General features: G+C 33.6%; 45 protein-coding genes, 5 tRNA genes and 1 pseudogene. 25 read left to right on the forward strand and 26 right to left on the reverse strand.

All coding sequences use genetic code 11. The features are described 5' to 3' along the window. Nucleotides 1-421: 421 nt before the first annotated feature. Together ACKI42_RS13105 and ACKI42_RS13110 are read right to left on the reverse strand one after the other, a co-directional pair. Nucleotides 422-751 (reverse strand): ferredoxin, encoded by a 330-nt coding sequence (locus ACKI42_RS13105; protein ID WP_407406031.1) that lies wholly within the window; start codon nucleotides 749-751, stop codon nucleotides 422-424. 78 nt (nucleotides 752-829) lie between these two features. Beyond that, nucleotides 830-1,885 carry an NAD(P)/FAD-dependent oxidoreductase gene (locus ACKI42_RS13110; protein WP_407406032.1) on the reverse strand — a complete coding sequence of 352 codons (1,056 nt, stop codon included), beginning with the start codon at nucleotides 1,883-1,885 and terminating at the stop codon, nucleotides 830-832. Between the two features lie 151 nt (nucleotides 1,886-2,036). On the opposite strand from ACKI42_RS13110, the gene ACKI42_RS13115 reads away from it, so the two are divergent. Further along, a complete protein-coding gene (locus ACKI42_RS13115; protein WP_407406033.1) occupies nucleotides 2,037-2,804 on the forward strand; it encodes a DUF3108 domain-containing protein in 768 nt (255 codons plus the stop codon). 532 nt (nucleotides 2,805-3,336) lie between these two features. On the opposite strand, the gene ACKI42_RS13120 is transcribed toward ACKI42_RS13115, so the two are convergent. The 4 genes from ACKI42_RS13120 to ACKI42_RS13135 all read right to left on the reverse strand — a co-directional run bounded on the left by ACKI42_RS13120 (nucleotide 3,337) and on the right by ACKI42_RS13135 (nucleotide 7,830). Further along, on the reverse strand, nucleotides 3,337-3,975 hold the full coding sequence (locus tag ACKI42_RS13120; protein ID WP_407406034.1) for a response regulator: 639 nt from the start codon (nucleotides 3,973-3,975) through the stop codon (nucleotides 3,337-3,339). A 2-nt stretch (nucleotides 3,976-3,977) separates the two neighbouring features. Then, nucleotides 3,978-5,669, reverse strand: coding sequence for a sensor histidine kinase (locus tag ACKI42_RS13125; protein ID WP_407406035.1), 1,692 nt, complete (start codon nucleotides 5,667-5,669; stop codon nucleotides 3,978-3,980). A 357-nt stretch (nucleotides 5,670-6,026) separates the two neighbouring features. Then, nucleotides 6,027-7,037 carry a phenylalanine--tRNA ligase subunit alpha gene (pheS, locus tag ACKI42_RS13130; protein ID WP_407406036.1) on the reverse strand — a complete coding sequence of 337 codons (1,011 nt, stop codon included), beginning with the start codon at nucleotides 7,035-7,037 and terminating at the stop codon, nucleotides 6,027-6,029. A 133-nt stretch (nucleotides 7,038-7,170) separates the two neighbouring features. After that, on the reverse strand, nucleotides 7,171-7,830 hold the full coding sequence (locus ACKI42_RS13135) for a YceI family protein (protein WP_407406037.1): 660 nt from the start codon (nucleotides 7,828-7,830) through the stop codon (nucleotides 7,171-7,173). A gap of 76 nt (nucleotides 7,831-7,906) precedes the next feature. On the opposite strand from ACKI42_RS13135, the gene ACKI42_RS13140 reads away from it, so the two are divergent. Continuing rightward, nucleotides 7,907-8,845 carry a sulfate/molybdate ABC transporter ATP-binding protein gene (locus ACKI42_RS13140; RefSeq protein ID WP_407406038.1) on the forward strand — a complete coding sequence of 313 codons (939 nt, stop codon included), beginning with the start codon at nucleotides 7,907-7,909 and terminating at the stop codon, nucleotides 8,843-8,845. 130 nt (nucleotides 8,846-8,975) lie between these two features. Here the strand turns inward: ACKI42_RS13140 and ACKI42_RS13145 are convergent, their stop codons facing one another. After that, a complete protein-coding gene (locus tag ACKI42_RS13145) occupies nucleotides 8,976-9,326 on the reverse strand; it encodes a zinc ribbon domain-containing protein YjdM (protein ID WP_407406039.1) in 351 nt (116 codons plus the stop codon). 151 nt (nucleotides 9,327-9,477) lie between these two features. Between ACKI42_RS13145 and ACKI42_RS13150 the strand changes: the two genes are divergently transcribed. The 16 genes and pseudogenes from ACKI42_RS13150 (at nucleotide 9,478) to ACKI42_RS13225 (ending at nucleotide 25,039) form a co-directional block, all read left to right on the forward strand. Further along, nucleotides 9,478-10,683, forward strand: coding sequence for an RsmB/NOP family class I SAM-dependent RNA methyltransferase (locus ACKI42_RS13150; RefSeq protein ID WP_407406040.1), 1,206 nt, complete (start codon nucleotides 9,478-9,480; stop codon nucleotides 10,681-10,683). 141 nt (nucleotides 10,684-10,824) lie between these two features. Beyond that, nucleotides 10,825-12,450 (forward strand): GLPGLI family protein, encoded by a 1,626-nt coding sequence (locus tag ACKI42_RS13155; protein ID WP_407406041.1) that lies wholly within the window; start codon nucleotides 10,825-10,827, stop codon nucleotides 12,448-12,450. A 324-nt stretch (nucleotides 12,451-12,774) separates the two neighbouring features. After that, a pseudogene (gene asnB, locus ACKI42_RS13160) lies at nucleotides 12,775-14,441 on the forward strand (asparagine synthase B). Nucleotides 14,442-14,585: 144 nt separating this feature from the next. Then, nucleotides 14,586-15,398 (forward strand): hypothetical protein, encoded by an 813-nt coding sequence (locus ACKI42_RS13165; protein ID WP_407406042.1) that lies wholly within the window; start codon nucleotides 14,586-14,588, stop codon nucleotides 15,396-15,398. 50 nt (nucleotides 15,399-15,448) lie between these two features. After that, on the forward strand, nucleotides 15,449-16,852 hold the full coding sequence (locus tag ACKI42_RS13170; protein WP_407406043.1) for an MFS transporter: 1,404 nt from the start codon (nucleotides 15,449-15,451) through the stop codon (nucleotides 16,850-16,852). Nucleotides 16,853-17,059: 207 nt separating this feature from the next. After that, nucleotides 17,060-17,935 carry a pirin family protein gene (locus tag ACKI42_RS13175; protein WP_407406044.1) on the forward strand — a complete coding sequence of 292 codons (876 nt, stop codon included), beginning with the start codon at nucleotides 17,060-17,062 and terminating at the stop codon, nucleotides 17,933-17,935. Nucleotides 17,936-18,068: 133 nt separating this feature from the next. Beyond that, entirely contained in the window at nucleotides 18,069-18,386 is a 318-nt protein-coding gene (locus ACKI42_RS13180; RefSeq protein WP_407406045.1) for a GNAT family N-acetyltransferase, read from the forward strand. A gap of 66 nt (nucleotides 18,387-18,452) precedes the next feature. Next, nucleotides 18,453-19,352, forward strand: coding sequence for a pirin family protein (locus ACKI42_RS13185; RefSeq protein ID WP_407406046.1), 900 nt, complete (start codon nucleotides 18,453-18,455; stop codon nucleotides 19,350-19,352). An 11-nt stretch (nucleotides 19,353-19,363) separates the two neighbouring features. Further along, nucleotides 19,364-19,891 (forward strand): NADPH-dependent FMN reductase, encoded by a 528-nt coding sequence (locus tag ACKI42_RS13190; protein ID WP_407406047.1) that lies wholly within the window; start codon nucleotides 19,364-19,366, stop codon nucleotides 19,889-19,891. A gap of 5 nt (nucleotides 19,892-19,896) precedes the next feature. Next, on the forward strand, nucleotides 19,897-20,472 hold the full coding sequence (locus ACKI42_RS13195; protein WP_407406048.1) for a TMEM175 family protein: 576 nt from the start codon (nucleotides 19,897-19,899) through the stop codon (nucleotides 20,470-20,472). Between the two features lie 21 nt (nucleotides 20,473-20,493). Beyond that, on the forward strand, nucleotides 20,494-20,712 hold the full coding sequence (locus ACKI42_RS13200; RefSeq protein ID WP_407406049.1) for a (4Fe-4S)-binding protein: 219 nt from the start codon (nucleotides 20,494-20,496) through the stop codon (nucleotides 20,710-20,712). Then, nucleotides 20,712-21,110, forward strand: a complete 399-nt coding sequence (locus ACKI42_RS13205; RefSeq protein ID WP_407406050.1) for an OsmC family protein — start codon at nucleotides 20,712-20,714, stop codon at nucleotides 21,108-21,110. The genes ACKI42_RS13200 and ACKI42_RS13205 overlap by 1 nt, the downstream gene beginning before the upstream one ends. Before the next feature lies 1 nt (nucleotide 21,111). Continuing rightward, entirely contained in the window at nucleotides 21,112-21,396 is a 285-nt protein-coding gene (locus ACKI42_RS13210) for a GNAT family N-acetyltransferase (protein ID WP_407406051.1), read from the forward strand. 110 nt (nucleotides 21,397-21,506) lie between these two features. After that, complete coding sequence (locus ACKI42_RS13215; protein ID WP_407406052.1) at nucleotides 21,507-23,012, forward strand: sodium:solute symporter; 1,506 nt, start codon at nucleotides 21,507-21,509, stop codon at nucleotides 23,010-23,012. 181 nt (nucleotides 23,013-23,193) lie between these two features. Then, nucleotides 23,194-24,045, forward strand: a complete 852-nt coding sequence (locus ACKI42_RS13220) for a transketolase (RefSeq protein ID WP_407406053.1) — start codon at nucleotides 23,194-23,196, stop codon at nucleotides 24,043-24,045. A 46-nt stretch (nucleotides 24,046-24,091) separates the two neighbouring features. Then, nucleotides 24,092-25,039, forward strand: coding sequence for a transketolase family protein (locus ACKI42_RS13225; RefSeq protein WP_407406054.1), 948 nt, complete (start codon nucleotides 24,092-24,094; stop codon nucleotides 25,037-25,039). A gap of 402 nt (nucleotides 25,040-25,441) precedes the next feature. On the opposite strand, the gene ACKI42_RS13230 is transcribed toward ACKI42_RS13225, so the two are convergent. The 3 genes from ACKI42_RS13230 to ACKI42_RS13240 all read right to left on the reverse strand — a co-directional run bounded on the left by ACKI42_RS13230 (nucleotide 25,442) and on the right by ACKI42_RS13240 (nucleotide 31,290). Then, on the reverse strand, nucleotides 25,442-25,819 hold the full coding sequence (locus tag ACKI42_RS13230; protein ID WP_407406055.1) for a hypothetical protein: 378 nt from the start codon (nucleotides 25,817-25,819) through the stop codon (nucleotides 25,442-25,444). 68 nt (nucleotides 25,820-25,887) lie between these two features. Further along, nucleotides 25,888-26,358 carry an Lrp/AsnC family transcriptional regulator gene (locus ACKI42_RS13235; protein ID WP_050379112.1) on the reverse strand — a complete coding sequence of 157 codons (471 nt, stop codon included), beginning with the start codon at nucleotides 26,356-26,358 and terminating at the stop codon, nucleotides 25,888-25,890. Between the two features lie 135 nt (nucleotides 26,359-26,493). After that, nucleotides 26,494-31,290 (reverse strand): translocation/assembly module TamB domain-containing protein, encoded by a 4,797-nt coding sequence (locus ACKI42_RS13240; protein ID WP_407406056.1) that lies wholly within the window; start codon nucleotides 31,288-31,290, stop codon nucleotides 26,494-26,496. A gap of 4 nt (nucleotides 31,291-31,294) precedes the next feature. On the opposite strand from ACKI42_RS13240, the gene tsaD reads away from it, so the two are divergent. From tsaD to ACKI42_RS13255, 3 genes are read left to right on the forward strand one after another with little or no spacing between them, the layout of a single operon-like run. Further along, entirely contained in the window at nucleotides 31,295-32,311 is a 1,017-nt protein-coding gene (gene tsaD, locus ACKI42_RS13245) for a tRNA (adenosine(37)-N6)-threonylcarbamoyltransferase complex transferase subunit TsaD (RefSeq protein ID WP_407406057.1), read from the forward strand. Continuing rightward, a complete protein-coding gene (locus ACKI42_RS13250; RefSeq protein ID WP_407406058.1) occupies nucleotides 32,308-32,712 on the forward strand; it encodes a hypothetical protein in 405 nt (134 codons plus the stop codon). The genes tsaD and ACKI42_RS13250 overlap by 4 nt, the downstream gene beginning before the upstream one ends. Nucleotides 32,713-32,731: 19 nt before the next feature. Next, nucleotides 32,732-33,427, forward strand: a complete 696-nt coding sequence (locus ACKI42_RS13255) for an RsmE family RNA methyltransferase (protein ID WP_407406059.1) — start codon at nucleotides 32,732-32,734, stop codon at nucleotides 33,425-33,427. 14 nt (nucleotides 33,428-33,441) lie between these two features. Here the strand turns inward: ACKI42_RS13255 and ACKI42_RS13260 are convergent, their stop codons facing one another. Genes ACKI42_RS13260 through ACKI42_RS13270 form a run of 3 tightly spaced genes read right to left on the reverse strand, consistent with a single transcriptional unit; the run spans nucleotide 33,442 to nucleotide 35,383 of the window. Further along, nucleotides 33,442-34,281: a hypothetical protein gene (locus ACKI42_RS13260; RefSeq protein WP_407406060.1), complete on the reverse strand. Its 840-nt coding sequence runs from the start codon at nucleotides 34,279-34,281 to the stop codon at nucleotides 33,442-33,444. Then, the gene (locus ACKI42_RS13265) at nucleotides 34,281-34,712 is read right to left on the reverse strand and encodes a hypothetical protein (RefSeq protein ID WP_407406061.1); all 432 of its coding nucleotides are present in this window, start codon (nucleotides 34,710-34,712) and stop codon (nucleotides 34,281-34,283) included. The genes ACKI42_RS13260 and ACKI42_RS13265 overlap by 1 nt, the downstream gene beginning before the upstream one ends. Beyond that, a complete protein-coding gene (locus ACKI42_RS13270) occupies nucleotides 34,712-35,383 on the reverse strand; it encodes a TrmH family RNA methyltransferase (protein ID WP_407406062.1) in 672 nt (223 codons plus the stop codon). Before ACKI42_RS13270 ends, ACKI42_RS13265 begins: the two co-directional genes overlap by 1 nt. A gap of 80 nt (nucleotides 35,384-35,463) precedes the next feature. On the opposite strand from ACKI42_RS13270, the gene ACKI42_RS13275 reads away from it, so the two are divergent. Together ACKI42_RS13275 and ACKI42_RS13280 are read left to right on the forward strand one after the other, a co-directional pair. Further along, nucleotides 35,464-36,480 carry an asparaginase gene (locus ACKI42_RS13275; RefSeq protein WP_407406063.1) on the forward strand — a complete coding sequence of 339 codons (1,017 nt, stop codon included), beginning with the start codon at nucleotides 35,464-35,466 and terminating at the stop codon, nucleotides 36,478-36,480. A 56-nt stretch (nucleotides 36,481-36,536) separates the two neighbouring features. Then, nucleotides 36,537-36,623, forward strand: a tRNA-Ser gene (locus ACKI42_RS13280). Nucleotides 36,624-36,802: 179 nt separating this feature from the next. Here the strand turns inward: ACKI42_RS13280 and ACKI42_RS13285 are convergent. After that, nucleotides 36,803-37,498: a hypothetical protein gene (locus tag ACKI42_RS13285; protein ID WP_407406064.1), complete on the reverse strand. Its 696-nt coding sequence runs from the start codon at nucleotides 37,496-37,498 to the stop codon at nucleotides 36,803-36,805. A gap of 850 nt (nucleotides 37,499-38,348) precedes the next feature. Here ACKI42_RS13285 and ACKI42_RS13290 point away from each other — a divergent pair. Further along, the gene (locus tag ACKI42_RS13290; protein ID WP_407406065.1) at nucleotides 38,349-38,726 is read left to right on the forward strand and encodes a hypothetical protein; all 378 of its coding nucleotides are present in this window, start codon (nucleotides 38,349-38,351) and stop codon (nucleotides 38,724-38,726) included. A 36-nt stretch (nucleotides 38,727-38,762) separates the two neighbouring features. Here ACKI42_RS13290 and ACKI42_RS13295 read toward each other — a convergent pair whose 3' ends face one another. From ACKI42_RS13295 to ACKI42_RS13330, 8 genes are all read right to left on the reverse strand, one after another. After that, nucleotides 38,763-39,794 carry an NAD(P)/FAD-dependent oxidoreductase gene (locus tag ACKI42_RS13295; protein WP_407406066.1) on the reverse strand — a complete coding sequence of 344 codons (1,032 nt, stop codon included), beginning with the start codon at nucleotides 39,792-39,794 and terminating at the stop codon, nucleotides 38,763-38,765. Nucleotides 39,795-39,850: 56 nt separating this feature from the next. Beyond that, nucleotides 39,851-40,789 carry a gliding motility protein GldN gene (gene gldN / locus ACKI42_RS13300; RefSeq protein WP_407406067.1) on the reverse strand — a complete coding sequence of 313 codons (939 nt, stop codon included), beginning with the start codon at nucleotides 40,787-40,789 and terminating at the stop codon, nucleotides 39,851-39,853. Between the two features lie 22 nt (nucleotides 40,790-40,811). Further along, nucleotides 40,812-42,404, reverse strand: a complete 1,593-nt coding sequence (gene gldM / locus ACKI42_RS13305) for a gliding motility protein GldM (RefSeq protein WP_407406068.1) — start codon at nucleotides 42,402-42,404, stop codon at nucleotides 40,812-40,814. Between the two features lie 40 nt (nucleotides 42,405-42,444). Continuing rightward, nucleotides 42,445-43,137, reverse strand: coding sequence for a gliding motility protein GldL (gldL, locus tag ACKI42_RS13310; RefSeq protein ID WP_407406069.1), 693 nt, complete (start codon nucleotides 43,135-43,137; stop codon nucleotides 42,445-42,447). A 58-nt stretch (nucleotides 43,138-43,195) separates the two neighbouring features. Then, nucleotides 43,196-44,605, reverse strand: coding sequence for a gliding motility lipoprotein GldK (gene gldK, locus ACKI42_RS13315; RefSeq protein WP_407406070.1), 1,410 nt, complete (start codon nucleotides 44,603-44,605; stop codon nucleotides 43,196-43,198). Nucleotides 44,606-44,712: 107 nt separating this feature from the next. Then, nucleotides 44,713-46,566 carry a glutamine--fructose-6-phosphate transaminase (isomerizing) gene (gene glmS, locus ACKI42_RS13320; protein ID WP_407406071.1) on the reverse strand — a complete coding sequence of 618 codons (1,854 nt, stop codon included), beginning with the start codon at nucleotides 46,564-46,566 and terminating at the stop codon, nucleotides 44,713-44,715. 35 nt (nucleotides 46,567-46,601) lie between these two features. Next, complete coding sequence (locus ACKI42_RS13325; RefSeq protein ID WP_407406072.1) at nucleotides 46,602-48,158, reverse strand: DUF4270 family protein; 1,557 nt, start codon at nucleotides 48,156-48,158, stop codon at nucleotides 46,602-46,604. Between the two features lie 12 nt (nucleotides 48,159-48,170). After that, on the reverse strand, nucleotides 48,171-48,941 hold the full coding sequence (locus tag ACKI42_RS13330) for a glycogen/starch synthase (RefSeq protein ID WP_407406073.1): 771 nt from the start codon (nucleotides 48,939-48,941) through the stop codon (nucleotides 48,171-48,173). Nucleotides 48,942-49,109: 168 nt separating this feature from the next. Here ACKI42_RS13330 and panC point away from each other — a divergent pair, with 168 nt between their 5' ends. Next, nucleotides 49,110-49,958 (forward strand): pantoate--beta-alanine ligase, encoded by an 849-nt coding sequence (gene panC, locus ACKI42_RS13335; protein WP_407406074.1) that lies wholly within the window; start codon nucleotides 49,110-49,112, stop codon nucleotides 49,956-49,958. Between the two features lie 121 nt (nucleotides 49,959-50,079). Here the strand turns inward: panC and ACKI42_RS13340 are convergent. The 4 genes from ACKI42_RS13340 to ACKI42_RS13355 all read right to left on the reverse strand — a co-directional run bounded on the left by ACKI42_RS13340 (nucleotide 50,080) and on the right by ACKI42_RS13355 (nucleotide 50,740). Next, nucleotides 50,080-50,152: transfer RNA gene (locus ACKI42_RS13340), tRNA-Lys, on the reverse strand. 144 nt (nucleotides 50,153-50,296) lie between these two features. Further along, a tRNA-Lys gene (locus ACKI42_RS13345) sits at nucleotides 50,297-50,369 on the reverse strand. A 149-nt stretch (nucleotides 50,370-50,518) separates the two neighbouring features. Continuing rightward, nucleotides 50,519-50,591: transfer RNA gene (locus ACKI42_RS13350), tRNA-Lys, on the reverse strand. A 66-nt stretch (nucleotides 50,592-50,657) separates the two neighbouring features. Continuing rightward, nucleotides 50,658-50,740 (reverse strand) — tRNA-Leu (locus ACKI42_RS13355). Between the last annotated feature and the right edge of the window lie 88 nt (nucleotides 50,741-50,828).

Consider the following 50,828-nt stretch of genomic DNA (forward strand, 5'->3'; position numbering starts at 1 on the left):
AAAATGAAACTCATTTTCTAAAATTCCCAAAACTTATACGGAATTAACTTTTGGGTGAACCCATTACTATTGTTGCCGTTCTTCAAACAGTGGGAATTTCTTAACGAAACTGATTTCCATTTTCTTTACGACTTCGCATCCTAAGTCGTTTTGTGAGTGTTTACGTTATTAACTTTGAGATTCCTCCTTCGTCGGAATGACAATTCGAATGTTTTTGACAAAAGGGTTGTGGAAGTATTTATCGTTTAAATTTTGTGTTAGCCGTGATTGCAGCGGCATCCTTTTTTAGGTGGCTGAGCGGAGCCGAAGCTCCCTAAAAAAGATACAGCGGAAAGCGCGAATAGCTCCTAAAAAAAAGAAACAAAAAAAACCGTTTGAATTATGATCAAACGGTTTTTGTTATTTTGTACCCCTCAGAAGTCTAAGGATAGGGAGCAATTTCTACTTCCAAACCTTCCATTTCTTCTGTTATATGCAACTGGCAACCCAATCTACTATTTTCTTTTACGTGGTAAGCTTCTGCTAGCATAGCGTCTTCTTCCGCTCCCATCTCTACTAGACCAGGATCGTTCACTACATATACTTGGCAAGAGGCGCACATCGCCATGCCACCACAAACTCCAATGGTACCATCATCAGCCAACTCGTAAGAGCGTATGATCTCCATAAGGTTCATAGACATATCTGTAGGCGCCACAATATCGTGCGCTACTCCTTCTCTATCGGTAATTTTAATATTAATATCGCTCATCTTCAATGGATGGTTAATAGTTGATTGTTGAGGTTTTTTATGATTAAATAAATTTAAATCCTACAACTCACAACGAGATTAATCTATTTTTTTTACAACCGCTTTTTCAGCTTCTTTTCTACTACCGTCAAAACCATCTACACCACTTACCGTAGTATATTTTAGCACGAATTTTTTCCCTGGATTTAGTCTATTGTAAACACTCTGACACATTAATGTCGCTTCATGGAAACCACAAAGAATTAATTTTAATTTTCCTGGGTAAGTGTTGATATCTCCAATAGCGTAGATGCCTTCTATATTGGTTTGGTAGTCTAATGCATTATTAACAACGATAGCATTTTTCTCGATAGTCATTCCCCATTGTGCAATCTCACCCAATTTTGGTGTAAGACCAAAAAGTGGAATAAAATAATCTGTTTCTATGTCTACAGGCTCCTCACCATCTTTTACCACTGTGATCGCTTCTACTTTACCATCTCCTTTTATTGCAGTAACTTCTGCTGGAGTGATCAGTTTTATTTTGCCTTGGTTCTTCAGATCTTGTACTTTTTCTACAGAATCTAAAGCTCCTCTGAATTCGTTTCTTCTATGGATCAAAGTAACTTCACTCGCTACATTAGCCAAGAAAATACTCCAATCTAGAGCAGAATCTCCACCACCAGCAATGATTACTTTTTTATCTCTGAAATGTTCTGGTTCTTTTATAAAATATTCTAGTCCTTTTTCCTCATAATCTGCTACATTTTCAATAAGCGGTTTTCTTGGTTCGAATGTTCCTAAACCTCCTGCAATAGCAATGGCTTTACAACGGTGTACGGTTCCTTTATTGGTAACAACCTCAAACCATTCATCATCAATTTTAGAATAAGAAACCGCAGTTTCTCCTAAAGTAAATCCTGGCTGAAATTGTTTGATTTGCTCCATTAGATTATCTACCAATTCACCTGCATTTACAGAAGGATAACCAGGAATATCAAAAATTGGTTTTTTAGGGTACAACTCTGCCAATTGCCCACCTGGCTGAGGAAGAGCGTCTATGATATGGCATTTCATCTTTAGTAAACCTGCTTCAAATACAGCAAAAAGTCCCGTTGGTCCCGCTCCAATAATCAATATGTCTGTCGTTATCATAATATAAGGATAAATTTATTCTAAGTATATTGCAAATTTACTAATTTTAATGGGAAGCATATGAAGATGAACTTAAATAAATAACTGAGATTTATCAAATCACTAGCTACCAGTACTTTTACTTTGGCAATAAATTTGTAAATTGTACCTTATGAAGAAATTATTTTACCTCATTTCCTTATTTATTTTCTTTATTGGAAATGCACAAATAACAAACGTTGCTCATGGCGAATCCCTTACTTTTAGAATTCATTATGGGATTTTAAATGCGGGTACTGCTACTCTTACTACCCGAGCATTGAATTTTCAGGGAACACCTCATCTCTATTCTCGTGGTGTAGGACAAACCACGGGTGCTGTAAAAACTTTTTTCAAGGTGGATGATTTGTATGAGAGTTATATTGATATAAATACAGGATTACCTACCTATTACGTGAGAAACGTGAAGGAAGGTGGATATTCACAACATTTGCAGACTGTTTTTAACCATAATAATAACACTTTGGTACTTACTGATAAAAAAACACCTGCTAATGGCTCCAAAACTATTAAATCCGTAAAGGGTGTGCAAGATATGCTATCGTGTTTCTATTACCTAAGAAGTAAATCTGCCGCCGAATTGAAAACTGGTGCTCTAATCAATATGAATGTTTGGATTGATGATGAGATGTTTCCTTTTCAGCTAAAAGTATTGGGTACTGAAGATTTAAAAACAAAATTTGGGACTGTAAATTGTATAAAGATTGTACCTTCTGTAAAAAGTGGTAGAGTTTTCAAAGGAAAAGAAGGCGTAACTATGTGGGTTACCAATGATGCTAACCATATCCCTATGTTGATAAAAGCTGATCTAGCAGTAGGTTCTCTTAAGGCAAGTCTTGATGATTTTAAGAATGTAAAATATCCATTAAAGTTCAAATAAACGATGTGATGCCGTTTTTCGAATGTTTTTATTTAAATAAGAAATAGGAGTAACATTGGTGAAGATAGTATTCGTTTATACAAATACAATCCAAAAAAAATCAAGAATTCCCAAAAAATTTCCGGAGTTCTTGAAAGCGTATAAATAATTGGTGTAATAATCTACTTTGTACATTCTCCTGTATCGGTTGCAGAACCATAGGGTTCTGCAACTATACTGAGGATTTCATCACATGTGTTGCTTTTTCAGAAATAATTTTATTCGTAATAAAATAAGCAGGATGTCAGAATTTTCATGTTCTTTGTGCTGCTTACTATTTCATTTGTGTTTTTGAATAAATTTCAAATTTTTCTTAATTGTGTTTTTAGAATCAACTTGTAATGAACTTTTTTCTTTGTGTTTCTAATACAAAAGTAGCACCTTTACTGATGTTTACAAAAGAAATATTATCGATATAAGTCGAGAGAGTTGTAGATATATATCTACAACTCTCTGGATGATTATAATTCTAAAAATTAAATTAAACTACATGCTAACGGTGATCCTTGAAAATTTCTATAAGTTCTACAATGTTATCAATATTTAATTTATCAAATATCCTTTTTTTAACTGTACTTATAGTATTCTGCTTAACATCTAGATGATTGGCAATTTCTAAATTTCCGAGTCCCTCTACATATAATTTTGCAATTTGCAACTCTCTCTCTGATAATAATGAGATAGGATCTATGCTTCCCTTATTTCGTAATGAATTTAATAGTAAAGCTTGGGTAGTAGGGGACAAATATTCTCCTGTTTCATGCATTTTTAAGATGGCCTTTTTTATCTCTTCTTCTTCACTCATTTTGCTTAGAAAACCACCTGCGCCTGCATTCAAGAATTTCAAAGCTTGTGTATACTCATCAACGCCCGTAAAAATCATGATTTTTGTGTAAGGGCATTTTTTTCGTATATCTGGTAGAATATTTAGGCTGTTACCATCCGGAAAGTGTGCATCTATAATCGCCATATCTATGGTATTGCTATCCAATATTTCTAGCACTTGTTGTAGATTGGATGCTTGTATTATATCACAGTTTATTTCTAGATCTTCTATCAAGAATAATATGCCTTGGCGTATAAGACTATGGTCGTCAGCAAGTAAAAATTTGAATTTTTTATTTTCTTTCATTATTAATTATTCATCATTAAATTTAGGGAAAACGTAACGGTAGTCCCTTCATTTATTGCACTTGTTACAGCAATTTTTCCGCCATACAGTTCCACTAGTTCTTTACATAGGCTCAAACCTAGTCCAGCTCCTAGATTTTCTACTTCATTAGAAATTACGCCTTGATAGTAGGGTTCAAAAATCTGTTTAAGATCAGATTCAGAAATACCTGCTCCAGAGTCTTTCACAGCCGTGGTTAGAGTAACGGTGTTATTGGGGTTTATTTTTGTATCCACTCTTACTTCAATAGTTCCATTTTCCGTGAATTTATTGGCATTCCCAACAATATTCATGAGTAATTGGTTAATTTTGGTATTATCAGAGAAAACCTCAATCGTTGGATCTATGTTTTTGGTAATGATGAATTGATTGTTTCGGGTTTCTACATAGGGCTGTAGTGAAACCAATATAGATTCGATTTCATTATTTAGATTAAATTCTACAGGGACCAATTTGTTTTCAACCTGTTGGTTTTTGGTGTATTCTAGAATCTGATTCGCTTGCATTAGAAGCGTATTATTGGTAAAACTGATCGATTTCAGATACTCGTTGATATTCGGGTCATTATTTTTCTTTTTTATCCTTGTAATAAATAAACCTATTATCTTTAATGGAGATCTTAGTTCATGGCTCAACATACCTAATATTCTATTCTTAAAATTTAGATTTTCTTTTATTTCCTTATTAGCAGCATTTAGTTTCCACTCATACATAAATGCCAATCTGGTGAAGTACATAATTAGTATTGATACGAAAAACATCAATACCATAAGACCTATTACAAGATAAGTTCGTATTTTATTGTTTTTAGAATTCTGTGCATCCAATTCTTTTTGCGTATCTTCTTTAGCGCTTTTTATAGAAGCATCGTAAACACCCATTAGCTCATTGCTGTATACTAAAAGATTATTAAATGTAGAATAGAATTTCCCACTATCATCTTTTGTCTTGGTTACATTATATCGTATTTTCTGTACTTCTTTAGAGTAATGATGGTTAATTGCAGAAATCATGCTATCTACTTCAGTTTTAATTTTGTTTGCCGCTATAGACTTATTATTTTTCATAGTGACAACAGTACTGTCCTTTTGTACGTTTACTTTTCCAGAAATAGCATCTTTTAATCTTCCAAATATTCCTTTTTTCTCTATCGTATCTGTATAAGTATGTGTTTCAACATCATATTTATTAAAATTAAAATCATAATCATACTTCATCAAGTCGGGAATAGGCTCTCTTTTTACCAAATTTGAATTTGTAGAAAATTGTTGAGTAGAATCTATCATCTCTTTTAGATGATTGACCATTGTAGAGTCTAATCTATGGATACTCAATGCCTTTTTAAGGTTTAAATTACTACTTTTAAAATGGTTGATGGAATCTAAATTTTTTGTAAGCAAATTCACCGCATCAAAATAATTTGAAAGATCTTTTTGATCTTTGCTTATCATATATTTTTGAAAATAGTTTTGTGCATCTAACAGGTCTTTTCTAGATCTATTAGTCAAACTTTCTATCGCATTTACCTCTGCGATCTGTCTTTGGAAGAATTGTAGACTCTTTTTATTGACATTTTCTGTATAAAAAAACGCAGCAACAATAAGCTGTATTAGCAAAATGCTTAATATAAGAGAATAATGTATTATTTTTCTCAATTTGAAATTGAGCAATTTTGTTGTTTTAGTGGTAGAATCCATAATATGTGTCTTATCTTTCTGCAGATATGGTTCACTCTTTATTGTATATAATATAAGCTTGAGGTAAAACAAATTCTATATTTAAGTGGAATAAATTGCAGAATGCAAAATTATAAAATAATCACAAAATCCAAGCACTATTTCCATGAGTTAATTTTGTAATAAGTTTTCTCATAATACTATATGATACAATATATGACCATATTGCATTTATTGTTGTAAAATAGTTACAAATTGTAATCTATTTATGTGAAAATATACAAAAAAATCCCCAAGAAAAATCTTGAGGATCCTTATATCTTATAAAAAAGTCTTTTATAATGTTTTAAACTGTTCTAATGTTCTGATATCGTTCTCAAAGAACATACGGATATCACTCATTTGGTAAAGCAGCATCGTAATTCTCTCGATCCCCATCCCGAATGCATATCCAGAATATTTTTCAGAATCTATGTTAACGTTCTTCAATACAGCAGGATCTACCATACCACAACCCATGATTTCTAGCCAACCTGTCCCTTTGGTAATTCTGTAATCTGTTTCAGAATTCAATCCCCAATATACATCAATCTCCGCACTGGGTTCTGTAAAAGGGAAATATGAGGGCCTTAATCTGATTTTTGATTTTCCGAATAATTCGGTAGTGAAAAACTGTATGGTTTGTTTTAGGTCCGCAAAACTCACATTTTCGTCAATATATAATCCTTCAATTTGATGGAAGATACAGTGAGAACGTGATGATACTGCTTCATTTCTGAAAACTCTACCTGGTGATAAAATTCTTATCGGAGGTTGGTTTTCTTCCATATAACGAATTTGTACCGAAGAAGTATGCGTTCTAAGAAGAATATCCGGATTTTGCTCTATAAAGAAAGTATCTTGCATATCTCTTGCAGGATGATATTCTGGCAAATTCAGGGCAGTGAAATTATGCCAATCGTCTTCAATCTCTGGTCCATCTGCAACTGCAAAACCTATAGATTTGAAAATTTCGATTATCCTATTCTTCACTACATTAATGGGATGTCTAGATCCCAAATCCAATGGAAATGCAGGTCTTGTAAGATCCTCTTTTTCTAGAATAAGAGAAGAAGCAGAAGCACTTTTAAAATCTTCTAACTTTGCAGCAACTGCAATTTTCAAAGCGTTTATTTTTTGGCCAAATTCTTTTTTTTGATCATTAGGAACCGCTTTCAACGCTTCATAAAAATCATTCAAAACTCCTTTTTTACCACTGTACTTGATTCTGAAATTTTCTATCTCATCTTTGGATGTAGCACTGAAGTTGTTTACTTCAACCAGTAATTCCTCTATCTTTTCTGTCATTGTTTTAACACTTTCAAAAATGTATTTGCAAAAATAAGGTTTTCAGATTAAAAAACGTTTTACATTTATCATAAAAAAATCTGTCACTTATCAGAAGTAACAGATTTTTTTATTCTTCGTTAAAAAAATGAATCTATTTTTTCTCCAATGCTTGCATATTGATTTGGATGGTTACCTCATCTTTTATCACTCCATTTTTAGCTGGACTTTGAAACTTTACTCCAAAATCTTTTCTCATTAAATCTTTTGGTTCTGTTGCAACGCTTACACTACCTTCACCTACAGAAATATTAGCCTTAAATTGGGCGGGTTTTGTTATCCCTTTTATGGTGATATTACCATCTAATATAGTGTTATAATCACCTTCTGTAGAAGAACTCACTTTTGTAATTTCATAAGATGCGGTAGGAAATTTCTCTACTTCAAAGAAATCACCACTTTTCAGATGTCCATTTAGCTTTTCTAGTTCATCAGGTTTATTCCTCAAATCTTCAGATGTTAAAGAAGTCATATTAGCAACAAACTTCCCACTTTCCAATTTACCCTCTTTTACGGTTACATCTCCACTCTCGAACTTTATAGTACCAAAGTGACTTGTATTTTCAGATTTGAAAATTTTATACCCTTTCCACTCTATTTTGCTGTTCAAAGTATCCACTACATATTGAGTACCATCTTTGGTTGTGGTAACTTCTGAACTGGTACTTGTAAGAGGTTTATCTTTATTACAAGACACCACAACTGCCGTCGCAAAAAGTGCCGGAATTGTTAGGGAAAATAATCTTCTTTTCATGATTCATCAATATTTTTATCTACCTGCTAAGGTACAAAAATTAATAATTGCTTTATAAAATCATTATTTTTGCAAGATGCTATTAGAAATAAACCAATTATATTTTTCTCATATTGAGGGAAAACCTTTATTCCAAAATTTCAATTTGTCTTTAGAAAAGGGCAAAATAGTTGCCTTGGCAGGAGAAAGTGGCTGCGGAAAATCTACACTACTTAGCCTTATCTATGGATTACTCAATTGGGAAAAAGGGGATATTATTTTTGATGACGAAAAACTTTTAGGCCCAAAAGGAAATCTTGTTCCTGGAGAAAGTAGTATGAAGTTTGTGGCTCAGCATTTTGATCTCATGCCATATGCAACTGTTGCAGATAATGTGGGTAAGTTTATATCTAATATCAATTTAGCCAAAAAAAAAGAAATTGTAAATGAACTTTTAGATGTTGTTGGACTCATAGAATTCGCTCCTATTTTACCTAAGTACCTGAGTGGTGGACAACAACAGAGAGTTGCCATCGCAAGAGCGTTGTCGGTATTGCCAAAGTTACTTTTATTGGATGAACCTTTTAGTAATTTGGATTTTGCTAGGAAAATAGAGCTTAGAGAAAAACTATTTCGATATGTGAAAAACAATGGAATTTCTCTTATAATCTCTACTCATGAGCTACAAGATATCCTTCCTTGGGTAGATCAAATTGTCGTTTTGAAAAATGGAAGGTTGATACAAAATGATAATGTAAAAGAAACTTATCTAAATCCTTACAATGAGTACGTTGCAAAACTTTTCGGGGAAGTGAATCTTTTTACCTCTAAAGAAATGACCGCATTTGGTATTTCCAAATTTGCTATTTATCCACATCAGATAAAGTTATCCACAATTGGGATAAAAGCTGTAGTGCTAGAAAGTAGATTTGCGGGAAGTTATTATTGGAACAAATTAAAAATAGAAAATAAAGAAATTGTAGTGTACACCGATGTTTACATGGAAGATATCGTTACTGTCTCCTTTGAGTTATAAACATTTAAAAAAGTTATCCACAATTTATTATCAAATTGTGGATAACTTTTTTAAGTATTTAACTGTTCACTTTTCAAAACAAAAAAATACGGCAATAGATTTTAAAACCTAATGCCGTTTCTTAAAAAAACTAAGCTTTCTTTACAAATTCAGATTTTAGAGCCATAGATCCAAAACCATCAATTTTGCAATCTATATTATGATCACTATTCGGCCTTAGACGAATATTCTTTACCTTTGTACCTGCTTTCACGGGTTTGGGAGCTCCTTTTACAGGTAGATCTTTCACTACTACTACAGAATCTCCATCTTGTAATTCGTTTCCATTAGCATCTAATATGATCCCAGATGCTTCAGTATTCTCTACACCAGACCCTTCTTCAGGGTTCCACTCGTGAAAACATTGAGAACAAACCATTACATTATCACTAGGATAGGTAAACTCGGAACTACATTTTGGACAAATAACTACTTCACTCATATCATTAATTTTTGCAAAGATAATTTATTTTTAAAATTGGGCACGCAGGGTTACTTATTGTAGAATATAACCTAAAGAAAGTCATATCACTAATTTTAAAATTCTCAACTATAATTCGTATTTTTGCAAGTTCAAACAGCTAATAGCAATTATGGAACTTATTCACAGAAACTTAGCGATCGGAATTCACGATGCTTTACAAGAAACTTTTTTCGAAAAAAATAAATACGCCGACAAAGTAATCGAAAGACTTTTAAAAGCTAACAGAAAGTGGGGAAGCCAAGATAGAGCCGTAGTTTCCGAGATTTTCTACAATATTATCCGTTGGAAAAAACGTCTAGAATATTATATGGGTGAAGGGGTAAAACCTAACAATATCTATAAACTAATTGTTGCATATCTGCTTTGGAGTAATACCAATTATAAAAAATTTGAAGAATTCGGTGGTATAAAAATCGCCGATATGGTCAATAAAATCAAGAAAGGAACTGTTCCTACTAAAGCGATAGAATTTTCTATCCCAGATTGGTTGGCAGAAACTCTTGAAAAAGAACTAGGTCCTATCTGGGAAAGAGAAATGAGAGCGCTAAACGAAAGAGCGGCTACTGTTTTGAGAGCAAATTCTCTAAGAACTACTGCTAAAGAATTGGTAGGCGAACTTTCTCATGATAATGTGGTTTCTTTCACCATCAAAAATTATCCAGATGCAGTACAACTAGAAGAAAAAAAGAACGTGTTCCTTACCAGTGCCTTCAAAGATGGATTATTCGTGGTACAAGATGCTACTTCTCAGAAGATTGGATATTTCTTGGATGTAAAAGAAGGACAAAGAGTCGTTGATGCATGTGCTGGTGCAGGTGGAAAAACACTTCACCTTGCTGCTTTAATGGGAAATAAAGGTCAGATAATCGCATTAGATATCTACGAATGGAAACTGGCAGAGCTAAAACGTCGTGCCAAAAGAGCGGGCGCACACAATATTGAAACCCGTATGATCAGCGATAATAAAGTAATCAAACGTCTTTATGATAAGGCAGATCGTCTTTTGATAGATGCACCATGTTCTGGTCTAGGAGTTTTAAAAAGAAATCCGGATAGCAAATGGAAAATTGACCAAGCTTTCATCGACAGAATAAAAGTAGAACAACAACAAATTCTTCAAGATTACTCTAAAATACTTAAGGTAGGTGGGAAAATGGTATACGCTACCTGCTCTATCTTACCTTCTGAAAACAACTTGCAAGTTGCAGAATTTTTGAAAAATAACGAAGGCTACAGATTGATAAAAGACGAAAAAGTAATGCCTAGCGAAGGGTACGACGGATTCTATATGGCTCTTATTGAAAGAACTGCATAATCTTATCCACAAAATAATTTTACAAACTACTCCATTTTTGGAGTAGTTTTTTTCGTATTAAATTTAAACCACATAATTTAAGCACAAAATCTTCTTTCTGTTATGGTAAAAAAAATAGCTATTATTTTATTTCTTTTTATAATGATTTTAAATTTTTCTCAGACCTACGAAATAACGTACGGGAACTCTAGCAATGGAAAAGTTATACAAAGTACAAATCCTACTATAGTTTGGGTAAACAAAGCTAAAAACTATATCCTCAATAAGAGAACGATTGAACGAAGTAATGATTATCCCTTTGAAATTACCAAAATAGAAAAACCTACAAATACTATTGTTTCCTATGCTTTCCTAAATCCTGAAAAAATTATTTCAACCTCGGATAATGAGTCTATCGCTAAGCAAAATTTTGAGATGACCTCCGAAACAAAAAAAATAGTAGGCTACAACTGTAAAAAAGCAGTCACCAAAATTAACTCTAATACTATTGAAGTTTGGTACACCAACGACCTGAAAATAAAAGGTGGACCATCTACTTTGGGACAGAATCTAGGTTTGGTTTTAGAGGTGACAAGAAACGGAAATTCATCGCAATTTGCTACATCAATTAAAAAAGTAAAAAAGACAGGTACTGAAAAAATAATTTCACAAACGCCTACTGAGATGGATATTTTGAGCTACAAAGACCTTTTATGGAAAAGCAGATTCATTACAATTCCTATATTTAATAATGAAATTATTAATTTTTCTGAGGATTCAAAATCTAATGATAGCATAAAAAGGTTTGCCAATGGTACTGTTATTTTAAGAAAGATAAAAGTGCCAGAAATATCAATTGGTGAAAATATTTTTATTGAGCTCAAACAGCAATCTAATGGTGATGCCTACGACAGAACAGGAACAGTATTTATGATTCCTGAAGACAAAAAGAAATCCTTTTTAGATGGTTTAAAAAATGGAGTGAAAACACTCCCTATCTACGATAATGACAATGGAAAAATATATCAAGGTGTAATAGCTACCAATCAATATTTACCACCTATTGAGCTCATGAGATTCTTTACTGCTTTTGGTACGGAGAAATTTAATTATTTACAACTAAAAGATAAAACTTGGCAAACCATCACTCCTTTCAGGCAAGATATTACAGAATTAAAATCTAATTTTTCTAACAAAGAAATCTGGATTGGCATTTTCATTGGCAATTATGACAAGGGCGGTCACAAAGTAAGCCTAGATCTAACGATACATAAAAGCGATCAGACTGTATATTCTAACAACAAAGCTCTACCCTTGTTCAATACAACCAACATTATGGAAATGGCGGGACAAGAATATGCTACCATGTTTAATAATGAAAAAGGACTTGTAGTGGAATTCACTCTAAAGAAAGATCTTAGAGAGGTACAACTTAGATATATCACTACTGGTCATGGTGGTTGGGAAAGCGGAGACGAATTTGTACCGAAAACAAATACATTATTTTTAGATAATAAACAGATATTCTCTTTTGTGCCTTGGAGAACAGATTGCGGATCCTATAGATTATACAATCCCGCGTCAGGAAATTTCCCTGATGGACTTTCTTCATCAGACCTCAGCAGATCCAATTGGTGTCCTGGAACTATTACCAATCCAAATTTTATAAAAATCGGAGATCTAAAGGCTGGGAAACACCGTATAAATGTGGTTATACCACAAGGGAAACCCGAAGGAAATAGCTTTAGCGCTTGGAATGTTTCGGGTGTTTTATTAGGTATTGAGTAAAAACAAAACCTCCTTACAATATTATTGCAAGGAGGTAAAAACACAAATGATGAAAAAAAATTATTTCGAGCCACAAAGGAAAGAAAAATTTCTGAATAAACAACTATTTCTAGTGATTTTTTTGCTTAATTTTTATCATTATCTTCAAAATTACATTCCATAAACCAAGAAGTGTAAATAATTCTTATTAAGCATTTAAAACAGAGTTGATTTGGTATTTTTTAAACTTTTAAAAACAAATAAATTAATATTTTTCTTATAATATTATTTTTAATTGTATTATTTAAATATCACTTCTACATTTGCATTAAATAAAATTATAAAATGTGTGGAATTGTATGCTTGTTTGATGCCAAACAACAAACCGAAATATTACGACCTCAAGTATTAGAAATGTCAAAAAAAATACGCCATAGAGGACCCGATTGGAGTGGAGTTTTTCAAAATGAAAGAGTGATTTTTTCACATGAACGTCTAGCTATTGTAGATCCAACTTCTGGTAAACAACCCTTACTCTCCAAAGATGGAAACATTGTATTGGCAGTGAACGGAGAAATATATAACCATAGAGAACTAAAACTAGAATTTCCGGACTACGAATTTCAAACGCAATCTGATTGCGAAGTTATTCTTTCTCTTTACCAAAAATATGGAAAAGATTTCTTAGAAAAACTAAACGGTATTTTCGCTTTTGCATTATATGATATAGAAAAAACATCTATCTCATCGCGCGCGATCATATGGGAATTTGCCCTCTGTATCAAGGTTGGGACAAAAACGGAAACTTCTATGTAGCTTCAGAACTCAAAGCATTAGAAGGAATCTGCAATACTATAGAAACCTTTCTACCAGGACACCTACTCTACAGCCCGGATGGGACAACACTACAAAAATGGTACAAAAGAGATTGGGAGAACTATGATGCAGTAAAAGATAACAAAACAGATATACAAGCCATAAGGAAAGGTTTAGAAGAAGCTGTTCATCGTCAACTAATGAGTGATGTACCTTACGGAGTTTTACTATCTGGAGGCTTAGATTCCTCTATTATTTCTGCCATCACTGCCAAATTTTCTAGACAAAGAATTGAAAGTGATGACAAACAAGAAGCATGGTATCCAAGGTTGCATAGTTTTGCAGTTGGTTTGCAAAGTTCACCAGATTTAGCAGCCGCAAAAAAAGCTGCAGACCATATTGGATCTATCCACCATGAAGTAAACTTTACCGTGCAAGAAGGTTTGGATGCAATACGAGATGTCATCTACCAACTAGAAACTTATGATGTAACCACCATTAGAGCTTCTACTCCGATGTATCTTTTGGCTAGAGTGATCAAATCTATGGGAATAAAAATGGTATTATCTGGTGAAGGTGCCGATGAATTATTTGGTGGTTACTTATACTTCCATAAGGCGCCTAACGCCAAAGAATTTCATGATGAAACGGTAAGAAAACTCGGAAAATTACACCTTTATGATTGTCTAAGAGCCAACAAAGCATTGATGAGTTGGGGAATTGAAGGTAGAGTTCCGTTTTTGGATAAAGAATTTATGGATATTGCCATGATGGTAAATCCTCAAGACAAGATGATAGATAAAGCCCAAGGCAAAATAGAAAAGTGGGTTTTAAGAAAAGCTTTTGAAGATCTTTTACCCGAAACTATTGTTTGGAGACAAAAAGAGCAGTTTTCTGATGGCGTAGGTTATTCATGGATAGATACACTGAAAGAAGTGGCAGAAAAAGAAGTTACTGATGAAATGATGAAGAATGCAAAATTTAGGTTTCCTCTCAACACGCCACAGAATAAAGAAGAATACCGTTATAGAACAATATTTGAAGAACATTTTCCTAGTGAAACAGCTGCAGCTACCGTACCTTCTGTACCCTCTGTAGCTTGCTCTACACCTATCGCATTAGAGTGGGATGAAGCCTTCAAGAAAATGAACGACCCAAGTGGAAGAGCCGTAAAGGTACATGATACCTCTTACTAATCGCCATTAATATTATTAATCCTGTACGTTTACAGGATTTTTTTTTGAATAAAAGCAATAATATTTATATAATTTAAACAAGTATTAAACTTTTTATCTAATAAATAATTATATTTGAGAAATTAAAAAAATCTCTGTTGTAAAATGAAAAGAAAAATTACTATTTTTTTTGCTTTACTATCTGTAAGCTTCGCTTTTGGACAAGGTAAATTCGGAAAAGTACTCAATTCCAAAAAGCTAGCACTTACATATAAAAGCGTTAAAGCAAATGAGAAGGAAGATTATTACCAACAGTACTATTGGCTAGTAAAAGCAGAACAGCTAAAAACCATTCCTCACTTACAAGATGTGAAGCCTGTAGTTCTCTATGAATTTGTAAAGAAAGTAAACCCTCAGAATGCGACCAAGAAATTGGATGCTAGAGGAAAAGAACTTAGAAATACAGCAGAACTTTCTTTGGATCAGTACTTCAAAAACAAAAATTTCCAGAACAACGAAATTTTATTGCGAAATCTAGAAACCTATGTAGATCCTACGCAAGGAGAATACTTCACAAAAGTAGATGCTGAAAAAATAAAACAGTTGGTCCCTAAAGAATTCTTCGGATTTGCTTCTCTTAATAAGAAGACTATGGAAGAAGTAAACTATTATCTTTGGGTAGATAAGAAAAATGACAAATACCAGATTGTAGACATTGTTCCTAGTAAAGAAGACAAAAAATTCTATGCTTCATTGAAGCAATATTTGCCAAAGTATAAATTTGAAACCAAATATATGCCTACAGTGAAGAAAGGTACCAAAACGGATAAAACAGATAAAGACTTCTTCTACATTATGCCTTTCGAAAGAAATTTGGATAATATAGAGTACAAAACAGACGATTTCAAAACTTTTACCCTAAGTCAGGTAAAAAGAGAGGGAGAAGCTTGGATAGGAGTTGAAAAACCTAAAAAATAAAATAAAGAAAGTCTTGTGAATATTCACAAGACTTTCTTTATTTTTATACTATGCCAAATACAACTCTCTCTCCCGAAACTACAAAAAAGGTTTTACCCCTTATTTTAGCCACTGCCATTTTCATGCAGATGCTAGATTCTACCATTCTCAACACCTCGTTGCCATCTATTGCGAGAGATCTCAATGAGTCGCCTCTCAATATGCAAAATGCGATTATAAGCTACGTGCTTACCTTAGCTGTGTTTATGCCTGCGAGTGGTTTTTTAGCAGATAAATTCGGGACGAAGAAAATTTTCATTATTGCATTGGTACTTTTCAGTGCAGGTTCTATCTTCTGTGCATTATCTCAAAACCTTACTCAGCTTGTTATTTCGAGAATTGTACAAGGTGTTGGAGGAAGTTTGATGACTCCAGTGGGAAAATTGGCGTTAATAAAGACTTTCGATAGAAACGAACTTTTAAAGGCGATGAACTTTGCCATTGTACCTGCTCTTATCGGACCTGTACTTGGACCATTAGTAGGCGGTTATATGGTAGATTATCTTTCTTGGCACTGGATTTTTTTGATTAATATTCCCATTGGAGTTTTAGGAATTGTACTAAGTATTAAATACATGCCGAATTACATTTCAGAGATTACAGAATTCGATCTCAAAGGATTTATCATTTTCGCAGCAGCTTCTCTCCTACTTTCAATTTCATTAGAATTATTCGGCGATGCAAAAAATATCACACCCGTATTGATTGTTTTCATACTTGGATTTTTGGCACTTTACTATTATTATATTCATGCTAAGAAAAAGGGAAATCCTATTTTTCCACTCAATCTATTTCAGGTAAGAACCTTTAGAGTGGGAATTTTGGGGAATTTAGCTACAAGATTAGGGATAAGCTCCGTTCCGTTGCTTTTACCATTAATGATTCAGATTGCATTTCACCAATCCGCAGTTGTCTCTGGCTGGATGATTGCTCCTATGGCTCTTACAGCAATGTTTGGAAAGTCTTCAGTAATCAAAATTTTAAATAAATATGGTTACAAAAGAACATTAATGGTAAATACTTTTATCATTGGTATTTTAATATGCAGTTTGGCAATACCCAACATCAATTCTTCTTTGTGGTGGTTTGTTCCTATTATTTCAATTTTAGGTTTTTTCAATTCAATACAGTTTACTTCTATGAACACCATTTCTATTGCAGATTTAAGAAATTTTCAAACCAGCAGTGGCAATTCTCTCATCTCTGTAAACCAACAATTGGCGATAGGTTTCGGGATCGCTTTTGGACTAATTGTACTTAAAGTTTATGAAAACAGCCCAGACCTCATCCAACATGAAACTCATAATGCCTTTCGATATACTTTTCTTACTGTAGGAATTTTAACCATTATTTCGAGTTTTATTTTCAGAAGGCTCCACGTTTCCGATGGGAAAAATATGAATTCTAAGGAATAATATTTCAAAACATAATTTATTCTACGAAATTCTTTTTTTTGGAAATTAAATGATTGATTTCATGCGTATTTAAAATATTTTTAAAACTTAAACAATTCTTTTTCTATTTATTACTTTAATCAATGCTTAACGTATTCGTTCTTATCACACATCAACGCTTTTGAAGATAGGTAATGATAACTTTGCTTAAAATTAAATACAACAAAGATGAGCACAAAAAAAGTAGAAATAGTAGTACAACCAAAACCAGCACATTATGTAGGAGACGGCTTCAGAGTACACAATTTTATACCCAGCGCATACAGATTGGATATGGAGAGAATGGATCCTTTCATTATGCTAGATTATAATTCTAAATTTCATTTCAATGCTTCCGAAACTCCAAAAGGCGTTGGCGTGCATCCACATAGAGGTTTTGAAACGGTAACTATTGCGTACCAAGGAAAAGTAGAACATCATGATAGCGCAGGCGGCGGTGGCATCATCGGGGAAGGCGATGTACAATGGATGACAGCAGCGGGTGGCGTTTTGCACAAAGAATACCACGAATCTGAATGGTCTAAAAAGGGAGGAATCTTCCAAATGGTACAACTTTGGGTAAATTTGCCTGCTAAAGTCAAAATGTCTGCTCCGAAGTATCAAGCAATTGCTAATGCAGATATGACTCAGCATCATCTTGGCGCGAATGGTTTCATAGAGATTATTGCAGGAGATTACAAAGGAGACAAAGGTCCCGCTTTCACTTTTAGCCCAATTAATATGATGAATGCTAAACTTAAAAAAGGTGGAAAAGCAGATTTTCAGTTTCCGGCTCACTATAATACGGCAGCTTTGGTGATAGAAGGTAGCATAATCGTGAACGGCGAAGAAACGGCTCCTACCGATCATTTTGTTTTGTTCGAAAATGAAGGAGAAAACTTTATCATAGAAGCTCCAGAAGATGCAGTGGTTCTTATCATTAGTGGAGAACCCATCAACGAGCCTATCTATTCTCATGGTCCATTTGTAATGAATTCTAGAGAAGAAATAATGCAAGCATTCACCGATTTTAATACCGGAAAATTTGGATATTTGGAAGATTAATGAAAATATAACCTTCCGCGAAACCATTTCAGAACAATTTTTACTACATTTAATATCAACAAAAGGCGCTTGCCAATATAAGATCTCCTATTTGTTTCTTCGGTGCAAGCGCTTTTATATCAATTTCAAGAGCATGAAAACAGAATTCGAAAACATTCCATTAGTTAAAAATGAAGACCCAAAAAGATTTGAATTATCCTACAACGGTCATTTAGCATTTATAGACTACAAAGAAAGCAATACTCATATTTCATTGATTCATACCGAAGTAGCTGCAGAATTGGCAGGTACAGGCGCGGCGGCAGCAGTTGTAGAAAAAACATTGATGCATATTGAGGAAAGCGGAAAATCTTTATTGCCTTATTGTCCTTATGTATTTGCTTATATTAAAAAACATCCAGAATGGAAGCGTTTGGTAGACCCAAAATTCAATGGATACGATAAATTTTAACCGTTATTTTTTTCATTTTAATTAAAATAAATTCAAACAAAAACACTCACTAAAACAACATATAATATGTCTAATATAGAACTAATCCTAGAAGAAAAAGCGGCGGATATAGGAAATTTTCTCGTGGGAAGATTATTACCTTTCCGTGAGAAAAGAGCGGTTGGACCCTTTGTTTTTATAGATCACATGGGCCCGGCAGAACTGAAAGACTACCAAAATCTAGACGTGCCACCTCATCCTCATATCGGACTTTCTACCCTTACTTATCTATTTGAAGGTTCTATATTTCATAGAGATAGCCTTGGTAGCGCATTAGAAATAAAACCTGGCGCTGTGAACTGGATGACAGCCGGAAAAGGCGTTGTACACTCAGAAAGAACACCAGAATACCTTAGAACTACAGACAAAAAACTACATGGTTTCCAAATTTGGGTAGGATTGCCGAAAAATCTAGAACAAAGCGAACCTACTTTTCATCATGTAGAAGCCAACGAAATTCCTTCTTGGGAAGAAGATGAGGTACACTACAAACTGATTGCTGGTGATGTATTCGGGAAGAAATCGCCTGTGCCCGTACATAGTCCTTTATATTTTATTGAATTAAAAACTAAAGCATCCAAAAAAGTGAACATTGGTAAAAATTTGTTTGGAGAATCTGCGCTTTATGTATTAGATGGAACTGTAACCATTGAAGGCAATACGTATGGTTCTAAGAAATTGCTGATTGCAAAAAATGCACAACTTTGCGAGTTTGAAATGAGTGATAATGCGATTGTTTATATTTTTGGTGGTGAACCATTCGATGAAGAAAGATTCATTTTTTGGAACTTTGTCAACTCTGATAAAGAATTGATAGAAAAAGCAAAAGTAAATTGGAACGACCAAAATCATGAAGCATTCCCATTAGTTCCTGGTGATGAACACGACTATGTACCTCTTCCAAAATCTAAATTAAATAGAAAATAACGCACACTCCCATGAAAATATTTGCCTTTGCAGGAAGTAACTCTTCTACTTCTATCAACAAGCAACTTGTAAAATTTGCCTTAAAGAGTTTTCCTGAATATGAGATTAATTTAATTGATCTTAATGATTATGTGATGCCTTTATTTTCGGTAGATGTAGAGAAAAAAGGATACCCAGATGAAGCCAATCAGTTTTTGAAAAACATAGAAGAATGCGATTTGATTGTTTGTTCTCTGGCAGAAAATAACCGTTCTTATAGCACTGCGTTCAAAAATGTATTCGATTGGACTTCTAGAATTAATGTTAAAATTTTTCAAGATAAACCCATGTTGTTGATGTCTACATCTCCTGGTGGATATGGTGGCGGTAATGTAATGACGGAAGCCAAAAAATTCTTTCCAGATTTTGGAGCTCAAATTTTAGAAACATTTTCTTTGCCAAAATTTAATCAAAATTTTGATCCTGAAGTAGGTATTACAAATTCTGAGTTATTAGCAGAGCTAGAATCTAAAATAGAAAATTTTAAAACACAAATCTAAAAAAGATGACCAAAGGAAGATTAGAAGCCTTCAGTGATGGAGTGTTGGCAATTATTATCACCATCATGGTATTAGAATTTAAAGTTCCGGAAGATGCATCAGATTTTGCAGCTCTGAAACCGATGATTCCCAAATTAATATCTTATGTATTGAGTTTTGCCTATGTAGGAATCTACTGGAACAACCACCATCATATGTTGCAGATGATAAATAAAATAAAAGGTAATGTGCTTTGGGCAAATTTGTTTTTGCTATTTACGCTTTCATTTTTACCATTTACAACGGCTTGGATGGGAGAAAATCATTTTGATAAAAATCCTGTTGCTTTATATGGGTTTAATTTGATTCTCTGTGCGCTATCTTTTACCATTTTAGAAAAAACACTTATCGCATCAGAAGGAGAACATTCTAAATTGAAAAATGCAGTTAAGAATCATACGAAAGAATCCCTTTCTCTCGTTTTCTATATTGCTGGTATTGCACTTTCTTTCTTCTACCCTATTGTGAGCATGGTTTGCTATGGTATTGTAGCTGCAATGTGGCTAATCCCAGATCGTAGAATGGAAAAAAATATGGAATAATAAAACACCAAAATTATTAATATGGACACTCACACTTACAAAAATGGAGACTTTACTATCATTTGGCAACCGAAAAAATGCATACATTCTGCGATTTGTGTAAAAATGTTACCGCAAGTATATAAGCCGAATGAAAAACCATGGATAACCGCTGAAAATGCAAGTCCAGAAGAACTCAAATATCAAATAGAAAAATGCCCTTCGGGCGCATTAAGTTATCAATTTAATTCAGAAAAATAATGGCAGTTACCGTAAAGGCAAGTTTAGGAAAAACCAAATTTTACACCGAAGTTGTAGCCGGAGATAATACAATCATCACAGATGAGCCTCTAGACCAAGGTGGACAAAATAAGGGATTCAATCCTTTTGAAATATTGGCCACATCGCTTGCTAGTTGTACAGCCGCAACCTTAAGGATGTATATTGATAGAAAAGAATGGCAAGTAGATAAGATAGATGTAGAAGTAGAACTAGAAAATTTTCCGTTGACGAAAATAGCAATCTTTAGAAGACAAATCTACTTTGAAAATGCTGATCTCAATGCAGATCAATTGAAAAGATTGCATGCAATTGCAGATGCTTGTCCTGTGCACAAATTATTAAATAACGAAATAGAAATTCATACCAAATTTTCATAATATGATAAAAATAAAACAAAGCAACGACGAAAAACATGGAGCATTCGTAGCTTCCATAGATGGCAACAAAGCAGGTCTAATGACGTATACATGGGCTGGCGAAGAGCGTTTCATCATCGATCATACTGAGGTGGAAGCAGCATACAATGGCAAAGGCGTAGGAAAGGAAATGCTAATAAAGGCAGTAGAATTTGCTCGCAAGAATAACAAGAAAATCATCCCACTTTGTCCTTTTGCGAAGGCAACCTTTCAGAAGAATGCAGATTTACAAGATGTACTGACCTAATTTTAATTAATTAAAATTGATGAAAACCTTTCGGATATTGATGTCTGAAAGGTTTTTGTTTTAGTAGAAACGAAAAAAACTATATTTGCTAAAATTTTAATTAAATAAATATGTCTCCATTTATATTACTGGCAATTATTGTTATCTATTTCGCAATTCTTTTAGTAGTCGCCTACAAAACAGGAAAAGGCAGCGATAACGAAAGTTTTTTTATAGGAAACCGTAAAAGCAATTGGATGCTTGTGGCGTTTGGGATGATAGGTACATCACTCTCGGGCGTTACTTTTGTAAGCGTGCCTGGTGCTGTAGGTAAAGATAGTTTTTCTTATCTACAGATCACCATTGGGTATCTTATTGGCTACGTCATCATTGCGTATGTGCTTCTCCCACTCTATTATCGTCTTCAGCTCACCTCTATTTATGGGTATTTACAGCAAAGAATGGGACAATTGTCTTATAAATCTGGAGCATGGATTTTTATTGTTTCTAGATTGGTGGGTGCAACTGCGAGATTGTATTTGGTGGTGAATATCCTACAAATCACTATTCTGGACAGCTTGGGAGTTCCCTTCATTGTTACCACATTAGTAATATTATTAATGATCATCCTCTATACTTACGAGGGTGGAGTGAAAACTATTGTTTGGACAGACACTCTACAAACCTCATGTATGCTTCTGGGATTGGTAATTTGTACTATTTATATGCTCAATCATTTAGACCTTAATGTGGGGCAAAGTTTAACCGCAATGAATGACAAAGGATACACAAAAATCTTTCAATTTGACGTAGATTCTCCAGGTTTTTTTATTAAACAAATTCTTGCAGGAGCGTTCATTACGATCACTATGACGGGGATAGACCAAGAGATGATGCAGAAAAGCTTGTCCGTAACGAAACTGAAAGATTCTCAGAAAAATATGGTTACATTGGGTGTAATTTTGTTAGGAGTCATCTCATTATTCTTGTATATGGGCGGATTATTATACCTATTTGGAGAAAGCGAAGGCGCACAATTTACAGAAATCTTCAAAGATGGTGTGGCTCAAAAACAATTTATATTGCATGGAAATGATATTTTCGGTGACAAAATATTCCCTACAGTGGCGTTAGAATATATGCCAGGGTTTATCTCAATTATATTTATTATCGCTCTTATTTCTGCTTTATTTCCTAGTGCAGATGGTGCAATGACGGCTCTTACTTCCTCTCTTTGTATCGATATTTTTGGCATGAAGGATAAAAAAGATTGGGACGAAAAGAAGAAAGAAAAATTCAGGAAAAACATTCACCTTTTAGTTGCGTTATCATTTTTGGTGATGGTGGTTATTTTTAAAATAATCAATGACAATTCTATGATTGGATTGATTCTTAAGCTAGCAGGCTTTACTTACGGACCATTATTAGGACTTTTTGCTTTTGGAATTTTCACCAAATTTAAAGTAGAAGACAAATTAGTACCTTACATTTGTATTGCTGCGCCAATTCTATCTTATTTTATCGACAAATACCAAGGAATGTTGTTCGGAGACTTCAAAATTGGGCTAGAACTTCTTATTATCAACGGATTACTAACCTTCATTGGGCTTTGGATTATTAGAAAAAAAATAAATTAATTTTAAATAATTAAAAAAAATGAACAACTTGTAATTGTTGGAAATAAAACTAAACGAATTACCCTTTTTTACAAAAATATTTTAAATTGGAAAAATCATAATCCGGGTACTAAACTCGGATTTTTCTATTTCCGTAAGCCATTAAAAATTTGTAAATTCGCCTGAAAATAAATCCTAAAAAATGAGTAAAAGTATTGAAGAGCTGAAATCTCTTACTACACAAATCAGAAGAGACATCTTGAGAATGGTTCATGCTGTAAACTCTGGTCACCCAGGCGGAAGTTTAGGCTGTACAGAATATTTCACAGCACTTTATGGCAAAGTGATGAACTACAACCAACCTTTCACCATGGAAGGAAAAAATGAAGATCACTTCTACCTATCTAACGGTCATATTTCTCCTGTATTCTATTCTACTTTGGCAAGATTTGATTTCTTTCCTGTGGAAGAATTGAAAACGTTCAGAAAATTAGATTCTAGATTACAAGGTCACCCTACAACACACGAAGGTTTACCAGGAATCAGAATTGCTTCAGGATCTTTAGGACAAGGTCTTTCTGTAGCTTTGGGTGTTGCACAAGGTAAAAAACTAGATGGAGATTCTTCTTTGGTATATACACTTCATGGTGATGGAGAGTTGCAAGAAGGACAAATTTGGGAAGCTTTGATGTATGCAGCAGCTAAGAAAGTAGACAACATTATTTCTACAATAGACTTTAACGGACAGCAGATTGACGGAAGTACAGAAAATGTACTTTCTCTAGGTAATCTGCATGCAAAATTAGAAGCTTTCGGGTGGATCGTTTTGGAAGAGAAAAACGGAAACGACCTAGAAGCTGTAATCGCTATCTTAGAAAAAGCTAAATCGGAGACAGGAAAAGGGAAACCTGTAGTGATTATTCTTCACACAGAGATGGGTGCAGGTGTAGACTTTATGATGGGTTCTCATGCTTGGCATGGTAAAGCGCCAAACGATGAGCAACTAGATACCGCCTTCAAACAATTATATTTAGAAGCTGCTGCAGATTACTAATCTCCATCCAGCTTAAAAATTAATTTGAAATAATACTTAGATCAAAATGAAATATACATATACAGAAAAAAAAGATACACGTTCAGGATTTGGTGCAGGACTAGCTGAATTGGCAGATACAAACCCCAATGTAGTAGCACTATGTGCAGATCTTATTGGTTCTTTGAAAATGGAAAAATTCATAGAAAAAGCGCCAGAAAGATTTTACCAAGTAGGTATTGCAGAAGCGAATATGATGGGTCTAGCTGCAGGTCTTAGCATCACTGGAAAAATTCCTTTTACGGGTACTTTTGCTAATTTCTCTACGTCTAGAGTGTACGACCAAATTCGTCAGTCTATCGCGTATTCTAATAAAAATGTAAAAATTTGTGCTTCTCACGCAGGTCTTACTTTGGGTGAAGATGGGGCTACACACCAAGTGTTAGAAGATATCGGGATGATGAAAATGCTTCCTGGTATGACGGTTATCAACCCTTGCGACTACAACCAAACAAAAGCAGCAACTTTAGCTATTGCAGATTTCGAGGGACCAGTTTACCTAAGATTTGGTAGACCTACCGTACCTGTATTTATCCCTGAAGATATGCCTTTCGAGATTGGAAAAGGTATTATGCTTCAAGAAGGTACAGACGTTACTATTGTGGCTACAGGACACCTTGTATGGGAATCTTTGGTTGCTGCAGACGAACTAGAAAAAGAAGGTATTTCTTGTGAAGTGATCAACATCCACACCATAAAACCTCTTGACGAAGAAATCATCTTGAAATCTGTAGAAAAAACAGGTAAGATTGTAACTGCTGAGGAACACAACTATCTTGGTGGATTGGGTGAATCTGTAGCGGGTATGTTGGCTAGAAAAAGACCAACAAGACAAGAATTTGTAGCGGTAAATGATTCATTCGGTGAATCGGCAACGCCAGCAGAATTAATGAAAAAATACAAAATTGATGCAGAAGCTGTAAAAGAAGCTGTAAAAAGAATTTTGGATAAATAATAATAATTTCTATTCTTAGAAATAGTACAAAACACGCTCTCGGGCGTGGTTTTTTTTATTGAGTTTCTAAAAATAGAAAGCGTATTCTTCAATAATAATTTTAACTTGGTTTATTTAAAATTATTATACAGAAATTTACTTCATAAAAATTAACTAAAATAGAGGAACTTCAAAATGAAATTACTTCAATTTGATATAAATTTTGAATGATTTTAACTTTCATAACAAAAAAATACGCATTAAAATAAAAATTTTAGTGCGTATTTTCTGCTTAAAATCTTAAAATATGTTAAAATTTCAAGATAAAAATTAGTCTATATTAACTTTAAACGTCTGTTTAATCTCCCAAAATTGAGTTTCAAACTCTAAAAATCGTCGAGTAAAGCGTATAAAGATGTTTTATTATTTAAAAAATTTCCACTTTGGAATAATGGCCAACATCCCAAATCCTGTGAAAAGGAACAAATTGGTAACATCTGTGTACAGAAAAGTACTGAGATAAAAATTGTGCATGAAAAAGTGCAATACCAGAAGCACTGGAAAGGCAACAATCCCTACTTTTTTATAAAAATACATTAATACGAGGCTAATTACCATCAATGCATCTACCGAAAAAATGGCATAGAAATACCACTGAGGAATATTGAGAAACTCTTGTTGCAAATACTCATCTAGATCTATCCCAAACCCCATTATCGTGAATAGTAATAGCGCTACTACCGTTAAAATAAACCCTAATCCTTTCTTCGGATCTTCATCAAAATAATTGTACTCTTCCATAGTGCAAAAATAAAGAACTTATGAATCAATTCATAAGTTCTTGGGTATATATATCGTCTAAAATTTGATTATATTGAGATTGCGTTGATCAATCTGTTTTTGTCACTCAAGTATTCTTCCATAGAAATCATACTCTCCGTTCTCATTACATCCTGAATATCATCAATTTGGTAGATGATTTTCTTAGCATCTTCTGTATTTTTAGCTTTTACTTTACAGAAGATATTATATTTACCAGAAATAACGCTCGCTTCTACTACATTTGGGATTGTACCTAATTCTTTTAGAACTTCCTGTGTGCGGTTTGATTTCGTTAAAAGAATACCGATAAAAGCTGTAAAGTGGTAGTCTAATTTACCATAATCTAAATTAAGAGATGATCCTAAAATAATACCTGCATCCTCCATTTTCTTAACTCTTACGTGAATTGTACCAGCGGATACATCCATCTGTTTTGCAATTTCTGTAAAAGGCATTCTTGTATTTTCTACTAAGAAATCAAGAATTTTTTTGTCTATTTCGTCTAGTTGATAGTTCATATTGATGAAAATTATATTTTTCCTAAAAAATCGATATATTTTTTACAAAATTAAGAAAAATTATTTAAACGAAAAAAATATATGAAACATTAACAATAATTAACATGGCTGATAAAAATCATTAAAATATTCAAATTATTTTCCCGATGTTTTTGTGGAATCTGTTTTTGTTTCATTTTTAATAGTGGAAGTATTTTTGTCTTTTCTTCTCTTTTTAAAGAAAGAATTAAAGCTTTTACTCCAAACGATACCTCCTCCATATGCCTGATTGGCAGAGCCATTACTTGAGGTTGTACCCATTCCCATACCAATATTTGAAGGCTTGGAATACCCTCTTAGAAGCAGCGTACCGTCGTTCTTCTTAGAAATATCATACTCTACTGACCCTTCACCCGACAAGTAATTGTTGGTATCTGTACCTGCCCCTTCAGTTTTGGTAAGCGGAATACCAAGTCCTGTTTTTACTTTTATTCTCGGAGATAATGCGAAACTTACTCCTGCATTAGCTCTATCACCCGTATTAGAATACTGATCTCCTTTTACATAATTCAGGTCAATTTGGAATTCGTTACTCATGGTATTCAAGACAGAACCCAATTGTTTCAGAAGCATATTATAACCTGAAGATTCTGCTACTCCAATAGCATCAATATCTACTCCACCAGAGTTGGACACATTAAAACTATTTAATAATAATATAGAACCAAATTGCAATACATTTTCACCCTCAGTCTGATTAATTTTTGATGCCAAAGTTTCCTTCACTTGACTACTTACATCAAGTGCAGTAACATTTAGTGCAATCTTTGGATCATTTAATGTATTGGTAATATTGGCTTGAAGCATAATACTGATAGGTTGTAGTTTTCCCATGTTTAGGTATTCTCCAGCATTAGACACCATTCTTACATAGTTGGCAGAAATTTCCAAAGCGGGCTTCATTGCATCACCATCCCAGCGGATGCTGCTATTTTTCTGAATCTGGAAAGTCCTATCCAAAATAGCTTTGGATACAAAAGTTCCGTTATCTACCATATATGTACCATTCATGGCAATTGCACCTCTTCTACTCATCTGGAAACGCAAGTCCTTTGCTGTTCCCTTCACCGTAATATTTCCTACATCATCACCTACTAATACATTAACGGTAGTTCCTTTATCGACATCCAAATTAAAATCCAAATTCATATTGGCGCCGGTTCTTTTTTTCTCTTCAAGGGTAACCAAACCATCTTTTCCTTCCCTCAGAAACCTCAACATTTTGAATTCTTCTACATTAGAGGTAGAACTAGAGTTGAAAGTAAAGGTACTTCCATTAAGAGCCTTCATATTAGGTGTAGAGATGCTAAGACCTGATACTGGTCCATCTACATAGAGATCACCTTGCCCATATACTCTACCCCAGAACAAATCGTAGTCTTTTTGTACAGTGTTTAGCACCAAAAGATTATCTGCTCTCATTACGAGGTTAACTCCCATAGAAGAAAGCGTCTCGAATTGAATTGCACCTGATATTGATCCTTGAGAATTAGATCTTCCATCACGTACCCCAATATTGTTCATAATAGCTAAGCCTTTAGAAAGTGGAATCACCGTATCATCAAAGGAATAATCTACCCCAGTAAATAATAATTTCAATCCAAATTCTTTAAGGCCAATATCACCACTGTAATCTAGATTTTTTAGATTACCATTTATTTTGAGATCTCCTGTAGCTTTTCCTCTCAAATTTCCGAAAATAGTTTGTACAAATTGTTGAGTAAAAGCGATATCAAACTCCCTCATCTCTGCAGTAAGATCTATTGTTGGAGATTTGGTATTATTATTTACAGTTCCAGTAAGATGTAGGTTATTATGCCCTAGAACGCCCGCAGATGTTGCTTTCACATCTATATCATAAACATTCAGAGAGAAGCCATTAACGGCAGAAATGGTAAGATCTCCCATTTCGTTTCCATTCATCATAATATCATCCACCGTTAGATCTACCAAAGGCTGTAATGTGCTTTGGTCCATCTTAATTTTTACACTTCCATTGGCAATACCTTGAATATCCATTGCATTGCCACCACCTTGCATCTGCAAAATTTTTTCAATAGCTAAATTTTGTACATCAGCATCTATATAGAAGTCTTTGGCAGATTTGAAGATGGCATTATTAACGAGTAATGAACTTTCATCTGAAAATATCTTTAGATTGACTATTTCAAAATCTTTAGTTTTCTTCCTATAACTGATATAGTGATCTTGAGGTGATGTAGTATCTATAGCCCATTTCACCTCATTAAAATTAACTTCTGTAGGTTCGAATCTAAAGATAAAATCCCCAGCTGCGTTTGAAGTCTGGTTGAAATTAATGCTGTAATTTTTCAACTGATCTTCTAATTCATCATCAGCACTACCATATTTGAGATTAGTTGCTATATGTAAGAGCGTATTATCATCATTCTTACCAGTAAGTATAATATCTTTTAGAATATTTTTATTGTACTCTACTCTCTTTATTTTTGCGTACAATTGCTGATCTAGATTAGCCGTATTGATTCTCACCATCACACTATCCACCATAGCACTATCTTTAGAAATAGTCGCTCTTTCGTTAATTTGATAAGCAGGATTAGCAGTTGCAAGTGCTTTGTCAGCTTCAGTAATTTCCTCTTTTTTGGTCATCACATATTTCAATGATGCTGCATCTAAATTGAGTATTAAATTATTAGAATTTCCGTCGTACTGCCCTTCTACTAAAGCACCGTTTGGAAGTTTTAGATCAGGCATAAAATAACTTACTAGACCTTGCTGAACATCAAAATTCATTGCAAAACTCTGATTTCTATACATTTTTCTTGGTGCTGGACCCACCAATATTTTCCCTAAACCATTTTGTACCATTCCGGCAAGATCTCCAAGATTATATTTACCAGAAATCTTTCCTTCTACAGCTCCAGGAGCCATCACATCTATTACTCTTCCTCCATTTTCCATGTAGGTTTTCAACTTTGCATTGGGAATATGGTATTTTTGAGTTGCAGTGGCAAAATTTACATTATTAGCATCAACATCTAATGTAAGATCATTAATAGTAGACATTGCCAATTTCCCAACCACCTGTCCGCTTACAATTTGATTTCCAGCTGTTCCTGTGAAGTAATTAAGGTTGAGGTAATTCACATCTGCATTTACATCAGCAAAAATTTTAGAAGTACTAAAGTCTATTAGCCCTTTTACATTGGCTTTTGCTTGTTCGTCATTTACCGTAATCAAACCGTTGTATTTTTTGTGATCGAGCAGACCGTCAAGATAAAGATTATTAATTTCCTTATTCATGATTTCAATACTAGAAATTTGAGATTTGGTTCTCAATTTCATAGTATTCACATCAAAACTTTGCCCATCAATATCAAATCTACCCGATATCAAACCAACCGCTTTACTTTTGGTAATCACGGAAGTATTGAGGTCTTTCACTTCCGCAACACCTACAAATTTGGGTACAGAAGTACTATAATCCGTCAAAGAAAAATTGGTAATCTTGGCTTGCCCAATCCCTGTCATTAAATTTCCTTTGGCAACAAAAACTTGTTTTGGAGTGACTTTGGCTGTTCCATTGAATTTTAATTTGCCAAAATCATCTGCAAAATCTTTCATTTTACTAGATATAAACTTTGGCATCATTGCTTTCAGATGTATATACGTAAAATCGGCAGATAAACTATTGGTTTCTATGTTAAAATTACCCTTCAAAAGGTTGGTTATAGCCATATTCTGAGTAGCGATATTGACATCAGGATTTCGAATTAAGAAATTTTCTAAAGTAAAATTATTCAGAGGACCCTGCATTTTCCCAGAGATATTAAATGGAATAAAATTGTCCCAATTGGTTACAAAGTAGCTGATATCATACCCACTAAGTTGACTACCCAATTTCATGTTCATATCCCATCTTACATTATCAGCAAAACCCGCCCATGAACCTTTGTGAAGATTAAATTTGACATCCCCTTGTAATAAAGAATGGTCTGTATTTAGTGTCAAATCCTTTAATGAAAGAAAATCTTGCGTCATGGTAAGCTCTGTAGAAAAGGTATCTACGAAATGAGATTTCCCCCATCTTTTAGTAATAAAGGTAAAGTTATTTATCTGTGCAGATATATTTATGCCATTTACCTTCACTTTTGGCGCGTGCAAATTGACCTTGGTAGCAGTGAGCCAATTTCCCGGTTCACCTGGAGAATTTTGGTTAACAATAGAAACCTTAGAATCAACAATATCCAAACGAGAATTGAGTTGAAAAGGAGGTTTATTCGGGTCCGCTTTTTTACCGCTATCAAATAACTTGGTAAATCGGATAAAGTTGGAGATACTATCACCTTTATAGGTTATCACTTTTATATCTGCGTTTTTCAGGGATAGCGCATCGAATCCTAAAGAATTGTTTTTATTAATATTAGACAGTAAAGAAAACCAATCTGAATCTGCTGTAAATTCTTTTGCTTTAATGAATTCTAGTCCTTTGTAATCTTTTATTTTTAATCCTCTTATAATTACATCACCAAAAAAATTAACTTCTACACTCTCTGTAGACATATCTGCCTTAAAGTCTCTATTTACAATCTGTAATGCTTGGTTAGCTGCCCATCGCTTCGTAACTGGGAGATTTATGGCAATAAGAACAATCGCTATAAGTGAGACTACAAACCAAAATAAAATAAGGAGCAATTTCGCCCACCAAGAATAGCTGGTAACATCTTTAGCAGCTTGTTTTCCAAATTCTTGCGCAGTATCTATCGGATGATTAATAGCATCAGAAGCTAGTTCAGAAGCCTCTTTCATTGTTTCCTGAACATTATCAACCGTTTTCTGTACCTGATTACTTAAGTTATCAGCTATAGATTTTTTGTTCTCATTTTCGTTATTATTCTCTAACTTTGCCATTACTATGAGTGACTCTATAATATTAGGTATCGAGTCGTCTTGTGACGACACTTCAGCAGCCATCATCAAAGGAAATTGTATACTATCCAACATCGCGGCAACCCAAGATATCCATAACGAATATGGAGGTGTGGTTCCCGAATTAGCCTCTAGGGCGCATCAGCAAAATATTATTCCCGTTGTTGAAAGATCTATCCTTAAAGCAAATATACAACAAAATGCTATCTCTGCCATAGGCTTTACTAGAGGTCCAGGTCTTTTGGGCTCTCTTCTTGTAGGTACCTCTTTTGCCAAATCTTTGGCAATGAGTCTTAACGTCCCTTTGATAGAAGTAAATCACCTTCAGGCTCATATTTTAGCGCACTTCATCGACGATGCAAATCCTATGCCGCCAAAATTTCCATTTTTATGCCTTACCGTAAGCGGTGGACATACGATGATTGTGTTGGTAAAAGATTATTTCGACATGGAAGTTGTGGGTAAAACCATTGATGACGCTGCGGGGGAAGCTTTCGATAAAATTGGGAAAATATTAAATTTGGATTATCCGGCGGGTCCTATTATCGATAGATTGGCGAAAGAGGGAAATCCAGACACGTTCAAATTTAACAAGCCAAGATTAGAAAATTACGATTATTCTTTCAGTGGGATAAAAACTTCTGTGCTTTATTTCATCCAAAAGGAAGTGCAAAAAAATCCTCAATTTATCAAAGAAAACCTTAATGATTTGTGCGCATCAATACAAAAATGCATTGTAGAAATATTGATGAATAAACTGGAGAAAGCATCGAAAGATTTAGGAATAAATGAAGTTGCCATCGCTGGTGGAGTTTCTGCAAACTCTGCACTAAGAGCGGCAATGGAAAATAATAACAAAAAAATGAACTGGAATATCTACATTCCAAAATTCGAATATACCACTGATAATGCTGCAATGATTGCCATGGTGGCAAAACTAAAATTTGAGAGAGGTGAATTTACCGATATCAGATCAACAGCAACCTCAAAGTACGATTTATGAAAATATTGTTAGAAGAAAAGATACTTGTAAAACAAGCAAAAAGTAAGGCGAAATTCTATTGGATTCTAGAAACTGTAACTGGTAAAACGGGAAATGTAAGCGATGATTTGGGAGAACAAAGCACAAGTTCGGAAGAAGGTTATCTACAAAACGTAAAAGAAGAAATTATTGAAAAAATAAATGCTGAAAATGTATTTAGTTTTTCTTTTGAACCGAAAGAAGGCGATTATTTATCCATCAAAAATAATTTAAGAAAAAACGAATACCTTAATTTAATTTATATGAGTAATAAATGGATTGAGGAAATCTACTCTTGTACTTACAGAGATTGCGATGGCGACATCTATACAACGATAAAAACAGGTGTGGCATTTTTGAGTGATAACGAAATTACATTCTAAAAATTATTTTTAAATAACAATGAAATTATTTTTTGGCGAAATACATCAGCAAGAAGTCACCATCCATGATGAAGAGCAACAACATATTATAAAAGTTCTTCGCATGAAAAATGGAGAAGATATTCATGTTACAGATGGTAGAGGAAATTTGGCATCGGGCAAACTGTCTATAGAAGGTAAAAAAGCTTCCATAATTGTGGAAGAAATAGCGAATAATACGCCGGCTTTTTCATCAAATCTTCATATTGCGATTGCTCCAACTAAGAACATAGACAGAATAGAATTTTTTGTAGAAAAGGCAGTAGAAATGGGTATTTCTGAGATTACAATTCTTCAAACTGAAAAAACGGAACGCAAAAATATTAATATTGATAAAATTCGAAAACAAGCTATTGCTGCATCAAAGCAAAGTTTGAGATTTCATTTCCCAATCATTAATGATTCTATGAAAATGGTTGATTTTTTAAAGAATATCAATGCCGAAACTACATTTGTAGCTCATTGCAATGAAAGTCTAGAGAGATGTGAGCTTCAAAATATCCCAAATATGGAAAACTATACTTTTCTGATAGGTCCAGAAGGAGATTTTTCGGAAAAAGAAATTATGTTCTTAGCAGAAAAAGGCATAAAAGCGGTTTCGCTAGGAAACCAAAGGCTGAGAACAGAAACCGCAGGTGTTTTTGTCGCAGCTTGGAACTACAACAACATGATCTAAAATAATTGAAAAACTTACGTATTTTTAGTTCTCGCTTGAGGACTAAAAATATGATAAGGAAAAAATACCGTAAGTATAAATAAATTCGTGGTTTCAAAATTTGCTAAAACGAATTTCATGGTGTACAAATGGAAAGTAAATAGAAATACCATGAAAAATGTAAGCAATTTTCTATTGAAAGCTCCCAGAAAGCACAAAAACTGCATTGCAATACCTGAAATTGTTACCACAATCCATAGATTTTCGTACAAATACAAACTCTGCATCCAATCCGGAATTAAAGTATCTGCTCTATAATAATTATCATAAGTATTAAGTTTCGCGGCATCACTGTTTATCCACAGCAATTTATCTGTTTGCTTTACTACATTTTTTACTGTTCCTAATATCTTACCCATCCCTGCCAAACTATAAGTAGCCAGCAATCCGAGGTAAAAATATTGTACATAACGATAGTCTTTTTCTTCCAAATTTTTTGGAAGTAAGAATATACTTAAAAAGAATGCCAATATAACCACATGATTATCATGATGTAAACCATAATTGGCTGAAATTGGCAAATTGATAATAGCTGTCAGTAAAAACAAAACTCCATTAAGAATATAAGATTGCTTCCAAAATGTAACTAGAAATAAAAATCCACAAGACAGAAGCATACCTAGGAATAAAGCTTGTGAAGGAAATTCAGGAAAAAGAAACTTTTGAATATCAAAAACAGGCTCATATAAAGCTTTAGGTCTTCCCTGATAAGCCAAAAATTTGGTATACTGAACATACAACCAATACAAACCAAAAATTCTTATTGTGTAGTAAAGAATTTTATAATTAAAAACGGTAAGCTGCGGATATTTCATTATAATTTAGAAATTAATTGGTAATGACTATTTTTCATTTGACCTCCTATTTCTTTAGGATTATACGTTTCTTTAAAGACCAAATAATTATCAAATTGAGGTGCGATATCTTTAGCAAAAATTAGTAATTTCTTTTTATTTATTTCAATATTATCCTTATTTTCTATTTTATAAGAATAGGTATCGGTAATAAGCGCCTTATCATTTGCTTCATAAAATGCGGTTGGCGTATTTCGTATTCTTACCGTATCATTATTTTTTATTCCAAATAATACATATCTCTGCTCTGTAGGTAAACCTCCACTAGGAACTGTAAACAGCTTCCAACTTGCAAATGGATAAATCTCTTTGAACCCTTTTTCCATGATCATCAAACTGGCTAATGACAAGAAAATAGACGCAAAGAAAAGATATGTAGTGATTTTTTTCATTAAATGCTCAAATTTTTATCTTTATTGTACTTATCTAGTATTTGCTCACCACTTTTAATAGAATTTACTGCCCAACGAATCTTCATCTTCAAGAGCTTTTCTTCGTCTAGCTTATAGTCTATCGAAGATTTCATTAGTTTTTGTTTCAGCTCGTACATACAAATTGATGCCGCTACAGAAACATTAAAACTTCTTGTAAAACCGTACATCGGAATTGCTAAAGTTTCATCTGCAAAATCCAAAATTTCTTGCGTTACGCCTTCCATTTCAGTCCCAAAAACAAGCGCTATTGGCTCTGTAATTTCGTATTCGGGAAGCATTTTGGCATTATTTTCTAGAGAAACTGCTACAATTTTGTAACCTCTTTCTTTTATTTTTTGCAATGAAGCTATATTTCGAGGCAATTTTTCTACTTCTACCCAAGTATCTGCACCTTTTGTAACACGAAGATTGGGTTCAAAATTATTTTCTTCTTGTAAGGCAACTACTTTGTGAAATCCACAAGATTCTACCGAACGAACGATTGCTGCTGCATTACGAAACTGATATACATCTGCTAAAACTGGCAGTACAAAATCTGAACTTTCGGGTGCGAAATGTTCTATTTTTTCTAATCTTTCATCAGTAAGAAACTGCTTTATGTAGTCGAATGTTTGTTTTAAGTCTTCCATCTATTTCAAATCTTTGCAAATTAACGTAATTTTGAAATTCTTAACCCGATACTTACTCAATTTCTTTAATAAAATATTGCATGAAAAGAAAAGTCTTGCTGATCTACACTGGTGGAACCATTGGAATGGAAAAAGATTACGAAACTGGAAGCCTAAGAGCTTTTGATTTTGGAAACATTTTTGAGAAAATGCCCGAAATGAAGCTGATGGAATGTGAAGTTTTTGTTCACCCTTTTGCCAAACCTTTAGATTCTTCGGATATGGGACCGCAAGAATGGAAAATTATAGCTCACTACATCAAAGAAAATTACGAGTTGTATGATGGTTTTCTTATTCTTCATGGTACCGATACAATGTCTTATACTGCATCAGCATTAAGTTTTATGCTAAAAGGGTTAAAAAAACCAGTAATTCTTACGGGATCTCAACTTCCTATTGGTGATCTAAGAACAGATGCCAAAGAAAACCTATTGACGAGTATTTATTACGCGAGTTTGTACGAAAATAACGAAGCTGTAATACAAGAAGTGACGATCTATTTCGAGTATAAATTATTGAGAGGAAATAGAACTTTAAAATATTCAGCAGAGTACTTTGATGCCTATTCTAGTCCCAACTACCCTATTTTGGGACAATCTGGTGTGCATCTGAATATTGCTAAAGAAAATCTGTATAGAAACCATGCCTATACACAACTGGAAATAGACGACTATATTTGTGAAGATGTTTTGTTTTGGCGAATTTTCCCGGGTATGAATCTTAGCTCTTTTACAGAACTCCCAAAGATGAAAGTTCTTATTTTGCAGGTTTTTGGTTCTGGAACGATATTTAGCAACGAAAAAACGCTAAAAACTTTACAGCAGATTAGAAATAACGGAACCGAAATTGTGGTTGTGAGCCAATGCATTTCTGGTGGAATTTCATTTGGGAAGTACGAAAATAGCAATATTTTCTCTAAAATTGGTGCAATAAGTGGTAAAGATATTACCGCAGAAAGTGCCATTACAAAAGCAATGCATCTTATTGATAACCCGACTTATACTGGTAATTTTGCAGAGAACTTCTCTAGAAGTCTTTGTGGAGAAATTAGTGAGTAATTAAAAAAATCTTTTGTAAAGTCGATAAAAAAGTATATTTTTGCAGTCTCCAAAACAGAGAGGTGTCCGAGTGGTTGAAGGAGCTAGCCTGGAAAGCTAGTGTACGGGTAACTGTACCGTGGGTTCGAATCCCATCTTCTCTACAAAAAAGTCTTAAGATTATTCTTAAGACTTTTTTTGTAAAATAATATAAGAAAGTATAATATACAAATAGGTAGTTCCCTAGCCCTGATTGCAGCGGCATCCTTTTTTTTGCGATGGACAAAGGCAAAGGCAAAAAAAAGATACAGCGGAAAGCAGGAATTAGCTTCTCACAAAATCATTAGTTGCAAATGCTAAGGAAACTGTGTTGATGAAAATGTCTTTTCATGGCAGATGCAGATTGCAGTTGTTGATAAATACTGTATTCGAAAGCCTCGATAGATTTCAATTTTTTATCGATAAAATCTGCAATTCTCACCATAGAAAAATAGAAATTACGATACAAAGAAATATCCACGGTGTTGCCAAAATGCGGTAAAAATGCGCGTAAAAAAGGCAAAGCCGTTTGGTGAACATCGTAATCTAAGCAATACCCAGTATTTTCTCTAGCCATGATGATTTCGTAGTGATTGATGTAACTCAGCACAGATTCGTCCTCTTTCATAGAGATGTTATTGTGGTAAAAATGCTTATTAATTTTATCTAAAACACATTGTGCATACTCCAACATTGTAATGGTTTTCCACTCTGAAACCTGATGTAGATTTGTGTTACATCTGCTAGATTTATCGTCTATATTAAAGGAAATTCCGAAATTATCTGCGGCAGGGAAATAGCAATTTTTCACTTTTATAGTGGCCTCAGTTTGCAATTTATTTTCTAAGAAATTATAACTTAAATAAGGTTTGTAGATGGATGCCAGATGTCTTAAAAAGTCGATCTCGTTGGTATTATGATATTCTTCAAACCATTGTTCTAAATGATTGTAATAATTGTTCTCGAAATTTTTAAAACTTAAGTAAAATGGTGATTGCATGACTTACATATTTTGTTCTGCAAAGCTATACTCGCATAGCGACAAAACTTGTCGTATTATATTTTTTGTAACTTATTTTGAAAAAAAAAATCATAAAAAAAGCTTGAAATAATGTTTTCGAACCTTTTTGATCGCATGTTTGAATTATATTAAAATTGCTTCCAACCACTTCGCAAACTTTAGTAGATATGCGCCAACGTTGCAAACTGTTTCTCTTTGGTTTCTATAAGCTACATCTTTGCATATAGCGCATCTTTTTGGTGGAGTAAAACTTCCAAATATTCTGCTATATAATTTCTGGATAGCTGATTGTTAATATTTATATGAGCTTTTAATAGATTAATAATAATCATGCAAAGCTAGAATTAGATTGGCCTCGGCAATTTGAATTTTTTTCATTTTAAGTTCATTTGAGTTAATCACGTAATTTATGAATTCGCTTATCATATTGTATGCTTAGAATTTAGCAATTATATTGCAACATCCATCCACTCATCAACTCATGATGATGTATAATTCTTTACACATTTTGAAAAAAATGACTTATAGAATTTAAAAGTATACGATCAATTTCTTTAATACCAATCTTACTTTTAGCTAAATTATTTAGAGAAAAAGGAATTAAAAATTGAATATGGTTCCTCATTTGATAGTATAAAAAGATGCTCAATTCCTTACATTCCTTACATTATCAACAATGTTTAACTCATATTTAAAAAAATAGATTATAAATAATTTTTGCCTAAAAATTATTCAATTAATAATATATTAACATACATAATAAAATTAATTGTAATTTTACCCTACAAATGCCCACAGAATAAGAATTTATTAAAATTTTAAAATCACAATGAAAACATTTATTTCAACATTAGTAGTATTCATCGTACTTACAGCATGCCAAAACACAGCAAAAGATCCGGATGTGAAGGTAGCAAATGAAGCTTCAGTTTCTCAAGACGAGATTACAAAGTCTCTGATTACAGATAGCTATGGTTATGAAATGGAAATCATTCGAAATCATTCGAAAAATACGGTAACCATTCACCTCGATGGTAAAACTTATCAACTCAAAAAGAACGAGTCTACTCCAGGATATTCTACGGAAGACAATAAATATTTGTATACTGATACCAAAAATGAAGTTATTTTCACAAAAAAAGATGTTGAAATGGTGCTCTTTCGAGGTAAAAAATCTCAAGAACCTGTTAGGGTACATTCAAAATAAAAATAGACGCTTCATATAGAGCGTTTTTTTTTTAGATCAAAATCTATCAATTGAAACTTCTTTAGGAAGTTCAACACTATGTTCAATATTCTCATAGAGTGCATTGGCGAAATAACATCCATTAAGGATTCCTCGAGCGCCCAAACCATTGAGTATAAACAAATTTTTGTGAATAGAATGCGCTCCTACAATCGGCCTCCTATCTTTCACAGTAGGACGAAATCCGAAATGAACTTCCTCAACTGAGAATTCTTTGCAGTATATTTCAGACAAGCCATTATTTAATTGTTCTACTGCAGATTCATCTACCTTTTCATGTAGCTGATCTCTATCATAAGTTCCACCATAGAAATACAAACCGTTATGAAGAGGAAATAAAAAGTGTTTCTTTTTTATGGTAATATTTTCAGATAAATCTTTTGATAATTTTACACGGATATGATGTCCCTTATTAGGAACTACGGGTAGATTAGAAAAAAATGGATTATTTTTCACTCCCATTCCTTCGCAGAATATTATATTTCGAAAATAATAGTCTTTGTAAAGTGAATTTTGAGTATCAAAAATTTGATAATCAAATTTTTCTTTTACTAAATATTTTTGTTCTTCCAAATAGGCAAGCAAGTCTGTAAAGAAATCTTTTACATTCAGTCTAGCAGATTGCTTCACTTTTCCAGTTGAGAAATTATTTTTCACCTCATTTATATCATTAAAATCCTCACTTAAAAAATGTGTTAATTCTGGAGTTTGAGATTTTTTCAGCCATAATTTTTGTTCATTTTCATCATGAAAAATTCTGTGAATTTGTGCCTCTATCAAGTAATTTGAACCTGTATACTGTTCAATCTCATGGAGCGATGTTTTCAAAAAATCGAGTTGCTCTTGTGCCAACCAAAAGGTAGTAAACTTCTTTAGCACTACAGGATTTATAATACCAGCAGAAACCTGTGATGCACTTTTTCTTCCCTCAGAAAAGAGAATAAATGATTTGTTATTTTTAATTAATTGATGCGCAAAAAATAACGCTGCATATCCGTCTCCAACAATAATATAATCTACATTTTTCATAATAAAAAAAACCTGAGTAAAAGTACTCAGGTTTTTTATAAATATCAAGTGAAATATTAGTAATTCCACATATCGTTTTCCATTTCTAGAATCTGCGCTTTAATTCTGTCACTTTCTTCCAATTGCTCTTCCGCATTTCTTGGTAGATAATCTTTAATTAAACCATCGCCTGCTCCCGTAGAAGATTTATAGATAATAGATGAAAATCTTCTTGAGTTGATAACATCATCAAAAGACAAATCAGCAGAAGAATTACTTTTATTAAATACAAAATTATTTGATAATATTTCTCTTGCTTTTGGGTAATATACCCAGAAGAGATCTACCAATTCATCTGCTCCAGCCAAAGGCATACCATCAGGACCTATTCTACCTAATGAAGATGGATCTGGACCCATTGCCGCAAGGCCTAGTGGTCTGTACTTCATTTGACCATCTCTCTTATCAATAAACCACATTCCGAATATTTTAAGAACTTTTACTTTTTCCGTAGTTGTTCTGATATGATCGGTATATTGTGCTTTTTCGGCATCTGTTAATTGTCTTCCAGAGTTGATTATTTCTATTGCCTCATCATCTAATCTTACACTTTCTAATTTCTTCTGAATTCCTTCAGGACTCAATTTTGTAGTGAAGTTTTCGTCATCATAGACTTCTTCAATTTGCTGGTTTAAGGCAGCATCCAAAAGAATTTGGTATAACGAACTTGTATTTTTAGATAATAATGCATTTGGATTATCATAATAGAATGGCTGATTGATTTTATCATTCATGTCAATGATTTCCCAAACAAACATACTTTTCAAGATGTCCTTGTCATCTACGAATCCGTATTCAAGTGGTTTTACTTTATTACTAATAACAGTATCTCCAACTTTTCTCATATTTTCAGCTCTCATTTGTCTGAACTCCTCCGGAGAAGAAGCATTTAGAATAGTCTGAGATAATGCAAACCCAGAAACTAATACTAAAAGACTGCTAATATATTTTTTCATAATATGATTTTACAAATTAATCTTATTGAACGTTGATAATAATTGGAGAAATCTCTTTCAATCTTTGGTTTCCAAGACCTGTAGCAGTAGCTTGGATGTCATAAATCTGAACTACATCTCCTGGTCTAAGGTTTTTCAACACCCCTTCAGCTGCAGATAATGAGCTTCCTTGGATCATTGTTCCTGCTCTTCCTGGAAGTTTCAAAATAAAGCTATTAACAGTAAATGAAACTGGGAAATCGAAATCTACTAATGCTGCAGTAACAACCTGATTAGGGATAGAACTTGCTGGCATAAAGTTAACAGATTTTCCTCTAATTTGTCCTGAAGGTCTAGGGATTCCTTTAATTCTGTAATCAAATGATTGAGAAACAGATTTTCCAGTAGCGTCTGTACCAGACAACGTTACCTTAACAACATTGCCAGTAGACGGAATTACATTCCACTTACCTTTTCCTGTATTTTTAACTACTGCACCTGGAGCAGAAAGAGATAATTTAGAATTATCAGCACCTAATATAGAACCTGTAACAGGATTTTCTAATCCTCTATACATTACGTTCATTTTATCCGCAGATAATAATAATCCTTGTTCTAGCTTCACTTGTTGTGGACCTGCAATTACATTATATGTATGCGTGAAAGGATATGTTGTAGCCTTCCCTGTAGCATCTGTAAGTGTGATTACACCTCCAATTTTGCGTTCTCCTTCTCCACCTGTGTTAAGAGGAAGATAACCTTTACCATTTACTTGTCTACTAACTCCACTGATGCTTATTTTATTAGAATTAGAATAAGTACCCAACATTATAACAGCTTCAGCTTTTTTACCAGACTGTACGTCAGTAGGAGCTGAAACGATAGCTTCATATTGATTGAACTTGATACTAGCATCTACTTTTTCTGACAACATTAATGCTAATGCATCAGACTGTACATTTCTTGCATCATTCTGAATAATTTCTAAATTCGAAATAGCTGCAATTAATGGTTGGTGATAGAATTTATTTTGAAACCAAGTTTTTCCGTTAGGAGATTTACCCTGAGGATACTCAGCAACAAGAGACTTGTTAGCTCTACTTACAACATCTTTCAGAGATTCATTATTACCAAAAGTTTCAGAGATATATTTTCTAATATCATCCATTTTTGCTTTTAAATCTGCAGCGCCTTTACTTGTTTTAGTTTCGTCACCATCATTAAAGAAATAGTGTGTAGTCGCTTCATTATTATTCAGAGCCGAGAAATTTTCACTAATATCCAAATCTCTTCCAGTTTTTGGATCTTTTTCATGAAAATCAGATTTTTTCTTAAGTTCAATTTTAATTTCGTCAGCTGATTTTACAAGAACGTCTATTTTACCTTTCAAAACTTTGTACTGCTCCCAAGGTGTAGCATAAGTATCTGGTACTTGCTGAGCCTTAGCTTCAAGAGTTTTTTCAAAGATTTTTGAGTTTTTATCCTCCGTTAGTAATCTTGTTTCATTAAGAGATTCTGTTGTATTGTAGAACGATCTAATGATTTCAACATCAATATTGAGGGCCATCATCGCGATGAACACCAAATACATAAGGTTGATCATCTTCTGACGTGGAGTCTGTTTTCCTTTTGCCATTCTTTTTTCTTTAGTTTAAGTTTAAATTGATGGTTCGGAATTATGACTTCATAGCAGTTAACATACCACCGTATACTCTATTTAAGCTATTTAAATTAGTAGTTAATCCGTTCAATTCTTGGTTGAATTTTTGAGAATGCTCTACTGATTTTTGCATATCTTCTACATATTTTTTAGCAAAATCTGACTGTCTTTGAGTACTTTCCAACTGCATTGCATACAAAGCATTCATGCTTTCCATGTGGCTTGCAGCTTTGTTTAGCTGGTCGTTGTACTTATGTGTAGAGGCTGAAACGTCTACAGTTTGATTGATTTGGTCTACTGAGCTTGAAAATTTATCAATTCCAGCTCTTAGTCTATCAAAAAGTTGTACATCTAGTTTGGCATCCTGTAACATTTGATCCAATTTCGTAGAAAGAGAATTTTCTAATTCTGCGAACTGGTTTCCAACATTTTTATTAGAAATATTAGAATGTATTGGATTCGGGTTTGCATTTTTATCCAATAATTCTGGATAAACATTTTCCCAATGATAAGACTCTTCGGCTGCTGGTGGATCAAAAGCGAAGATAATGAAAATAATAGCTTCAGTTACTAGACCAATAGTAAGGGCGATATTCCCATTAATAGGTCCAAAAGTGATGTGAGTAATTTTAAGCCAAGCTCCAAGAATTACAATTGCAGCCCCGAATGAATAGAAAAAGTTCATCCAAGCATCTTTAGTCTTAAACATATAGTTAGTTTTTTTTAAGTGTTAAATCAAATTGTTTTGAAAAATTTTGAGATATAAATTATTTATTAACTCTTTTTACTTTTACAGCAGCTTCAGGGATATCTTGTACCGTTCTGAATCCGATATAACTTCTTGCAGAGTCTTTTACTTCATAATCTCTAGCACCTGTCATCAACATATATCCCACATCTTTCCAAGAACCTCCTCTAACAGACTTCTTAGTATCATTTTTATCTTTTGTAGTAGGATTAAGAGTAGAGGAGAAGGTATAAGATGAATTGTTATAACCAGAATCTGTCCATTCAGAGACGTTTCCAGCCATATCAAATAATCCAAAACCATTTTTCTTAAACTTCTTCACTGGAGCAGCATAAGTGTAGGTTCCTTTTTTCTCATCTTCCATATAGTTACCACGTTTCGGTTTGAAGTTGGCAAGGTAACATCCTCTATCATCCATCAAATAAGGACCACCCCAAGGATATGTAGCATTTTGTTTTCCTCCTCTAGCAGCATATTCCCATTCCATTTCTGTAGGTAGACGGAAAATCATCGGCTTTTGTTTCTTTCTTTTTAAACTTTCGTTATAATCTGATTTCAACTTTGTTCTAAAATTACAATATGCTCTAGCCTGATCCCAGGTTACACCTACTACAGGGTAATCTTTGTACGCTTTGTGCCAGAAATATTGCTCGAACAATGGTTCGTTATAAGCAAAGTGAAAATCCTTTACCCATACTGTAGTATCAGGATAGATAGCAATACTTTCACTCTTCAGGAAATTCACTCCTCTTTCGTTGTCAGCTAATGCAGCATCCATATCTCCCCACTTGTAGTTGTATTTCAGTTTACTTACATCTAGAAGTCTCTCGCTACCTACTCTAGAAGAAGAAGGTAAATACATAGACTCTAAAACTTCAGCATATTCTACATCTGGATATTTGGTTGTATTCCAATGTAACGGAATTTTCCAATCTAATCTTTTACTATCATCATATCCGTCTCTACCACCAGAACCTTCTAAGTACTCTTGGTAAGGAGTAAGATTTTCTTCTTTTTTTGCAAGATAAGCGTAATCTCCAATGCTGGCACCTTTTTTACCCCCTTCTCCGCCTTCTCCAGCTGCCTCAGCAAGCATTGTTCTTGCGATAGAATCTCTTACATAATTGATGAATAATCTGTACTCAGCATTTGTTGTCTCAGCTTCATCCATAAAAAAGGAAGATACTGTTACTGTTTTTAGATTGGCTTTTTCAGGACTGTTTGTAGGGTCCCAATCAGCTAAACCAGCTACAAAAGATCCTCCAGGAATAGCAACCATTCCAAAGGGTCTTTCAGCAACAAATGATTTTGTTTTTTCTCTTGGTATCAATTCTCCTTTTGTTCCAGGTTTCCCCGCTGAGGATCCACCACCTGAACAAGATACCGACGCTACGGACGCAGACAATAATAAAAGAAATATCCTTTTCATGTTAATTTTTATAATTAAGCCGTAAATATATAATTTTTTTAAGAAACTTTTAAGATTTTTTTCAGAATAACGCAAAAAATCTAAATTTATTTTATTCGCAACTATTTTTACTCTACTGTTACGGATTTAGCAAGGTTTCTAGGTTGATCAACATTAGCCCCTCTATACACTGCAATATAGTAAGCCAGCAATTGTAAAGGCACTGATGCTACGATTGGAGAGAAACACTCTGACGTTTCTGGAATTTCAATTACATAATCTGAAAGCTCGCTTACTTGCTTATCTCCTTTATTAACAACTGCTATTACTTTTCCTTTTCTAGCCTTTATTTCTTGTACGTTACTTACAATTTTATCATAATGACCTTTTTTAGGTGCTATAATTACAATTGGCATATTTTCATCGATCAATGCAATTGGCCCGTGTTTCATCTCTGCTGCCGGATACCCTTCTGCATGGATGTAAGAGATTTCTTTTAGTTTCAATGCACCTTCTAATGCTGCTGGATAATTATACCCTCTTCCTAAATAAAGGAAATTAGTAGCATCAATAAAATCTTTAGCGATTGTTTGCGTTAATTCATGAGTCATCTCTAGAACCTCCTCAATTTTTTTCGGCATTGCATTCAACTCAGTAATCAAATTCATGAATTCTGCGTTCCCTAAGTTTCCATTATGTTTACCTAGTTTAAGTGCTATTAATGATAGAATAGTCAACTGAGCAGTGAATGCTTTTGTAGAAGCTACTCCAATCTCTGGACCTGCGTGTGTATAAGAACCCGCATCTGTAATTCTTGCAATAGAAGAATCTACTACATTACAGATACCATAAATAAATGCTCCTTTTTCTTTAGCCAATTTAAGAGCGGCCATTGTATCGGCAGTTTCACCAGACTGAGAAATTGCGATTACAATATCTTTATCAGTGATAATCGGATTTCTGTATCTAAATTCGGATGCATATTCTACTTCTACAGGGATTCTTGCAAAATCCTCAATTAGATATTCTCCAATAAGACCTGCATGCCAAGACGTACCACAAGCAATGATAATAATTCTATTGGCATTTTTGAACTTCTCCATATAATCCCAAATACCAGCCATTTTTATTACCCCTTCCTCTACAATAAGTCTTCCTCTCATTGTATCCTGAATAGATTTTGGCTGTTCGAAGATTTCTTTAAGCATAAAATGCTCATATCCTCCTTTTTCAATTTGTTCTAAACTTAGTTTTAGCTCTTGAATTTCAGGAATGATTTTAGAATTATCTGTAATTGTTCTGATATCTACTCCATTTTCCAATGAAATAGTTGCCATATGACCTTCTTCAAGATAGATAGCTTCTTTTGTAAATTCTACGAAAGGAGAGGCATCTGAAGCGATAAAATATTCTTTTTCGCCAATACCAATTGCCAATGGAGAACCCAATCTTGCTACTATTAGCATCCCAGGATAATCATCGTGCATTACAGTAATTGCATACGCTCCATATACTTCATTTAGTGCAAACCTGACTGCTGTAGGAAAATCAGTTTCAGTATTTAGCTCTGTAAAATATTGGATAAGATTAACTAGTACTTCAGTATCTGTCTCAGATTTGAAAGTATATCCTTTGCCTGTAAGCATTTTTTTGATGGTATCATAGTTTTCTATAATTCCATTATGTACTACAGCAATTTTTCCGTTATTAGACAAATGAGGATGAGAGTTTCTATCACTCGGTACACCATGTGTTGCCCAACGAGTGTGTCCCATTCCTACCTTTGCAATACCTTTGAGTTGACCAGAAATTGCGACTAAGTCATCTACTTTTCCTTTCGTCTTCTCAACGTTAAATTTATTATTTGTATTTTCTAGCACTATACCTGCACTATCGTATCCTCTATATTCTAATCTTCTAAGACCATTAATTACAATTTCGTAAGCGTCTTGAAATCCTGTATATCCAACAATTCCACACATAATTAAAGTTTTTTGTTCTATTTGTATTTTTAGTATTATTTAGAGCTTAATGTCACTCTTAATTTTATTTGTTTTTCATTGGTTGGATCAGAACCCACAAATACCGCTCTAGAAGTAGAATAAACTCTACTTGTGTATTGATATCCTAATGGTGTAACACCATCAGAACCTTTAAGGAATTCTGCCAAATCAATTTTAAAGAATTTATTATCATACCCTTCTCCCGACTCTACAATGTCCTTTAGTGATTGAGTGACTACAAAGTCATAATATGCTGGATTTTTATCTAAATCATAAGCAGTCATATAAGATAAAGCAAGTGGTGAAGTAAGTTGTATCATATCTTGTGTGTATCCTTTTTTGGCCAAAACATTTTTCACACCATGTTGAACAATAGTAAGAATTTTTGGCTTCGAGTAACCATTATTCCATGCTATAGGATCTGTATATAATCTTATTTTTGCACTGATGATTGCGGATTTGTTATCTTGGTACAATTTCTTCAATTTATCTATTTCTGAAGGTTTGAACTTAATACCAATAGAGTTTCCACCCATCCCTTGTGTATACAATTTTGCATCTCCATTCTCAAGATTTGGTGTACCCACATTATTTATTTGTGAGTCAGATCTATCAAAATGTATATGGCTCATGTGTGCATTACCCCCTCTAATATTGAAAGCAAAAGTACTTTGTGGTCTCGTAGTGGTACTGCCATCTACTTTATCATTCTTATAATACATGATTAATTGCATATCGTTTGGTGCAATTTGCATCAAGTATCCATCTTCTTCTTGTACAGAAATTTTTAGACCTCTGAAATGCCTGATGAAATTGGAGACATCTTTTAATTCTGCTTGTCCTTTTTTGTCTATAATTTTATTTTGAAAGAATACAGGATTCAATTTTATTCTTACGCCAGGTTCTGAACTAAATAGAGAACTATTATCAGCATCCTTATTGATCGCCACAGAACTCACGTTTCCAAAAATCTCTTTAGATCCCAAAATGGTAGAAGATACGGCATAGTCCTTATTAGAATATGCTTTATCATTATATCCATTTAGAAATTCTGTCACTTCCTGTACTTTGATGGTCATTTTTCCACCATTTAATTTAGTTTTTCCGAATTTTTTAATGGGATATGTATTTACTACTTTTTTTGCAGGTATACTATCCAATGGATAGATAAAATCTTCTTTAGTAGTAATTTTAACAGAATCTGATGCCGCTTCATAATCAGGTTTTACCACCAAAACAACAGAATCTACTATAGCATTAGCACCAAAATCTGGATCATAAGTATTCAGCCTTACTTGCGTGAAATAAGAAGCCTTTTGTTTTCCGAATTGGCCCTCTTTGAATGCACCTAATGCTGCGTATTTTAATTGAGAAGCATCACTTTGGATACTATCGTTATTAATAATATTATAAGCAATTAGATCAAACAGAGTTTCGTTCCCATTGGCAGCATCATCTAAAAATAATTGTTCGCCCATAGAATCTGGTTCGGGCTCACAGCTAGAGATTATATAACCCCCAAAAATCACCATAGTAAGTACAGTGATTGTTTTTTTTATATTATAAATCATCAAAATGTAGTATTAATATAGTTTGTTGATAGAATCTAAATCCAAATATTCTGACTTTGCAGTAGAAGTTTCGTTGTAAGCAGCATCTAAATCTGCATCCAAAAACTCGTCACCTTTTACTACTTCGTTCACATATTTCATACTTTCAATAACAAAACTTCTGAAACTTGGCTGCTTCAAAGCATCAAGATCAATTATGTTATCAAATTTCAATTTATCTATAATTGAATTATCTAATGGTGCATCTTTCTCGTTATACAAAGAGAGTACAATTTTAGCATCTTTAAAATAAGTATCAGACTTGTAATATGTATTCAAATAAACAGGGATAAATGATGCCATCCACCCATTGAGATGTATTACATCCGGCACCCAATTTAGTTTCTTAATGGTTTCTATTACCCCTCTTGCAAAGAAAATTGCTCTTTCATCATTATCACTAAACGCCTTACCTTCATCATCAAAATAATATTGTTTTCTCTTGAAGTACTCTTCATTATCAATAAAATATACCTGAAGCCTTTCTCCTGGTAGTGATGCTACTTTTATGATAAGGGGTTGATCTAAATCGTTGATTATGATATTCATTCCAGATAGGCGGATTACCTCATGAAGTTGGAATTTTCTTTCACTTATCTGTCCAAATCTTGGCATAAAAACTCTTACATCATTGCCTTCACTGTGCATTTTAAGTGCCATTTTGTTTACCACTGTTCCTAAATTGGTGTCTTCCTGGTACGGGTACATTTCTGTGGTAATGTATAGTATTTTCTGATTGGGCATATAATTTTATATATAATTTAAATAATTCATTAATATGCAAAATTACAAAAAAACATTCAACATTGGTTTAATTAACATTTTTTTAGTACAATCCACATAAACAAAGTATCATATCATAAAATTAATATGAGATAATTTAGTAATTTTGAATTGTATTTAAAATAAGATATGAAAGTTCTAAGAAACAAAAAAACATTTCAAGATTATATAGAAAGACAAAAAGAGATGGGAAAAAAAATTGGTTTTGCACCTACAATGGGAGCATTACACGATGGACATCTTTCCTTGTACAAACAAGCGAGAGCAGAAAATGATATGGTAATCTCCTCTATTTTTGTTAACCCTACACAATTCAATAACGCAGAAGACCTGAAAAAATACCCTAGAGATACGCAGAGAGATATTTCTATTTTGGAAAAATCGGGTTTGGTAGATGCGGTATATTTACCTGAAGTAGAAGATATTTATCCTGAAAAAGCAGTAAGCCAATCCTATGATTTTGATGGATTGGAAAATGAGATGGAAGGAAAATCTAGGCATGGACATTTCGATGGTGTAGGTACTGTTGTAGAAGAATTTTTCAGGCAAGTAAAACCAGATAATGCATATTTTGGAGAAAAAGATTATCAGCAGCTTGCTATTATTAGAAAATTGGTAGAAAAAAAGAAACTTCCCATCAAGATTATTGGAGTTCCTATCTACAGAGCCGAAAATGGTTTAGCGCTAAGTTCTAGAAATCAGAGATTAGAAGAGAGTAGAAAAATAGCTTCTACCATCATATATGAAAGCTTAGTAAAGGTGAATGATTGGTTTCGTGTCGTATCTGTACCAGAAATTAAAGAAAGAATTGAAGAAATTTTTGATGATCAAAAGGGGATGCAATTAGAATACTTTATGATTGCTGAAGAGGAGAGCCTAAAAGAAACTGATTTCTTTTATAAAGATAAAAACTACAGAGCCTTTATCGTCGTAGTCGTAGATGGTGTTAGATTGATTGACAATATGCATTTGGACTAATTCTTTAAGCTTATTATATGACTTAAAAGGTCATAAAAAATCAAAGACTTCCAAAAGGAAGTCTTTGAACACCAAATCACAAAATATTAATATGAAAAAAATTTACTATTCAGTAAATTTGTGACCCGGCTGGGATTCGAACCCAGGACCCATACATTAAAAGTGTATTGCTCTACCAGCTGAGCTACCGAGTCGGTCTTTTATTTAATAATAAACATTTGGAACGATCTAAATACTTATTATAATAAATTCTTATTTAAATAAATTTCCAAAAGGAAACACGTTAACACCAAATCAAAAAATAGTAATGTAAAAAAATCTACCATTCAGCATACATGTGACCCGGCTGGGATTCGAACCCAGGACCCATACATTAAAAGTGTATTGCTCTACCAGCTGAGCTACCGAGTCGGTCTTTTATTGATATTTGAATATAAAAAAATCTACATACAAATGATATAATTTTGCTTTTATAAAAATCAAAGACCTCCAAAAGGAAGTCTTTGAACACCAAATCACAAAATATTAATATGAAAAAAATTTACTTTTCAGTAAACTTGTGACCCGGCTGGGATTCGAACCCAGGACCCATACATTAAAAGTGTATTGCTCTACCAGCTGAGCTACCGAGTCGGTCTTGTCTTTTTTTTGCGTTGCAAAGGTAAAAATAATTCCCCACTCACACAAATTATTCTGCTGTACCTGCGACTGGACTTGAACCAGCACATCCTTAGGAAACCACCCCCTCAAGATGGCGTGTCTACCAATTTCACCACGCAGGCTAAAAAAATCATAATAAATTTATAATATTTTTGCTAGTGACCCGGCTGGGATTCGAACCCAGGACCCATACATTAAAAGTGTATTGCT

Source organism: Chryseobacterium sp., from assembly GCF_045629545.1.
In the GTDB taxonomy this organism is placed as follows: domain Bacteria; phylum Bacteroidota; class Bacteroidia; order Flavobacteriales; family Weeksellaceae; genus Chryseobacterium.

What these genes read in the sequence shown, in the direction of transcription:
- gldM (WP_407406068.1), bottom strand. Translation starts at nt 42,404, where the DNA reads ATGGCAAAAGGAAAACAGACTCCACGTCAGAAGATGATCAACCTTATG.
- ACKI42_RS13255 (WP_407406059.1), top strand. Translation starts at nt 32,732, where the DNA reads ATGAAATTATTTTTTGGCGAAATACATCAGCAAGAAGTCACCATCCAT.
- ACKI42_RS13120 (WP_407406034.1), bottom strand. Translation starts at nt 3,975, where the DNA reads ATGAAAGAAAATAAAAAATTCAAATTTTTACTTGCTGACGACCATAGT.
- ACKI42_RS13195 (WP_407406048.1), top strand. Translation starts at nt 19,897, where the DNA reads ATGACCAAAGGAAGATTAGAAGCCTTCAGTGATGGAGTGTTGGCAATT.
- panC (WP_407406074.1), top strand. Translation starts at nt 49,110, where the DNA reads ATGAAAGTTCTAAGAAACAAAAAAACATTTCAAGATTATATAGAAAGA.
- ACKI42_RS13165 (WP_407406042.1), top strand. Translation starts at nt 14,586, where the DNA reads ATGAAAAGAAAAATTACTATTTTTTTTGCTTTACTATCTGTAAGCTTC.
- ACKI42_RS13200 (WP_407406049.1), top strand. Translation starts at nt 20,494, where the DNA reads ATGGACACTCACACTTACAAAAATGGAGACTTTACTATCATTTGGCAA.
- ACKI42_RS13260 (WP_407406060.1), bottom strand. Translation starts at nt 34,281, where the DNA reads ATGAAATATCCGCAGCTTACCGTTTTTAATTATAAAATTCTTTACTAC.
- ACKI42_RS13210 (WP_407406051.1), top strand. Translation starts at nt 21,112, where the DNA reads ATGATAAAAATAAAACAAAGCAACGACGAAAAACATGGAGCATTCGTA.
- ACKI42_RS13265 (WP_407406061.1), bottom strand. Translation starts at nt 34,712, where the DNA reads ATGAAAAAAATCACTACATATCTTTTCTTTGCGTCTATTTTCTTGTCA.
- ACKI42_RS13175 (WP_407406044.1), top strand. Translation starts at nt 17,060, where the DNA reads ATGAGCACAAAAAAAGTAGAAATAGTAGTACAACCAAAACCAGCACAT.
- ACKI42_RS13295 (WP_407406066.1), bottom strand. Translation starts at nt 39,794, where the DNA reads ATGAAAAATGTAGATTATATTATTGTTGGAGACGGATATGCAGCGTTA.
- ACKI42_RS13290 (WP_407406065.1), top strand. Translation starts at nt 38,349, where the DNA reads ATGAAAACATTTATTTCAACATTAGTAGTATTCATCGTACTTACAGCA.
- ACKI42_RS13115 (WP_407406033.1), top strand. Translation starts at nt 2,037, where the DNA reads ATGAAGAAATTATTTTACCTCATTTCCTTATTTATTTTCTTTATTGGA.
- ACKI42_RS13325 (WP_407406072.1), bottom strand. Translation starts at nt 48,158, where the DNA reads ATGATTTATAATATAAAAAAAACAATCACTGTACTTACTATGGTGATT.
- ACKI42_RS13145 (WP_407406039.1), bottom strand. Translation starts at nt 9,326, where the DNA reads ATGAGTGAAGTAGTTATTTGTCCAAAATGTAGTTCCGAGTTTACCTAT.
- ACKI42_RS13240 (WP_407406056.1), bottom strand. Translation starts at nt 31,290, where the DNA reads ATGGCAAAGTTAGAGAATAATAACGAAAATGAGAACAAAAAATCTATA.
- ACKI42_RS13285 (WP_407406064.1), bottom strand. Translation starts at nt 37,498, where the DNA reads ATGCAATCACCATTTTACTTAAGTTTTAAAAATTTCGAGAACAATTAT.
- ACKI42_RS13110 (WP_407406032.1), bottom strand. Translation starts at nt 1,885, where the DNA reads ATGATAACGACAGACATATTGATTATTGGAGCGGGACCAACGGGACTT.
- gldK (WP_407406070.1), bottom strand. Translation starts at nt 44,605, where the DNA reads ATGAAAAGGATATTTCTTTTATTATTGTCTGCGTCCGTAGCGTCGGTA.
- ACKI42_RS13215 (WP_407406052.1), top strand. Translation starts at nt 21,507, where the DNA reads ATGTCTCCATTTATATTACTGGCAATTATTGTTATCTATTTCGCAATT.
- ACKI42_RS13190 (WP_407406047.1), top strand. Translation starts at nt 19,364, where the DNA reads ATGAAAATATTTGCCTTTGCAGGAAGTAACTCTTCTACTTCTATCAAC.
- gldN (WP_407406067.1), bottom strand. Translation starts at nt 40,789, where the DNA reads ATGAAAAAATATATTAGCAGTCTTTTAGTATTAGTTTCTGGGTTTGCA.
- glmS (WP_407406071.1), bottom strand. Translation starts at nt 46,566, where the DNA reads ATGTGTGGAATTGTTGGATATACAGGATTTCAAGACGCTTACGAAATT.
- ACKI42_RS13185 (WP_407406046.1), top strand. Translation starts at nt 18,453, where the DNA reads ATGTCTAATATAGAACTAATCCTAGAAGAAAAAGCGGCGGATATAGGA.
- ACKI42_RS13170 (WP_407406043.1), top strand. Translation starts at nt 15,449, where the DNA reads ATGCCAAATACAACTCTCTCTCCCGAAACTACAAAAAAGGTTTTACCC.
- ACKI42_RS13225 (WP_407406054.1), top strand. Translation starts at nt 24,092, where the DNA reads ATGAAATATACATATACAGAAAAAAAAGATACACGTTCAGGATTTGGT.
- ACKI42_RS13180 (WP_407406045.1), top strand. Translation starts at nt 18,069, where the DNA reads ATGAAAACAGAATTCGAAAACATTCCATTAGTTAAAAATGAAGACCCA.
- ACKI42_RS13105 (WP_407406031.1), bottom strand. Translation starts at nt 751, where the DNA reads ATGAGCGATATTAATATTAAAATTACCGATAGAGAAGGAGTAGCGCAC.
- ACKI42_RS13330 (WP_407406073.1), bottom strand. Translation starts at nt 48,941, where the DNA reads ATGCCCAATCAGAAAATACTATACATTACCACAGAAATGTACCCGTAC.
- ACKI42_RS13220 (WP_407406053.1), top strand. Translation starts at nt 23,194, where the DNA reads ATGAGTAAAAGTATTGAAGAGCTGAAATCTCTTACTACACAAATCAGA.
- ACKI42_RS13275 (WP_407406063.1), top strand. Translation starts at nt 35,464, where the DNA reads ATGAAAAGAAAAGTCTTGCTGATCTACACTGGTGGAACCATTGGAATG.
- gldL (WP_407406069.1), bottom strand. Translation starts at nt 43,137, where the DNA reads ATGTTTAAGACTAAAGATGCTTGGATGAACTTTTTCTATTCATTCGGG.
- ACKI42_RS13270 (WP_407406062.1), bottom strand. Translation starts at nt 35,383, where the DNA reads ATGGAAGACTTAAAACAAACATTCGACTACATAAAGCAGTTTCTTACT.
- tsaD (WP_407406057.1), top strand. Translation starts at nt 31,295, where the DNA reads ATGAGTGACTCTATAATATTAGGTATCGAGTCGTCTTGTGACGACACT.
- ACKI42_RS13135 (WP_407406037.1), bottom strand. Translation starts at nt 7,830, where the DNA reads ATGAAAAGAAGATTATTTTCCCTAACAATTCCGGCACTTTTTGCGACG.
- ACKI42_RS13150 (WP_407406040.1), top strand. Translation starts at nt 9,478, where the DNA reads ATGGAACTTATTCACAGAAACTTAGCGATCGGAATTCACGATGCTTTA.
- ACKI42_RS13155 (WP_407406041.1), top strand. Translation starts at nt 10,825, where the DNA reads ATGATTTTAAATTTTTCTCAGACCTACGAAATAACGTACGGGAACTCT.
- ACKI42_RS13230 (WP_407406055.1), bottom strand. Translation starts at nt 25,819, where the DNA reads ATGGAAGAGTACAATTATTTTGATGAAGATCCGAAGAAAGGATTAGGG.
- ACKI42_RS13235 (WP_050379112.1), bottom strand. Translation starts at nt 26,358, where the DNA reads ATGAACTATCAACTAGACGAAATAGACAAAAAAATTCTTGATTTCTTA.
- ACKI42_RS13250 (WP_407406058.1), top strand. Translation starts at nt 32,308, where the DNA reads ATGAAAATATTGTTAGAAGAAAAGATACTTGTAAAACAAGCAAAAAGT.
- ACKI42_RS13205 (WP_407406050.1), top strand. Translation starts at nt 20,712, where the DNA reads ATGGCAGTTACCGTAAAGGCAAGTTTAGGAAAAACCAAATTTTACACC.
- pheS (WP_407406036.1), bottom strand. Translation starts at nt 7,037, where the DNA reads ATGACAGAAAAGATAGAGGAATTACTGGTTGAAGTAAACAACTTCAGT.
- ACKI42_RS13140 (WP_407406038.1), top strand. Translation starts at nt 7,907, where the DNA reads ATGCTATTAGAAATAAACCAATTATATTTTTCTCATATTGAGGGAAAA.